Annotated in this window: 39 protein-coding genes; 21 read left to right on the top strand and 18 right to left on the bottom strand. The window is 68.5% G+C overall.

Features of this window, described 5'->3' with window-relative positions:
- Window positions 1-24 precede the first annotated feature (24 nt).
- A complete protein-coding gene (locus VFY73_RS16630; RefSeq protein ID WP_329720729.1) occupies window positions 25-4,551 on the top strand; it encodes a PA14 domain-containing protein in 4,527 nt (1,508 codons plus the stop codon).
- Window positions 4,552-4,720: 169 nt separating this feature from the next.
- Complete coding sequence (locus VFY73_RS16625; RefSeq protein ID WP_329720727.1) at window positions 4,721-9,607, top strand: PA14 domain-containing protein; 4,887 nt, start codon at window positions 4,721-4,723, stop codon at window positions 9,605-9,607.
- 112 nt (window positions 9,608-9,719) lie between these two features.
- Here VFY73_RS16625 and VFY73_RS16620 read toward each other — a convergent pair whose 3' ends face one another.
- The 6 genes from VFY73_RS16620 to VFY73_RS16595 form a co-directional block, all read right to left on the bottom strand.
- Entirely contained in the window at window positions 9,720-12,680 is a 2,961-nt protein-coding gene (locus tag VFY73_RS16620) for a PAS domain-containing protein (RefSeq protein WP_329720725.1), read from the bottom strand.
- A 100-nt stretch (window positions 12,681-12,780) separates the two neighbouring features.
- On the bottom strand, window positions 12,781-14,076 hold the full coding sequence (locus VFY73_RS16615; protein WP_329720723.1) for a TRAP transporter large permease: 1,296 nt from the start codon (window positions 14,074-14,076) through the stop codon (window positions 12,781-12,783).
- A 40-nt stretch (window positions 14,077-14,116) separates the two neighbouring features.
- Window positions 14,117-14,650, bottom strand: a complete 534-nt coding sequence (locus VFY73_RS16610; RefSeq protein WP_329720721.1) for a TRAP transporter small permease — start codon at window positions 14,648-14,650, stop codon at window positions 14,117-14,119.
- Window positions 14,647-15,624, bottom strand: a complete 978-nt coding sequence (locus VFY73_RS16605) for a TRAP transporter substrate-binding protein (protein WP_329720719.1) — start codon at window positions 15,622-15,624, stop codon at window positions 14,647-14,649. Before VFY73_RS16605 ends, VFY73_RS16610 begins: the two co-directional genes overlap by 4 nt.
- 40 nt (window positions 15,625-15,664) lie before the next feature.
- The gene (locus tag VFY73_RS16600; RefSeq protein WP_329720717.1) at window positions 15,665-16,528 is read right to left on the bottom strand and encodes an SMP-30/gluconolactonase/LRE family protein; all 864 of its coding nucleotides are present in this window, start codon (window positions 16,526-16,528) and stop codon (window positions 15,665-15,667) included.
- An 11-nt stretch (window positions 16,529-16,539) separates the two neighbouring features.
- Complete coding sequence (locus tag VFY73_RS16595; RefSeq protein WP_329720715.1) at window positions 16,540-17,370, bottom strand: NAD(P)-dependent oxidoreductase; 831 nt, start codon at window positions 17,368-17,370, stop codon at window positions 16,540-16,542.
- A 121-nt stretch (window positions 17,371-17,491) separates the two neighbouring features.
- On the opposite strand from VFY73_RS16595, the gene VFY73_RS16590 reads away from it, so the two are divergent.
- From VFY73_RS16590 to VFY73_RS16580, 3 genes are all read left to right on the top strand, one after another.
- Window positions 17,492-18,235, top strand: coding sequence for a FadR/GntR family transcriptional regulator (locus VFY73_RS16590; RefSeq protein ID WP_329720713.1), 744 nt, complete (start codon window positions 17,492-17,494; stop codon window positions 18,233-18,235).
- A gap of 176 nt (window positions 18,236-18,411) precedes the next feature.
- Window positions 18,412-19,323 (top strand): 5-dehydro-4-deoxyglucarate dehydratase, encoded by a 912-nt coding sequence (gene kdgD / locus VFY73_RS16585; RefSeq protein WP_329720711.1) that lies wholly within the window; start codon window positions 18,412-18,414, stop codon window positions 19,321-19,323.
- 106 nt (window positions 19,324-19,429) lie between these two features.
- Window positions 19,430-20,869: an aldehyde dehydrogenase family protein gene (locus VFY73_RS16580; RefSeq protein WP_329720709.1), complete on the top strand. Its 1,440-nt coding sequence runs from the start codon at window positions 19,430-19,432 to the stop codon at window positions 20,867-20,869.
- A gap of 13 nt (window positions 20,870-20,882) precedes the next feature.
- Here the strand turns inward: VFY73_RS16580 and VFY73_RS16575 are convergent, their stop codons facing one another.
- From VFY73_RS16575 to xdhA, 5 genes are all read right to left on the bottom strand, one after another.
- Window positions 20,883-21,425, bottom strand: coding sequence for a hemerythrin domain-containing protein (locus tag VFY73_RS16575; protein WP_329720707.1), 543 nt, complete (start codon window positions 21,423-21,425; stop codon window positions 20,883-20,885).
- 82 nt (window positions 21,426-21,507) lie between these two features.
- Window positions 21,508-22,281, bottom strand: coding sequence for a sulfite exporter TauE/SafE family protein (locus tag VFY73_RS16570; RefSeq protein ID WP_329720705.1), 774 nt, complete (start codon window positions 22,279-22,281; stop codon window positions 21,508-21,510).
- 289 nt (window positions 22,282-22,570) lie between these two features.
- On the bottom strand, window positions 22,571-23,368 hold the full coding sequence (xdhC, locus tag VFY73_RS16565) for a xanthine dehydrogenase accessory protein XdhC (protein WP_329720703.1): 798 nt from the start codon (window positions 23,366-23,368) through the stop codon (window positions 22,571-22,573).
- A gap of 269 nt (window positions 23,369-23,637) precedes the next feature.
- Entirely contained in the window at window positions 23,638-25,980 is a 2,343-nt protein-coding gene (gene xdhB, locus VFY73_RS16560) for a xanthine dehydrogenase molybdopterin binding subunit (protein ID WP_329720701.1), read from the bottom strand.
- Between the two features lie 5 nt (window positions 25,981-25,985).
- Entirely contained in the window at window positions 25,986-27,470 is a 1,485-nt protein-coding gene (xdhA, locus tag VFY73_RS16555; RefSeq protein WP_329720699.1) for a xanthine dehydrogenase small subunit, read from the bottom strand.
- Window positions 27,471-27,541: 71 nt separating this feature from the next.
- Between xdhA and VFY73_RS16550 the strand changes: the two genes are divergently transcribed.
- From VFY73_RS16550 to VFY73_RS16520, 7 genes are all read left to right on the top strand, one after another.
- On the top strand, window positions 27,542-28,513 hold the full coding sequence (locus VFY73_RS16550) for a LysR family transcriptional regulator (RefSeq protein ID WP_329720697.1): 972 nt from the start codon (window positions 27,542-27,544) through the stop codon (window positions 28,511-28,513).
- A gap of 31 nt (window positions 28,514-28,544) precedes the next feature.
- A complete protein-coding gene (guaD, locus tag VFY73_RS16545) occupies window positions 28,545-29,870 on the top strand; it encodes a guanine deaminase (RefSeq protein WP_329720695.1) in 1,326 nt (441 codons plus the stop codon).
- A complete protein-coding gene (locus tag VFY73_RS16540; protein WP_329720693.1) occupies window positions 29,870-31,402 on the top strand; it encodes an ABC transporter ATP-binding protein in 1,533 nt (510 codons plus the stop codon). Before guaD ends, VFY73_RS16540 begins: the two co-directional genes overlap by 1 nt.
- Complete coding sequence (locus tag VFY73_RS16535; protein WP_329720691.1) at window positions 31,389-32,465, top strand: ABC transporter permease; 1,077 nt, start codon at window positions 31,389-31,391, stop codon at window positions 32,463-32,465. Before VFY73_RS16540 ends, VFY73_RS16535 begins: the two co-directional genes overlap by 14 nt.
- Entirely contained in the window at window positions 32,462-33,382 is a 921-nt protein-coding gene (locus VFY73_RS16530) for an ABC transporter permease (protein WP_329720689.1), read from the top strand. The genes VFY73_RS16535 and VFY73_RS16530 overlap by 4 nt, the downstream gene beginning before the upstream one ends.
- A gap of 56 nt (window positions 33,383-33,438) precedes the next feature.
- Entirely contained in the window at window positions 33,439-34,584 is a 1,146-nt protein-coding gene (locus tag VFY73_RS16525) for a BMP family ABC transporter substrate-binding protein (RefSeq protein WP_329720687.1), read from the top strand.
- 170 nt (window positions 34,585-34,754) lie between these two features.
- The gene (locus tag VFY73_RS16520) at window positions 34,755-35,648 is read left to right on the top strand and encodes a hypothetical protein (RefSeq protein ID WP_329720685.1); all 894 of its coding nucleotides are present in this window, start codon (window positions 34,755-34,757) and stop codon (window positions 35,646-35,648) included.
- Window positions 35,649-35,752: 104 nt separating this feature from the next.
- On the opposite strand, the gene VFY73_RS16515 is transcribed toward VFY73_RS16520, so the two are convergent.
- The 4 genes from VFY73_RS16515 to VFY73_RS16500 form a co-directional block, all read right to left on the bottom strand.
- Window positions 35,753-37,033, bottom strand: coding sequence for a HAMP domain-containing sensor histidine kinase (locus tag VFY73_RS16515; protein WP_329720683.1), 1,281 nt, complete (start codon window positions 37,031-37,033; stop codon window positions 35,753-35,755).
- A gap of 10 nt (window positions 37,034-37,043) precedes the next feature.
- Complete coding sequence (locus VFY73_RS16510) at window positions 37,044-38,261, bottom strand: FIST signal transduction protein (protein WP_329720681.1); 1,218 nt, start codon at window positions 38,259-38,261, stop codon at window positions 37,044-37,046.
- A complete protein-coding gene (locus VFY73_RS16505; RefSeq protein ID WP_329720679.1) occupies window positions 38,258-40,504 on the bottom strand; it encodes a GGDEF/EAL domain-containing response regulator in 2,247 nt (748 codons plus the stop codon). The genes VFY73_RS16510 and VFY73_RS16505 overlap by 4 nt, the downstream gene beginning before the upstream one ends.
- 123 nt (window positions 40,505-40,627) lie before the next feature.
- On the bottom strand, window positions 40,628-42,205 hold the full coding sequence (locus VFY73_RS16500) for a methyl-accepting chemotaxis protein (RefSeq protein ID WP_329720677.1): 1,578 nt from the start codon (window positions 42,203-42,205) through the stop codon (window positions 40,628-40,630).
- A 364-nt stretch (window positions 42,206-42,569) separates the two neighbouring features.
- Between VFY73_RS16500 and VFY73_RS16495 the strand changes: the two genes are divergently transcribed.
- The 6 genes from VFY73_RS16495 to VFY73_RS16470 all read left to right on the top strand — a co-directional run bounded on the left by VFY73_RS16495 (window position 42,570) and on the right by VFY73_RS16470 (window position 48,357).
- Entirely contained in the window at window positions 42,570-43,346 is a 777-nt protein-coding gene (locus VFY73_RS16495; RefSeq protein WP_414654474.1) for an ABC transporter substrate-binding protein, read from the top strand.
- Between the two features lie 49 nt (window positions 43,347-43,395).
- Entirely contained in the window at window positions 43,396-44,211 is an 816-nt protein-coding gene (locus VFY73_RS16490; protein ID WP_329720675.1) for an amino acid ABC transporter permease, read from the top strand.
- Window positions 44,208-44,966 (top strand): amino acid ABC transporter ATP-binding protein, encoded by a 759-nt coding sequence (locus VFY73_RS16485; RefSeq protein ID WP_329720673.1) that lies wholly within the window; start codon window positions 44,208-44,210, stop codon window positions 44,964-44,966. Before VFY73_RS16490 ends, VFY73_RS16485 begins: the two co-directional genes overlap by 4 nt.
- Before the next feature lie 224 nt (window positions 44,967-45,190).
- The gene (locus VFY73_RS16480) at window positions 45,191-46,237 is read left to right on the top strand and encodes an adenosine deaminase (protein WP_329720671.1); all 1,047 of its coding nucleotides are present in this window, start codon (window positions 45,191-45,193) and stop codon (window positions 46,235-46,237) included.
- 140 nt (window positions 46,238-46,377) lie between these two features.
- Window positions 46,378-46,875, top strand: coding sequence for a universal stress protein (locus VFY73_RS16475; protein ID WP_329720669.1), 498 nt, complete (start codon window positions 46,378-46,380; stop codon window positions 46,873-46,875).
- Window positions 46,876-46,899: 24 nt separating this feature from the next.
- Window positions 46,900-48,357 (top strand): NAD(P)/FAD-dependent oxidoreductase, encoded by a 1,458-nt coding sequence (locus VFY73_RS16470; protein ID WP_329720667.1) that lies wholly within the window; start codon window positions 46,900-46,902, stop codon window positions 48,355-48,357.
- Here VFY73_RS16470 and VFY73_RS16465 read toward each other — a convergent pair.
- Both VFY73_RS16465 and VFY73_RS16460 read right to left on the bottom strand, forming a co-directional pair.
- Window positions 48,342-53,645, bottom strand: coding sequence for a PAS domain-containing protein (locus VFY73_RS16465; protein ID WP_329720665.1), 5,304 nt, complete (start codon window positions 53,643-53,645; stop codon window positions 48,342-48,344). The two genes, VFY73_RS16470 and VFY73_RS16465, sit on opposite strands and share 16 nt — an antisense overlap.
- A gap of 328 nt (window positions 53,646-53,973) precedes the next feature.
- Window positions 53,974-54,102, bottom strand: coding sequence for a hypothetical protein (locus VFY73_RS16460; protein ID WP_329720663.1), 129 nt, complete (start codon window positions 54,100-54,102; stop codon window positions 53,974-53,976).
- A gap of 119 nt (window positions 54,103-54,221) precedes the next feature.
- On the opposite strand from VFY73_RS16460, the gene VFY73_RS16455 reads away from it, so the two are divergent.
- On the top strand, window positions 54,222-55,256 hold the full coding sequence (locus VFY73_RS16455) for a M14 family zinc carboxypeptidase (RefSeq protein WP_329720661.1): 1,035 nt from the start codon (window positions 54,222-54,224) through the stop codon (window positions 55,254-55,256).
- Window positions 55,253-56,038 (top strand): alpha/beta hydrolase, encoded by a 786-nt coding sequence (locus VFY73_RS16450; protein WP_329720659.1) that lies wholly within the window; start codon window positions 55,253-55,255, stop codon window positions 56,036-56,038. Before VFY73_RS16455 ends, VFY73_RS16450 begins: the two co-directional genes overlap by 4 nt.
- On the opposite strand, the gene VFY73_RS16445 is transcribed toward VFY73_RS16450, so the two are convergent.
- Window positions 56,035-56,430 (bottom strand): hypothetical protein, encoded by a 396-nt coding sequence (locus VFY73_RS16445; protein ID WP_329720657.1) that lies wholly within the window; start codon window positions 56,428-56,430, stop codon window positions 56,035-56,037. The genes VFY73_RS16450 and VFY73_RS16445 overlap by 4 nt on opposite strands.
- 219 nt (window positions 56,431-56,649) lie before the next feature.
- Here VFY73_RS16445 and VFY73_RS16440 point away from each other — a divergent pair, with 219 nt between their 5' ends.
- Entirely contained in the window at window positions 56,650-57,366 is a 717-nt protein-coding gene (locus VFY73_RS16440; RefSeq protein WP_329720655.1) for a helix-turn-helix transcriptional regulator, read from the top strand.
- Window positions 57,367-57,671: the final 305 nt, after the last annotated feature.

The following is a 57,671-nucleotide window of genomic DNA, read 5'->3' as shown; positions in this document are numbered from 1 at the left end:
TCAAGGGCCGCGGAGGGTATTCGAATGAGCCGCAAGGCAAAGCTGGCAGGGCACGCCGCCCCGCGCCGGCCGGCGCTCGCCGGTGGGGCCGCGGCATGGCTTGGGTCGGTGGGGGTCGCCGCACTGCTCAGCTCATGCGGCGGCGGAGGCGTCGACGATGACGCCGAGGCCCGCTATGCCCGCGTCCGGCAGGCCGAGCAGTCGCAGCAAACCCCACCGGCCCCACCGGCCCAACAAGCGACGCCTGGCGCCGGACGCCTTCGCACGGCGGGCTTGCCTGCCGGCACCGACATCCCCGCCGACGCCGCACAGAAGGGCGTGTTCTCGCCGCTGTACAACTGGCCGCTGATCGCCATCCACGCGGTGCTGTTGCCCGACGGCCGAGTGATGAGCTACGGCACCAAGCCCGACGGCCAGCAGACCGGCTACTTCAACTATGACGTCTGGGACAGCACCCGGTCGCCCGACGCCGGCCACCTGACGCTGCCGAACATGACGGCGACCGACCTGTTCTGCAGCTCGCAGGTGCTGGTGCCGTTGAACGGCAAGGGGTCGGTGCCGCAGGTCGTCATCTCCAACGGCGACAACTGGGTCGGCGACAGCACCACCAACACCGGCAACAGCCGCAGCACGATCTTCGACCCCGTCACCAACACGCTGAGCCGCGGCGCCGACACACAGGCCGCGCGCTGGTACGCGAGCTCGACGGTGCTGACCAATGGCGAGGTCTATGTCCAGGGCGGCTGGGGCGGCACCGACCACCCCGAGATCCGCGGTGCCGACGGCAGCTACCGGCTGCTCGCGACCGACACCAGCACGCTCGATTTCTACTACCCGCGCAACGTCGTCGCGCCCGATGGCCGGGTGTTCGGTTTCGACAGTTTCGGCCGCATGTACTACGTCAACACGGCGACGGGCGTGTTGACGATGGCCGGCCAGATCGGCGATGCGATCATCGGCACCGACGCGACTGCGGCGATGTTCCGGCCCGGCCGCATCCTGCAACTGGGCGGCTTCTCGAACAAGTCGGTGGTGATCGACATCAACGGTGCGTCGCCGGTGTTGTCGGGCATGACCACGATGTCGTCGCAGCGGCGCCTGGCCACCGCCACCGTGCTGGCCGATGGCCGGGTGCTCGCCACCGGCGGCAGCCCGGTCTGGAACGACGCCGCCGACGCCGCTCTGAGCGCCGAGATCTGGAACCCGCAGACAGGGCAATGGACGGTCGGCGCGGCCGGGGCCGTGCCGCGGCTGTACCACTCGACCGCGCTGTTGTTGCCCGATGCGACCGTGCTGGTCGCCGGCGGCGGTGCACCGGGCCCGCTGACCAACCTCAATGCCGAGATCTACCACCCACCGTACCTGTTCACAGCCAACGGCCAGGAGGCGCCGCGCCCGGCGATCACCGGCACGCCGGACTCCCTGCAGGTCGGCAAGACGATCCCGATCGACGTGCAAAGCGGCTCGGCGATCGGCCGCGTCGTGCTGGTCAAGACCGGTTCGGTCACGCACGGCTGGAACATGGACCAGCGCTTCGTCGAGCTGCCGTTCCGCGCCGAAGGCAGCCGCCTCTACGCGCAGGCGCCGACACGCGCTGCCGACGTGCCGCCCGGCTACTACATGCTGTTCGTGCTCGACGCGGCCGGGGTGCCGTCGACCGCGCGCATCCTGAACCTCGGCGTCGCGCCGATCGCGAACCCTGAGGTGACGCCGGTGCTGGCGTCGCCGGGCAACCAGCAAAGCAGCCTGGGCTCGACGGTCGACCTGACGCCGAGCGCCAGCGACCCGAACGGCGACGTGCTGCGCTACAGCGCCGCCGGCCTGCCGACGGGCCTGTCGATCAATGCCGACACCGGCCGCATCACCGGCGCGCCGAACGCGACCGGCAGCTACGACGTGACGCTGGCGGTGACCGACGGCTACAACAACGCGTCGATCAACCTGACCTGGCAGATCAGCGGCAGCGTGCCGCTGCAGCTCGAGCCGCTGCCGCCGCCGGGCATGACGGTGGCCGGCAACCAGCTGGAGGTCGTCGCGGCGGCCAGCGGCTACCAGGTGCAGTTCAAATGGAACTTCGGTGACGGCTCGCCGCCGACCGATTGGTCCAGCGACGGCCATGCCAGCCATGTCTACGACCGCGCAGGGCTGTTCAGCGTCACCGTCACGGTGCGCGACGGCAGCGGCAACCAACAGAGCCAGGGCTTCGTGCAGCGCGTGCAACTGCCGGTCAGTGGCGCCCCGCCCACGTCGGCGACCAGCCTGTTGGTCGAGACCCCGGCTGGCGGCAACCCGCGGTTGTGGGTGGTCAACACCGACAGCGACAGCGTCAGCGTGTTCGATGCGGCCAGCCGCGACAAGCTGGCCGAGATCGTGGTGGGCGCCGCCCCCCGCACGCTCGCGCGAGCCGGTGACGGCCGCCTCTGGGTCGCCAACCAACGCAGTGCCAGTGTCAGCGTGATCGACCCGTCGTCGCTGAGCGTGATGGCCACCTTGATGATGCCGCGGGCCTCGCAGCCGCACGGCATCGTGATGTCCCCGTCGGGCGCGCAGGCTTTCGTCACGCTCGGCGCCACCGGCCAACTGATCCGTCTGGACACCACCAGCTTTGCGCAGACCGGTTTGCTGGCATTGGGGCCGCAGCCCGGCGGCCTGGCGATCAGCGGCGATGGGGCGAGTCTGCATGTGTCGCGTTTCGTCAGCGCCCCGCTGCCCGGCGAAGCGACGGCGACGGTCGCGCCGACATCGTCCACCGGCGGCGAAGTCTGGGTCGTCCATGCCGGCTCAATGAGCCTCGTGCGCACGATCGTGCTGCGGCACAGCGACAAGCCGGATTTCGAGAACCAGGGCCGCGGCTTGCCGAACTACCTGGGCGCACCGGTGCTGAGCCCGGACGGCAGCCAAGCCTTCGTGCCGTCGAAGCAGGACAACGTGCTGCGTGGCCAGCAGCGCGATGGGCTGCCGCTGAACTTCCAGAACACCGTGCGCGCGATCAGCTCGCGCATCGTGCTGGCGAGCCAGCAGGAAGATCTGGCCGCGCGTATCGACCACGACAACGCGGGCCTGGCGAGCGCCGCGTTGTTCGACCCGAGCGGCGTGCTCCTGTTCGTTGCGCTTGAAACCAGCCGCGAAGTGGCATTGCTCGACGCCCATTCGCGGCAACAACTGTTGCGCCTGGACGTGGGCCGCGCGCCGCGTGGCCTGGCGCTGTCGCCGGACGGCCTGACACTGTTCGTCGGCAACTACATGGACCGCTCGGTCGATGCCTTCGATCTGCGGCCGTTGGTGCAGATGGGCCAGCTGAGCGTGCCGCCGTTGGCACCGGCCGTCAACAGCGTCACCAACGAGCCGCTGGCACCGCAGGTGCTGCTCGGCAAACAGCTGTTCCACGATGCGCGCGACCCGCGTCTTGCGCGCGATGGCTACATGAGCTGCGCCACCTGTCACCACGATGGCGGCAACGATGGCCGCACCTGGGACTTGAGCGACGCCGGCGAGGGCCTGCGCAACACGGTCAGCCTGCGCGGCCGAGCGGCGGTGGGCCAGGGGTTGATGCACTGGAGTGGCAACTTCGACGAACTGCAGGATTTCGAAGCCCAGATCCGCCGCCTGGCCGGAGGCACCGGGCTGATGAGCGACGCTGCCTACTTCACCGGCACGCGCAGCCAGCCGCTGGGCGATGCGAAGGCCGGCGTCAGCGCCGATCTCGACGCGCTGGCCACCTATGTCAGGTCGCTGGACACCTTCGATGCCAGCCCGAGTCGCCCGGCCAGCGATGCGCCGAGCCCGGCTGCGGTGGCCGGCAGGGCCGTGTTCAAGGCGCAGAACTGCGCGCTCTGCCACGGCGGCGCAGGCTTCACCAACTCGGCGACGATGGACCTGGTCGACATCGGCACGCTCAAGGCCACCAGCGGCCAACGCCTCGGCGGGCCGCTCACCGGCATCGACATCCCGACGCTGCGCGACGTGTGGGCCAGTGCACCGTATCTGCACGACGGCTCGGCCGCGACGCTCGATGCGGCCGTCAGCGCGCACCCGGGTCTCGTGCTGAACGCCAACGAACTGAGCAACCTCGTGGCCTACCTGCGCGAAATCGGCGGCGAGGAAACGGTGGCACCCGCGCCGGGCAGCGGCCTGCAGGGCCAGTACTTCAACAACAAGAAGCTGACCGGCACGCCGGTGCTGGCGCGTACCGAGGCGGTGGACTTCGACTGGGGCGCTGCCGCGCCCGGCCCTGGCGTGCGCGCAGACCTGTTCTCGGCCCGCTGGACTGGCACGATCGACGTGCCGGTCACCGGCAACTACTTCTTCCAGACGATGTCCGACGACGGTGTGCGGCTGTGGATCAACGGCGTGAAGACGATCGGCAACTGGACCACGCACACCTCGACGATCAACACCTCGAAGAAGGTCGCGTTGAGCGCGGGCCAGCGCGTGGCTGTGACCCTGGAGTACTTCGACAACAGCGGCCCGGCCGAAATCCGGCTGCGCTGGAAACCTCCCGGCACAGCGACCTATGTGTCGATTCCGCTCGACAAGCTGTATGCCAACTGATGCGTTGGCTGAGGTGTCCGCCATGTAATCGGTTACGTGACGCCCTAACTCCACAAACTGTGCACAAGCGCACAAGCAACCCCCTGGAACAAGGGGACTGCAGTTGTAACGGCTTGCCGACAATCGCGCCCCTGAGAGAGAGACGGGTTGACCGCTGGAGGGCGGGGGTATGCAAGCGAAGTTTTGGGAATACGCGCCGGCGCGCGGCTGGCGCGCGGGCGCGTGGGCGCTGATCGGCGCCTGGGTGCTCAGTTCGTGTGGCGGCGACATCGAACCGGCCAGCGGTGAGTCGTCTTCGAAAGCAGCGGGTTTCGACCGGCGTGCTCGCGCGATGAATGTCGTGCCGACCAGCATGACCATCCCCGCCGATGCGACCCAGAAAGGCATGTTCGGGCGCCTGGCCAACTGGCCGGTGATCGCTGTGCACGCGGTGCTGATGCCCGACGGCCGCGTGATGAGCTACGGCACCAAGCCGGACGGCCAGCAGACGGGCTTCTTCAACTACGACCTGTGGGACAGCACCCAGCCGGTCGACAGCGGCCACACCACGCTGGCCAACGGCACCGCGACCGACATCTTCTGCAGCTCGCAGGTGCTGCTGCCCGATGCGGCGTCGACACGGGTCTTCATTGCCGGCGGCGACAACTGGACCGGCAGCGCGACGACCAACACCGGCAACAACAACAGCAACCTGCTGAGCGTCGCCGACAGTTCGTTGACGCGCGGCGTCAACATGAACCGGGCGCGCTGGTACTCCAGCTCGACCGTGCTGCTCAACGGCGAGGTGCTGGTGCAGGGCGGCTCGGGCGGTACCGACCGACCGGAGATCCGCGGTCGTGACGGCACCTTCCGGTTGCTGCACAACGCCGACACCAGCGGCCTGGACTTCATGTACCCGCGCAACTTCGTGGCTCCCGACGGCCGGGTGTTCGGCTACGACAGCAACGGCCGCATGTACTACCTGGACACGGGCAGCGGCGCGCTGACGATGGCCGGGCAGTTCGCTGGCGCGTACCGCGGCTCGGACGCGAGCGCGGCGATGTTCCGCCCCGGGCGCATCCTGCAGTTCGGCGGCGCCTCCAACGGTGCGGCGGTGATCGACATCACCGGCGGCGCACCGGTCGTCACGCCGACCCATTCGATGGCTTCACAACGCCGCCTCGCCACCGCCACGGTGCTGGCCGACGGGCGCGTGCTGGCCACTGGTGGCAGCCCGGTCTGGAACGACATCAACAACGCGGCGCTCAGCGCCGAGATCTGGAACCCGCAGACCGGCCAGTGGACGGTCGGTGCCACCGGCGCGGTCGCGCGGCTGTACCACTCGAACGCGCTGCTGCTGCCCGACGCCACCGTGCTGGTGGCCGGTGGCGGCGCGCCAGGCCCGTTGAACAACCTCAACGCCGAGATCTACTACCCGCCGTACCTGTTCACCGCCGACGGCCACGAAGCGCCCCGGCCGGCCATCGTCGCGACGCCGGACTACCTGCAGGTCGGCAAGACCGTGACCGTCGATGTCGACAGCACCAGCACGATCAGCCGTGTCACGCTGGTCAAGACCGGCTCGACGACACACGGCTGGAACATGGAGCAGCGCTTCGTCGAGCTGCCGTTCCGCGCCGAAGGCAACCGCCTGCGCGTGCAGGCACCGACCCGCGCCGCCGATGCGCCGCCGGGCTATTACCAGCTGTTCGTCTTCGACGCCAACGGCGTGCCGTCGGTCGCCAAGCTGCTGTTCATGGGCGTCGCCAGCAACCCCAACCCGGCGGTCGTGCCGGTGCTGGCGACGCCGTCCCACCAGACCAGCACGATCGGCACTTCGGTCGACCTGGCCTTGCAGGCCAGCGACCCGAACGGTGACACGCTGAGCTACAGCGCCGCCGGCCTGCCGCCCGGTCTGTCGATTGACGTGGCGACCGGCCGCATCACCGGCCAGCCGACGCAGGTAGGCAGCTACGACGTCGTGCTCGGCGTCAGCGACGGCTACAACGCCGCATCGACCACCTTCACCTGGCAGGTCAACGGCGACGTCTTGCTGCAGCTCAGCCCGGTCGTACCGGCGGGGCCGGTGCAGTCCGGCGCCGATGCGAGCTTCAACGCCAGCGCCTCCGGCAACGGTGTGCAGTACCAGTGGAACTTCGGAGACGGCAGTCCGTCCACCGAATGGTCGGATGGCGGCGGCGCGAGCCATACCTACACGCGCGCCGGCACTTACTTCGCCACCGTCACCGTGCGCGACGCCTATGGCACCCGACAGAGCCAGAGCTTTCTGCAGGCGGTCTACCTGCCGCCGACCGCGTTGCCGCCGACCTCGTCGGGCCCGGTGCTGACCGAGGCACAGACCGGCGTCAACACGCGCGTATGGGTCGTCAACCCCGACAACGACAGCGTCAGCGTGTTCGACCTGGCCGGCCGGACCAAGCTGGCCGAGGTCCATGTCGGCGCTGCGCCGCGCACGCTGGCACGTGCCGCCGATGGCCGCATCTGGGTGGCGAACCTGCGTGGCGCGAGCCTGAGCGTCATCGACCCCAACAGCTTCACCGTGACGGCGACGATCGCACTGCCGCGGGGCTCGCAACCCTACGCGGTGGCGATGTCACCCAGTGGCACACAGGCCTTCGTCACGCTCGAGGCGAGCGGCCAGCTGCTGCGCTTCGACACCGCCAACCGCGGCCAGACCGGCGCACTCGCCGTCGGCCCGCATGCGCGCCATGTGGCGGTCAGCGGCGACGGCTCGAAGGTCTACGTCTCGCGCTTCGTGACGCCGCCGCTGCCCGGCGAAGGCACCGCCACCGTCTCGCCGACCGCCGCCACCGGCGGCCAGTTGCTGGTGATCGACGCAGCGGCCATGAGCTTGCAGCGCACCATCGTGCTGCAGCACTCGGACAAGGTCGACGCGGAGACGCAAGGCCGCGGCATTCCGAACTATCTCGGTGCGTTGGCGATCTCACCGGACGGCACACAGGGCTTCGTGCCGAGCAAGCAGGACAACGTCAAGCGCGGTGCGCGCCGCGACGGCCTGCCGCTGAACTTCCAGAACACGATCCGCGCGATCAGCTCGCGCGTCGACCTGGCGGCGCAGGCGGAAGACCTGAATGGCCGCGTCGACCACGACAACGCCGGCCTGGCCAGTGCCGCGGTGTTCGACCCTCGCGGCGTCTACCTCTTCGTCGCGCTCGAAACCAGCCGCGAAGTCGCGCTGCTCGATGCGCACACGCGCTCGCAGCTGCTGCGTGTGGACGTCGGTCGCGCGCCGCAAGGCCTGGCACTGTCGCCGGATGGCTTGAGCCTGCTGGTCAGCAACTTCATGGACCGCACGGTCAGCATCATCGATCTGAAGCCGCTGGTCGAGCGTGGCCAGCTGAACCTGCCGGTCGCCGCAACGCTGTCAACCGTGGCGGTCGACAAGCTCGGCGCGCAGGTGTTGCAGGGCAAGCGCCTGTTCTACGACGCCCGTGATATCCGGCTGTCCCGCGACCGCTATGTCAGCTGCGCCGCGTGCCACCACGATGGCGCCGCCGACGGTCGCGTCTGGGACCTGAGCGACGGCGGCGAGGGCCTGCGCAACACGATCAACCTGCGCGGCCGGACGGCGATGGGCCAGGGCCCGCTGCACTGGAGTGCCAACTTCGACGAACTGCAAGACTTCGAGGGCCAGATCCGCCGCTTGCATGGCGGCACCGGCCTGATGAGCGACGCCGCGTACTTCGCCGGCACCCGCAGCCAGCCGTTGGGTGACGCGAAGGCCGGCCAGAGCGCCGACCTCGACGCGCTGGCGGCCTATGTCGCCTCGTTGTCGACCTTCGACCCGAGCCCGGCGCGTCCGGAGCCCGGCGCGCTCAGCAGCGCGGCCTCGGCCGGCAAGGCCGTTTTCCAGGCCCACAACTGCGCGGCCTGTCATGCGGGCCAGAGCTTCAGCCGCTCGGGGAGCCTGGGCCCCGTCGATGTCGGCACGCTCAAGCCGACCAGCGGCCAGCGCCTGGGTGGCGCGCTGACGGGGCTGGACGTGCCGACGCTGCGCGACGTGTGGGCGACTGCACCGTACCTGCACGACGGCTCGGCCGCAACGCTCGATGCCGCCGTGGCGGCGCACCGTGGCGTCGTGATGAGCGGTAACGACATGAGCAACCTCGTCGCCTACTTGCGAGAAATCGGCGGTGACGAAGTCTCGGCGCCCACCGGCCCCTCGGGCGGTGGCAGCGGCCTGAGCGGCCAGTACTTCAACAACATCAGCCTGAGCGGCGGCTACACCGTGTTGCGCAACGAAGCGGTCGACTTCGACTGGGGCGGCGGTGCTCCGGCCGCCGGCATCCCGGCCGACTACTTCTCGGTCCGTTGGACCGGCAAGCTGATCGCGCCGACCAGCGGCCTGTACACGCTGCGAACCTCGTCCGACGACGGTGTTCGGCTGTGGGTCAACGGTGCGCTGGTGATCGACAACTGGACCGACCATGCGCCGACCACCAATACCAGTGCAGCGATCGCGTTGACCGCTGGCGCACCGGCCGACATCCGCCTCGAGTATTACGAGCGGGGCGGCGGTGCGGTGATGCGCCTGCACTGGCTGCCGCCGGGCGCGACCACGTTCGCGGCGATCCCCGCTGCGCAGCTGACGCCCAGCATCGTCGGTGGCACCGGCCTGCTCGGCAGCTACTTCAACAACCGCAGCCTCAGCGGCACGCCGGCACTGACGCGCACCGAGGCGGTCGACTTCAACTGGGCCACGGGTTCACCAGGCACCGGTGTCGGCAGCGACAACTTCTCGGTCCGTTGGACCGGCACGATCGAGCCGACCGTCAGCGGCGTCTACACCTTCCAGACGGTGTCGGACGACGGCGTGCGGCTCAGCGTCAACGGCACGACCTTGATCAGCAACTGGACCGACCACGGCTCGACGACCAACACCTCGGGCGGCATCAGCCTGACCGCCGGCCGCCGCTACACGGTGACGCTGGAGTACTACGAGAACGGCGGCTACAGCGAGATGCGCTGGCGCTGGCGCGTGCCGGGCAGCAGCAGCCACGTGGCTGTGCCGGCGAACCGGCTGTACACGAACTGAGCGGCCGGTGCGGACATCTGTCAGGGACCTGACCTGAGCGACGGGCAACCGTTGCCCGGGCCGTCCCCGGCCACCGGCGGGCGTTCGGGCGGCTGGGCCAGGCGCGACAGGCTCAAGCAGGCCGCTGCACGCCGACGACGGTTCGCAGCGTGGCGATCAACCGGTCGATCTCGATCGGCTTGGCCACATGCGCCACCATGCCGCAGGCCAGGCACTGTGCGCGCTCTTCCGGCATCGCGTGGGCGGTTTGGCCGACGACGGGCAAGCCGGGCGCCAACTCGGCAATGCGACGGGTCGCCTCGATGCCGTCCATCACCGGCATTTGCACGTCCATCAGCACGACGTCGAACTCGCCTGGCGTCTGGCGGACCAGCCCTACCGCCTCGGCCCCGTCGCCGGCCATCCGCACCTGCGCGCCGGCCCGGGTCAGCAACTGCTCGATGACCATCTGATTGACGAGATTGTCTTCGGCCACCAGCAGGCGCATGCCCTGCAACGGCCGGCCCGACGCTGCCGTGCGGGCCGGGCCGGGCAGCAGCGCCGGCGGCAAGCGTGCCTCGCGCAGTGGCAACCGCAGTTCGAACTCGCTGCCCCGGCCCGGTGCCGAGCGTGCGGCCAGCCGGCCCCCCATCAGTTCAGCCAGCCGGCGGCTGATCGCCAGCCCGAGACCGGTGCCGCCGTAGCGCCGGGTGGTCGACGAGTCGGCCTGGCGAAAGGCGATGAAGAGCTGGTCGACCTGGTCGTCGCTCATCCCGATGCCGGTGTCGGTGACACGAAAGACCAGCGCGTCCCCGTCGCGCCCGACCCAGACCCGGATGCCGCCCTGGTTGGTGAACTTGACCGCGTTGGACAGCAGGTTGGCCAGAATCTGTTGCAGCCTCAGTGGATCGGTCAGGCAGGCTGCGGGCAGGTCCTGGCTGCGCGTGACGTCGAGCGTCAATCCCTTGGCCAGCGCGCTGTCGCGCACCAGCGCCACCGCGCCTTCGGTCGTCTCGACCGGGTCGACCGGGATCGACTCGATGTCCAGCCGCTCGGCCTCGATCTTCGAATAGTCGAGCACGTCGTTGACCACGCCCAGCAGCAGGCGGCCCGATTCGAGGATCCGGGCGTAGCCGGCCTGCGCCGGCTGGCCGAAGGTCTGGTCGAAGCCGATCTGCGCGAAACCGAGGATGCCGTTCAGTGGCGTGCGGATCTCGTGGCTCATCGTCGCCAGGAATTCGCTGCGCTGGCGTGCGATGCGCTCGGCTTCCAGCCGGGCCGCCTCGCGGGCCTGCTCCAACGCACGGCGTTCAGAGATGTTGCGCACCACGGCCACCACCTCGCCGTCGCCCGCCGGAAGGAAGCGGGCTTCGAAGTGGCGCTCGCCGCCCTCGAAGGGCAGGGCATATTCGATCGAGTGCATCGAGGCGCCGACGGCCACCTGACGCAGCGCGTCCGAAACCAGCGCGCTGGCCTCGGGCGGCAGCAGCTCGGGCATGCGGTGGCCGCGCAATTGCTCGGGTGGCACCGACAAGTCTTCGGGCCGGCTGGTGCGGTGGTCGAGGATGGTGCCGTCGGCAGCCATGCGGAAGTACAGGTCGGGCAGGGCCTGGAAGATGCTGTTCAGCTCCAGGCTGCGGCGCGAGACCTCCTGCTCCAGATCCTGTGCCTGCTGCGCCAGCAGTCGGGTGGCCTCGCGCTGCAGCGTGATGTCGACGAAGCTGCACAGCATGCAGTCGTCGGCGCCGATCTTGACCCGCACCGCGGCAAACGCAACGTCGCACACCGTGCCGTCCTTGCGCCGAAAGCGCGACTCGATGACGTCGAGATGGCCTTGTTCCTTCAGCCGGGCCAGGGCGGTCGAGCGCAGGTCGAGGTCGCACCACAGTCCCAGGCCGACGCCGTTGTGACCCAGAACCTCATCGCGGTCATAGCCGAACATCTGCAGCCAGGCGCGGTTGACATCGGCGAAGCGCTGGTCGCTCATCAGGCCCAGCGCCAGGCCGACCGGGCTGGTCTGGAACAGCACCGAAAAGCGGGCCTCGCTCTGGCGCAGCGCATGCATCGCCTGTTCGCGGTTGGCCTCGGCCTCGGCCGCACCCCAGGCCAGGCCGAGCTGGGAGCCCAGCCGGGCCAGCAACTCGACCTGCTCATCGTCGAAGAAGTCGGGCTGGCGCGAATAGACCAGCAGCACCGCGCGCGTGTCATCGCCGACCTTGATCGGAAAGCCGCCGGCCGCTGCCAGCCCGAAGCGCTGCGCCAGCTCGCGCCACGGCGCCATGCTGTCGTCGCGGCCAAAGTCGTGCGCGACGCGCGGCTGGCCTTCGCGGAACGCGCGGCCGCCGGGCCCACGGCCATGGGCATCGTCGTCCATGGACAGCCTGGTCTGGTCGGCGTACGCCGCGGCGTCACCGGCGCGTGCGACCGGGCGCAGCAGGCGACGCACCGGGTCCGGCTCGCCGATCCAGGCCAGCGGCAGCCCGCCGTCGTCGACCACCACCTGGCAGACCTGCTCGAACAAGCGGCGGCGGCTCGGCCGGGCGGCGATCAGGCTGTTGACCTCGGTCAGCACCTTGTAGAGCCGGTTGATGCGGATCAGCCGCCGCTCGGCCGCGCGCTGCACGCTCATGTCTCGTGCCACCCCAAGCACGCCGATCACCCGGCCGGTGGAGTCGCGCAGCGGTGTTTTGATGACCTCGTACGAGCCCATCTCGTTATCCGGGCCGGGCATCTGTTGCTCGATGCGGATCGGGCCGTCCGCCGCCAACGCGGCGAGGTCGTTGCGGCGAAAGTCCTCGGCACGTGCATGGGTGGTCAAGTCGGCATCGACGCGACCGAGCACGTCTTCTTCACGACGACCCAGCAGGTGGGCCAGCGCGGGGTTGCAAAAGCGGTAGACGCCTTGCAGGTCTTTCAGCCACACCAGGTCGGGCAGCGTGCTGACGAGGGTGTGCAGGCGCTGGCGTTCATCGACCAGCTCACGGGTGCGCCGCGCAACGATGCGGCGCATCGTCAAGCCCCAGAGCAGGGCCAGCAGCCCCAGGACGACCGCCATGGCCAACCAGAAGGCAACGGCACCGTGCTCTGCAGCCATCGGAGAATTACAGCACGGCGCCGTTTCGCGCGACAAGCAGGGCTCGCACGAAGGCCCGTGCCGCCCTTCACGGGCGCTGCCGGGGAAGGTGGTCAGCGGCTCAGGGCGAGCCGCCGTTCAGCAGCAGGTTGGGCAACCCCATCGAAACCGCCGGCACATAGGTGACCAGCATCAGCGCGACGATCAGCCCGCCGTAGAACGGCCAGATCGTCTTCATCACCGTGCCGACCGAGACGCCGCCGATCGCGCAGCCGACGAACTGGGTAGTGCCCACCGGCGGCGTGTTCAGGCCCAGCGCACAGTTGATCAGCATCACGACGCCGAATTGCTCGGTGCTCATGCCGAACTGCTGGCAGATCGGCAGGAAGATCGGCGTGCAGATCAGGATCGTCGCCGCCATGTCGAGGAAGGTGCCGAGCACGAACAGGATCACGTTGACGAGCAGGAAGATCACCCACGGCTCGGAGCTCATCGACGCGAGCAGCTTGCCGGTGAGTTCCGCCACGCCGTACAGCCCGATCAGGTAACCGAACATCGACGAGATGCCGATCAGCAGCAGCACGGTGCCGGTGGTCTTGACCGCCTTCGCGGCGGCCTTCATGAACTGCTCGCGCGTCAGCTTCTTGTAGACGATGGCAGCGAGGAACAGCGCCCACAGCACCGCGACCGAGGCCGACTCGGTGGCGGTGAACGCGCCGGACAGGATGCCGGCGACGATGATCGCGACCACCGCGAGCCCCGGCAGCGCCTGCGCGAACGAACGGCCGACGATGGCCCAGCCGGGGAAGGTGCCGGCCGGGTAGCCACGCCTGACCGCCACCGCATAGGCGGCGACCAGGTTGCAGGCCGTCAGCAGCAGCGCGGGCACGATGCCGGCCAGGATCAGCGCGGCGATGCTGACCTTGCCGCTGGCCGCGAGCGCGAAGATGATCAGGTTGTGTGAGGTCGGCATCAGCGCGCCGACCAGCGAGGCATGGGTCGTCACGTTGACCGCGTAGTCGGCGTGGTAACCATCTTTCTTCATCTGCGGGATCAGCACCGCGCCCATCGCCGACACGTCGGCCACCGGCGAGCCGGAGACACCGCCGAACAGCGTGCACGCCAGCACGTTGCTCATCCCCAGGCCGCCGCGCACATGGCCGGCCAGGCTCTTGGCAAACGCGACGATGCAGTCGGCGATGCCGCCGTACATCATGATCTCGCCGGCGAAGATGAAGAACGGGATCGCCAGGAACGAGAACGGGTTCATGCCCGAGATCATTTGCTGGAAGCCCACGGCCAGCGGCAGCCCTTCGTACAGCAGCGTGGCCAGCGCCGACAGCCCGATCGAGAACGCGACCGGCACGCCCATCAACAGCAGCAGCGTGAAGCTGATGCACAGGATGCTCAGTGCCATCAGGCGTCGTCCGTTGTCGTGAGGTGAGCAAAGCCTGGCATCACCATGCCGACTCGACCTCGGTGCCCCGGACCAAGGCCAGGATGTGTTCGAGCGAGAACATCGCGACCAGCACGCCGGCCAACGCCGGCGGCGCGTACTTGAAGGCCTCGGAGATGCCCAGCGTCGGGATCTTGTAGCCCGCGACCGACTCGGCCAGCAACGCGCAGTTCCACGCCATCACCAGGCCGAAGGTGCCGACCAGCGCGTGGATCATGTATTCCATCGTGTGGCGAACCTGGGCCGGTGCCAGCACCAGGAACGATTCGAGCCCGATGTGGCTGGCCTCGCGCACGCCGACCGCCATGCCCAGCATCGTCACGTACAGCACCAGCAGCACGGCGCCGCTCTCGGCCCAGGTGGGCGTGTCGTTGAAGACATAGCGGCCGACCACCTGGTACAGCACCGCGATCACCAGCAGCACCAGCCCGGCAATGCCGATGCGCATGCATACGCGGGCGATCGCTGCGCACAGCCGGCTGTAGGCGGGCGCCCGCGGCGGGGTGATCAGGTCGATCAAGGCAGCGTCGGTCATTGAGTGGCCTGGATGCGCTTGACCAGATCCTGCAGCTTCGGGTCTTTCAGGAACTTGTCGTAGACCGGCTTCATCGCCGCCTGGAAGCTGGCCTTGTCGACGTCGACGACCTGCGCGCCGCCGGCCTTCACGGTGGCGAGCGACTTCGCTTCGCGCTCGTCCCACAACTTGCGCATGTAGCCGACCGACTCCTTCGCCGCGGCGCGGATGGCCTGCTGCTCATTGGCCGGCAGCGTGTCCCACACGCGCTTGGAGAACAGCAGGATCTCCGGCGCCATCGAGTGCTCGGTCTTGTTGTAGAACTTGGCGACTTCGAACTGGCGCGAGCTCTCGTAGCTCGGGTAGTTGTTCTCGGCCGCATCGACCAGGCCGGTCTTCAGCGCGGTGTAGACCTCGCCGAACGGCATTGGCGTGGCATTCGCGCCCATCGCGTCGATCAGCGAGACCCACAGGTCACTCTGCTGCACGCGGATCTTCAGGCCCTTGGCGTCGGCCAGCGTCTTCACCGGCTTCTTGACGGTGTAGATCGAGCGCGAGCCCGAGTCGTAGAACGCGAGGCCGATGAAGCCCTGCGCTTCGCAGTCCTTCAGGATCTCGTCGCCGATCGCGCCGTCCAGCACCTTGCGCATGTGCTCGGTCGAGCGGAACAGGAACGGCATCGTCGGCACCATCGTCGCCGGACAGATGTTGTTCATCGGCGCGACGTTGACGCGCGTCATCGCGATCGCGCCGAGCTTGGTCTGCTCGATCGTGTCCTTCTCGGCACCGAGCGCGGATTTTGCATAGACCTTGATCGTGTGCTTGCCGTTGGTCGCCTTGGCCAGGGTCTCGCCCATGTGGCGCACGGCCTGCACGGTCGGGTAGTCGTCCGGGTGGATGTCGGACGAGCGGAATTCGGTGGCCTGCGCGGGCGCCGCCCACGCGATCAACGAAACCAGCAGCGAGGCGGTGAAGAAACGGGTGGGATGGGGCATGGGTTGTCTCCGCGTCTGATGGTGTGGGGTGCGAACGGGATCAAGGCCGCCACGGCGTTTCAGGCAGGCCTTGGATACCGGGGCGGGTGATGAAGACGGCGCCGGCGTCGGGGCTGGTGTCGCCCGGCGGCCGGATGCTGGTGATCAGCAACTCGTCCAGGTGGGGCCCACCAAAGCTACACATCGAAGGCTTGGGCGTCGGCACGGCGAGCGAGCGGTCCAGCCGGCCATCGGGCGTGAAGCGGTGGATGAGGCCGGCGTCGTTGGCGCAGATCCAGTAGCACCCGTCGATGTCGATCGCCGCGCCGTCGGGCCGGCCGGGGTGCTGGTTCATGTCGACGAACAGCCGCCGGTTCAGCGGCCGGCCATGCGCGTCGAGGTCGAAGGTCCAGATCTGCTGCGAGCGCGGGTGGCTGTCGCTGAGGTACATCGTGTGGTTGTCTGCGCTGAAGGCCAGCCCGTTCGGCACGATCAGCGCGTCGACCAGCGGCGCACTCAGGCCCTGCGCATCCAGCCGGTACAGCGCGCCCACGTGCTGCGCGGCGGCCATGTCGCGCAGCATCGTGCCGGCGAAGAAGCGGCCGGCGCGGTCGCAGCGGCCGTCGTTGAAGCGCATGCCCGGCAGCAAGTGGGTCACGCCGGCCAACGGGGTGGTGGCCGGCGCGCCGTCGTCCTGCGGGCGCAGATGCACGATGCGGGCCTCGAGGCCGGCGACGAGGCCCCCATCGGCATGCAAGGCGAGGCAGGCGATCCGCTCACCGAGCGCCCAGCTCTGCAGGCGTGCGCCGCGCCAGCGCCGCAAGGCGCAGCCTTCGATGTCGACCCAGTACCAGGCCGCTTCGCCGGCGTGCCACAAGGGGCTTTCGCCGACGCTGTCATGGTGGCCGGGCACCAGCCGGTCCATCGTCGGCGCCCTCAGTCGAACGGGCCGGTGCGCACGAAGGCACCGCCCTGGTAGAGCGCGGCGGGGTCGCCGGTGTCCAGCGTCGGCTCGGCCGCCTCGAGCGCGGCGCGAAAGGGCTCCGAGCTGTCTTGGGGGCGGTAGCCGATGTGCCGGGCGCCGGTGTTGTCCCACCAGCCGGTCGTGTTGTCGGACAGGCCGTAGATGACCGAGAAGCCCACCACCGGCGCGGTGAGGCTGGCCACCACCAGCCGCTCCAGGTCGTCATAGCTGAGCCAGGTGGCGAGCATGCGGCGGTTCTTCGGCTCGGCGAACGACGAACCGATGCGCAGGCAGACCGTTTCGATGCCGTGGCGGTCGAAGTACAGCCGGGCCAGGTTCTCGCCAAAAGCCTTGGACAGGCCGTACAGGCCGTCGGGCCGCACCGGGTCATGCGGCGAGATCACCTCGTCTTGCCGGTAGAAGCCGGTCACATGGTTCGAGCTGGCGAAAACGATGCGTTTGACGCCGTGCTTGCGCGCGGCCTCGTAGAGATGAAAGGCGCCCTCGATGTTGGCGCGCAGGATCGGCGCCCAGGGCTGTTCGGTCGACACGCCGCCCAGGTGCACGACCGCATCGACCCCGTCCAGCAGTGCGTGGACCGCGGTGGCGTCTTCGAGCCGTGCGGGCTGCAGCTCCTCATGGGCCGCGGCTTCGCCGAGTGCTTCGATGTCCGACAGCCGCAACCGCCGGCAATAGGCGGCCAGGCGCGGCCGCAGCGTGCAGCCCAACCCACCAGCGGCGCCGGTCAACAGCAAACGGCTGAAACGGATGGAAGTCGGATGGGCGGGCGAGTCGGGCGGCATGGACGGCAAAACCTTCGCTACAGTGACAACCAGGCTTGTGGACTGTCATCGGTTGTCGTACAACTTGAGTCGACTGTACGGCCCTGATGCGACACGCCCCATAGGGATAACACCAAGCACGATGAGCCTGACCCCGCCGACCCGCCGCAAGCCCCGCACGCTGGCCCTGGAGCTGGTCGAGGCCCTGGGCGACCGCGTCCGCGACGGCCGCCTGTCCCCCGGCGACAAGCTGCCGACCGAGGCCGCGATCATGGGCGAATTCAACGTCAGCCGCACGGTGGTCCGCGAGGCGATCTCAAAGCTGCAGGCCTCGGGCCTGGTCGAGACGCGACATGGCATCGGCACCTTCGTGATCGGCCTGGGCGATGCGCCCGGGTTCAAGCTCGGACCGGAGCAGTTCAACACCTTGCGCGACGTGATCGCGGTGCTGGAGTTGCGCATCGGCGTCGAGACCGAGGCGGCCGCGCTCGCCGCGCAGCGACGTACGGCGGCGAACCTGGCCGCGATGCGCCAGGCGCTGGACACGGTGGCGCAGGCGGTGAATGAAGGGCGCGATGCGGTGAGCGCGGACTTCCAGTTCCACCTCGAGATTGCGCGTGCGACGCAGAACAGCCACTTCGCCGACATGATGACCACGCTCGGCAGCTCGATCATTCCGCGGGCCCGGTTGACCCAAGCCGAAGGGGCGGACGAGCCGATGAGCGATGAGCGCCGACAGTACCTGCGTCGCGTCAACGCCGAGCACGAGAGCATCTACGACGCCATCGTCGCCGGCGATGCCGACGCGGCCCGCGCGGCGATGCGCACCCACCTGGCAAACAGCCGGGAGCGTCGGCGCCGGGCGCAGCAGGCTGAGCCTCGCTGAGCGCAGGCCGAGCCGGCCGACAGGCGCCGTGCGCTCGGCTCGGCCGGTGCGCGGCGTGGCGGCATGCCGCGGATGGTGAATCTACGCAGTCCCACGTAGACAGTTGCATCAGGTAAGTTGTACGATGACATACAACATAACGCCAATTGGCACTGTCAACCCCCGGAGGCCTGGTCATGTCACCCCAAGAACTTAAGCGCGTGCTGCAAGCGGGCCTGTTGTCGTTTCCGTTGACCGACTTCGATGCCCAGCTGCGTTTCGCGCCGCGGCCCTATGCCGAGCGGTTGGAGTGGCTGCAGCCCTATGGTGCGTCGGCGCTGTTCGCCGCCGGCGGCACCGGCGAGTTCTTTTCGCTCGAACCGCAGGAGTACGCCGAGGTGATCCAGGTCGCGCTGGACACCTGTCGCGGCCGCACGCCGATCGTTGCCGGCGCAGGCGGAGGCACCACGCTGGCGATCAAGTACGCGCAAGAGGCCGAGCGGCTCGGCGCGCAGGGCATCCTGCTGCTGCCGCACTACCTGACCGAGGCCAGCCAGGAAGGGCTGGTCGCGCATGTCGAGGCGGTCTGCCGGAGCGTCAGGTTCGGTGTCATCGTCTACAACCGTGGCGCTTGCCGCCTGACGCCGACGAGCCTGCTGGCCCTGGCCGAGCGCTGCCCGAACCTGATCGGCTTCAAGGACGGTGTCGGCGACATCGAAAAGTTCGTCGCCATCCGCCAGACACTGGGCGAGCGCTTCGCCTACCTGGGCGGCTTGCCGACCGCCGAGGTCTTCGCCGGCGCCTACAAGGCGATGGGCTGCCCGGTGTACTCGTCGGCGGTCTTCAACTTCATTCCGACGACGGCGATGGACTTCTACAACGCACATGCCAGTGGCGACACCGCGACCTGCGACCGCCTCGTGCGCGACTTCTTCCTGCCCTACATCGCGCTGCGCAACCAGGGCGAGGGCTATGCCGTGTCCATCGTCAAAGCCGGCGCGACCATCGTCGGGCACTCGGCCGGCCCGGTGCGTCCGCCGCTGTCGGACCTGAAGACCGCCGAGGTCGGCGCGCTGGCCAAGCTGATCGCCAGGCTCGGCCCGCAGTAGCGCCCGCGCCCGCATCGTCGTCGCTGCGCCGCACAATCCAGCCCATGCCGCCCGCCGCACTGGTTCAGTGCCTCGCGGGCGCTTCCCATTCCAAAGAGGAGATCCCATGAAGCTGAACCTGATCGGCGGTGCCTGGACCGAAGGCCCGCGCAGCTACCGCAACATCAACCCGTCGGACACGCGCGACGTGGTCGGTGACTACACCGTCGCCGGCCGGGAGCAGGCGCTCGACGCCGTGGCCGCCGCGCATGCCGCGTTCCCGGCCTGGAGCCTGTCGACGCCGCAGCAACGCTTCGACGCACTGGACGCCGCAGGCAGCGAGATCCTCGCGCGCAAGGCCGAGCTGGGTGACCTGCTGGCGCGCGAAGAAGGCAAGACGCTGCCCGAGGCGGTGGGCGAGGTCGTTCGGGCCGGCAACATCTTCAAGTTCTTCGCCGGCGAGGCACTGCGCACCGCCGGCGAGGTCGTGCCCTCGGTGCGCCCGGGCGTCGGCGTCGAGGTGACCCGCGAGCCGCTGGGCGTGATCGGCATCATCACGCCGTGGAATTTCCCGATCGCGATCCCGGCGTGGAAGATCGCGCCGGCGCTCGCCTACGGCAACTGCGTGGTGTTCAAGCCGGCCGAGCTGGTGCCGGGCTCGGCCTGGGCGTTGGCCGACATCCTGTCGCGCGCCGGCATTCCGCCGGGCGTGTTCAACCTGGTGATGGGCCGCGGCTCCGATGTGGGCGCGGTGCTGCTCGAAGACGATCGCGTCGCCGGCATCAGCTTCACTGGCTCTGTCGCGACCGGCAAGCGGGTGGCGGCAGCAGCCGTCGCACGAGGCGCCAAGGTGCAGCTCGAGATGGGCGGCAAGAACCCGTTCGTCGTGCTCGACGATGCCGACCTGGGCGTGGCCGTCGGCGCGGCGATCAACTCCGGCTTTTTCTCGACCGGTCAGCGCTGCACCGCGTCGTCGCGCATCATCGTCACCGAAGGCATCCACGACCGTTTCGTCGCCGCGATGGTCGACCGCATGGCCACGCTGAAGATCGGCGATGCACGTGCGCAAGGCACCGACATCGGCCCGGTGGTCGACGGCAGCCAGCTGGCGCAGGACCTGGAGTACATCGCGATCGGCCAGGCCGAAGGCGCGAAGCTCGCTGCCGGCGGCCAGGCCATGCCCACCAACGCCGACGGCGCACCCGGCCACTACCTGACGCCGGCGCTGTTCACCGAAACCACCGCCTCGATGCGCATCAACCGCGAAGAGATCTTCGGCCCGGTCGCCAGCGTGCTGCGGGCGAAGAACTACGAGGAGGCGCTGGCCTTCGCCAACGACACGGCCTTCGGCCTGTCGGCCGGCATCGCGACCACGTCGCTGAAGCACGCCACGCACTTCAAGCGCCACGCGCAGGCCGGCATGGTGATGGTCAACCTGCCGACCGCGGGGGTCGACTACCACGTGCCGTTCGGCGGCCGCAAAGGCTCAAGCTACGGGCCGCGCGAGCAGGGGCGGTATGCGGCCGAGTTCTACACGACGGTGAAGACGGCCTATACCTTGGCTTGACTGCTGGCCCGATTCAGCGCGGCGTGACGCCGCGCCGGGCGGCCATGTCGGCCGTCATCGCGCGGCGCTCGGCCTCGCTGGCGAGCTGCGCGGCGGCCGGGAACGCCACCTTGTCTTCGAGCGCCAGATGGCTGGCGTGCAAGGCGACGAAGCTCTCGGCCAGGCGCCGCAGCACAGGCAGCTGGGGCAGCCCCTGTTCAGCCAGCACCTGCAGGCCGGGGGCCAAATCGGCCCACAGCGCCCGGAAGGTCCGGTGGTCGGCCGCCATCTGCTCGGCCGCCTCGACCCACACGGCCTGTTCGCTGGCCAGCAACAGCGGCAACACGTGGCGCTCTTCGTCTTCGTGGTGCAGCGGCGCGGCGATGCCGAAGTAGCGCAGCACGTCGAGCGCAGCGTCGGCCGCCTGGGCGTCCGGCCCCTGCTGTTCGGCGTGGGCGATCAGGCGCTGCAGCAGCTCCAACGAGCGCCGGACCCTGTCATGGCAGGCGGCCAACAACTCGAACGGTTGGTCGAAGCCGGCGGCGGGGGCTGCATGCAGCGTGAGCGGGGAGGCCATCGCCGAATTGTGGGCGCGGCCGCAAGCCCTTGCCTGCCTGTGGCTGCTCGCGGCCGGCTCCCGCCGCCGCGAGCGGGAGGGCTCAGACCGTCAACATCTTCACCGCGACCAGGCCCAGCACGATGGCGATCGCGTAGCGGATGAAGGTCAGCGGGGCGCGGGTGCTGATGTACGAACCGATCAGCACGCCGGGGATCGAGCCCAGCAGCAGGTTGATCAGCAGGCTGTAGTTCACGTTGCCGAGCGACAGGTGGCCCAGGCCGGCGATCAGCGCGAGCGGGATCGCATGCGCGAGGTCGGTGCCCACGAGCTTGCTGGCGTTCAGCCGCATCGGGTAGAGGTACACCAGCATCACGGTGCCCAGTGCGCCGGCGCCGATCGAGGTCAGCGTCACCAGCACGCCCAGGACCACGCCAGCCACCACCGTGGCCACCGGCTGGACGTGCTTGAAATAGCTCGCGTCGGTGACTCGCAGGCTGCGGCCGACACGGTGCAGGTAGTCCTTGGCCAGCATGCCGACCGCGGTGATCAGCAGGGCGATCGCGACGGCGCTGATGATGAAACCGCTCTTGACCTGGTTCGCATCGCTGTAGTGCATCCAGGCCAGCGTGGCGGCGGCGGCTGGCAGGCTGCCCATCGCCAGGCGGCCGACGATGCCCCAGTCCACGGTGCCGTGGTTCTGGTGCACGGCGACGCCAAACATCTTGGTGATCGACGCGTACAACAGGTCGGTGCCGACGGCGGTTTGCGGCGCAACGCCGAACATCAGCACCAGCAACGGCGTCATCAGCGCGCCGCCGCCCACACCGGTGATCCCGACGATGGTGCCGACCAACAGGCCGGCTACGGCCCTCATGCCATCAATTTCCACGACTGCTCCCGTCCTCGTTGAATGCGCAAGCCGGGTTTCGTCGCTGATGCGCACGCCCTATGCGTCGCGGCATTGTGAGCGTCGGGTTATGCGGAAACCGGCTATCGATACGCGCCCCCGGCATAACCTCGCGCATGGAGCCAGTCCAGTAAGAAGCTCGGAAGCCTTTTGCATGAAGGCCGAACTTGCTCGCTCTCCTGCTAAAACCGGCGTTCCAAGCTCGAAAACCGCATGACGCGGCCGGCGGGGTGGGTCGGCGTCACCCCCTGTTTGACTAAGGGTAAATCCCTAGTATCTGGGCGGCCACGGACACTGCGATGACCCCGGGCTGCTTGCCGCCGATGTCGGGCAGGCCAATGGGGCAGACCATGCGTGACAGCATGTCGTCTGCAATGCCGCGGTCGCGCAGCCGGTGTTCAAAGCGGGCCCGTTTGGTGGCCGAGCCGATGAGACCGAACCAACCGAAGTCGCCCCGCCTCAAGATCGCTTCGGTGATCGCCAGGTCCAGCACATGGCTGTGCGTGAGCACCAGGTAGAAGTCGCCCGGCCGGCCGTTCGCGACCTCGGCCTCGACAGGCTCGACGCAGACGCGCTGCACGTGATCCGGTGAAGGGCTGGCGGGGAACTCGCTCTCGCGTTCGTCGACCCAGACGATCTCGCACGGCACGCCCGCCAACACCTGCACCATGGCGCGGCCGACGTGACCGGCACCGAACAGATGCAGGCGGAACAGTGGCCGTGGTGCCGGCCAATCCGCGATGGCGGCTTGGGTCAAGGGCGACAGTCGCAGCGTCAGCGCGCCGCCGCAGCATTGACCGAGCGAGGGGCCGAGCGCGACCGCCCAGTCCAGTGGGGCGGTGTCGTTGGCGGCGAGCCGCTCGCGGGCGCGGGCGATCGCCTGCCATTCGAGGTGGCCACCACCGATGGTGCCGGCCACCTCATGGGCGCTGACCAGCATGCGTGTGCCGGCTTCACGCGGCACCGAGCCGCGGGCTTCGATGACCTCGACCAGCATCGCGGGGTGTCTTGTCGCCAGCCACTGTGCTGCGGTGTTGCGGTCGGGGTCCAGCACTCTAAGGTCTCCGGCGTCGCATTCCACCTGCAACGCGCTGCGCGTGGCGGCTGGCCCGGGGGTGCGTTCTCCGGCCCACGCTCGCGGGGCACCGCGTTGCGCGCGCAACCGTCTCTCGGTCAGCATCGTTGATGCGTGCCGATGTCGGCGCGGCCGCGAATGGGGCCTGCGCGCAGCAGGCTGCCGCTGCCGCCCTGTCGCCATCACTGTGGCAGGGTGGTGTGCGGATCAAGCCGATGGCAGATGCTCGTTGCCGCGAACGCGACGTCTCAAGCATTACGAACCGCCTGAACCGCACGCAGCAAGGCTTCAGGCGTGGCCGGCGCCGACAAGGGCGGTTGGCAACCTGGTGCGCCGCAGGCCGCCGCGGCGTCACGCAAGGCGAGAAACACCGAGAACGCCAGCAACAGTGGCGGCTCGCCCACCGCCTTGCTGCGGTGGATGCTGTCCTCGGCATTGTGATTGGCGTACAGGCGCGTCGTGAACGCGTCGGGCAGGTCGTTCGCCGTCGGGATCTTGTAAGTCGACGGGGCGTGGGTCAGCAGCGCGCCGGTCTGCGGGTGCCAGACCAGCTCTTCGGTCGTCAGCCAACCCATCCCTTGCACGAAGGCGCCTTCGATCTGGCCGATGTCGATGGCCGGGTTCAGCGAGGCGCCGACGTCGTGCAGCAGGTCGGCGCGGGTCAGCTTCCATTCGCCGGTCAGCGTGTCCAGCAACACCTCGCTGACCGCAGCACCGTAGGCGAAATAGTAGAACGGGCGGCCGGTCAGCGTGGCACGGTCCCAGTGCAGGCCCGGCGTGGCGTAGAAGCCGTCGGACCACAGCTGCACGCGGGCCTGGTAAGCCTTCAGCACCAGCGCGTCGAAGTGGATCGCGGCGCCGCTGGGCGCGACGACTTGCCCGTTGTCGAAGTGAAGCTCGTCGGCGGGAGCGTCGAGCGTGTCGGCCGCCAGCGCAGCAAGCCGATCGCGGATCTTGCGGGCCGCGTCCTGCGCGGCCTTGCCGTTCAGGTCCGAGCCGGTCGACGCGGCGGTGGCCGAGGTGTTGGCCACCTTGCTGGTGTCGGCCGCCGTGCAGCGCACACGTGTCAATGGCAGGCCCAACTCGTGCGCGACGACCTGTGCGACCTTGGTGTTCAGGCCCTGGCCCATCTCGGTGCCGCCGTGGTTCACCAGCACCGAGCCGTCGGTGTAGACATGCACCAGCGCCCCGGCCTGGTTGAAGTGGTTGACGTTGAACGAGATGCCGAACTTCACCGGCGTCAGCGCGAGGCCCTTTTTCAGCACCGGGCTCGTTGCATTGAACATGGCGATCGCATCACGCCGTGCGGCGTAGTCGGCACTGGCTGCCAGTTCGCCGGTCAACGGCGCGATGATGTTGTCGCTGACCGTCTGGCGATACGGCGTGACGTTGCGCTCGGCGTCACCGTACCAGTTCACGCGCCGCACATCGAGCGGGTCGCGGCCCAGGTGGCGGGCAATCGTGTCGAGCACGACCTCGGTCACCAGCGCGCCCTGCGGCCCGCCGAAGCCGCGAAACGCGGTGTTGCTCTGGGTGTTGGTGCGCGGCAGGTAACCGTGGATCGCGACTTCGGGCAGCCAGTAGGCGTTGTCGACGTGGCAGATCGCGCGGGTCATCACCGGTGGCGACAGGTCGGCCGAATGGCCGGCGTGGCCAAGCAGCGTCAGTTCCAGGCCGAGCACATGACCTTCGTCGTCGAAACCCACCTCCCAATCGAACTCGAAGCCATGGCGTCGGCCGGTGACCATGAAGTCGTCGTCGCGGTCCGGCCGCAGCTTGACCGGGCGGTTCAGCGCTTTCGCCGCCAACGCCGCGACACAGGCGAACAGCGCCGACTGCGACTCCTTGCCGCCAAAGCCACCGCCCATGCGCCGGCACTCGACCAGCACCTGGTTTGCGCTCAGTTCGAGCGCATGCGCGACGACGGCCTGCATTTCGCTCGGGTGCTGCGTCGAGCAGTGCACCTTCAGCCCGCCATCGTCCTGCGGCAACGCGTAGGCGATCTGGCCTTCGAGGTAGAACTGCTCCTGGCCGCCAAGCGAGAACTGGCCGGTCAGTCGGTGGGGTGCATTCGCGATCGCGCGCCTCACGCCCGCCCCGCCGCCACCGGACTGGCTGCGCGCCAGGTGCATCGGCGGCACCACGTAGTCCTGCCTCGCATGGGCTTCGCGCACCGTCAGCATCGCGGGCAGCGGTTCGATCTGCAGCACCTGCTTGGCTTTCGCGGCGGCCCGGCGTGCGGCTTCGCGCGTGTCGGCGATGACCGCGAACACCGGCTGGCCGAGGTAGCGCACCGTGCCGTCGGCGAGGATCGGGTCGTCGTGCACGATCGGACCGCAGTCGTTGTGGCCGGGGATGTCCGTTGCGGTGAAGACCGCGACCACCCCCGGCTCGCGCTTCAGCGCATCGGCATCGATCGCGAGCAAGCGCCCATGCGCCACCGGCGACAGGCCCAGCGCGCAGTGCAGTGTGCCGGCCAACTCGGGCAGGTCGTCGACGTAGGCTGCGCGGCCGGTCACGTGCAGCGTGGCCGACTCGTGCGGCAGTGCCGAGCCGACGACCGGCGCGCCAGCGGTTCGGGGTGGGGTCATTTCCATCAGGCGAACACCCGCAGTTCGTGCAGCGCCAGCGGTTGCGAGGGCCGGGTGCTCAGCCACAGTCGCTCCAGCAACGCGGCAGCGGCCTGGCGGCGGTAGTCGGCACTGGCGCGCAGGTCGGTCAGCGGTTGGAAGTCGCTCGCCAGTGCAGCTTGCGCGGCGCGCAATGTCGCTTCGGTCCAGGGCTGGCCGACGATCGCGGCCTCGGTGGCCGCGGCCCGCTTGACGACGGCTGCCATGCCGCCAAAAGCCAGCCGCACTTCGGCGACGTGCTCACCGTCGAGCCGAAGCGCGAAGCCGGCGCTGACCGCGGAGATGTCGCAGTCGAAACGCTTGGAAAGCTTGTGCGCCTGCACCTGCCAGCCGGGCGAGGGCGGCGGCACGCAGACCGCCTCGATGAACTCGCCGCGGCCCAGCTGGTTCTTCATATAGCCAACATAGAAATCCTGCAGCGGCAACTCGCGTGTGGCTTGGCCTTTGCGCAGCGTCAGCGTCGCGCCGAGCGCGATCAAGACCGGCGCGGTGTCGCCGATCGGCGAGCCGTTGGCCAGATTGCCGACCAGCGTGCCGGCATGGCGAACCGGCGGGCCGGCGAAGCGGCGGTGCATTTCGCTCAGGGCCGGCCAGCGTTGCACCAGCGCGGCCCAGCCGTCTTCCAGTGTCACCGCGGCGCCGATCCGCAGCGTCGCCCCATCGTCGTCGATCGTGCGCAACTCGGCCACGTCACCCAGGTAGATCAACTGCGGCAGCGCGCGGAATTGCTTGTTGACCCACAGCCCGATGTCGGTCGCCCCGGCCAGCAGCGTGGCGTCGGGCTGCAGTTCGCGTTGCGTGGCCAGCTCCGCCAATGACCGCGGCGCCTTGAAGCCGTCGATCGACGGTGAAGGCTCGTCACGCAGCGCCCGCAACTGGTCGGCCAGACCCTCCAGCGGCAGGCGCGGGCCGGGCAGGGTGTTCATCGCCTCGCCGGCATCGAGGATCGGGCGGTAACCGGTGCAGCGGCACAGGTTGCCACTCAACTCGTCGGCCAGCTCGGGCCGTGTCGGCGCGGTGCCGGCCTCGGCGTGACGCTCATGGCACAGCGCCAACGACATCGCGAAGCCGGGGGTGCAGAAACCGCATTGCGAGCCGTGGTGCTCGACCAGCGCATTCTGCGCGGGATGCAGCCCGCCGCTACCGGCCAGGTCTTCGACAGTCAGCAGCGCCTTGCCGTGCAGCGTCGGCAGGAATCGGATGCAGGCGTTCACCGGTCGCAGAGCCAGCCCCGCCACCCGCACCGCGCGACTCGGCTCGGGCATCTCGTCGGCCAGCTCGGCGACGATCACCGTGCAGGCGCCGCAGTCGCCTTCGGCACAGCCCTCCTTGCTGCCGCAGGCGCGTGCGTCTTCGCGCAGCCACTGCAGCACGCTGCGGGTCGGCTCGGGCACAGCGACGCTGACCGGCTGGCCACGGAACACGAATTGGATCGGGCGCATGTCACTCATCTTTGCGAAGGTACTCCGGTCGGCGGAGTCGTGCATGTCGTCAAACACCTGAGTATCATTCGTTTCGACGTATGACGCAGCCGCCGGATTTCGCGAACATCGACCTCCACTTGGTGAAGGTGCTGTACACCGTGGTTTCCGAGCAAAGCGTTTCGCGTGCCGCCTTGCGGCTGGGCAGCGGGCAACCGTTGGTCAGTGCGCAGCTTCGGCGTCTGCGAGCGCTGACCGGCGACCCGCTGCTGGTGCGCGCCGGCGCCGGCCTGGCGCCCACCGACACCGCGTTGGCCTTGCTGGCCCCGGCCGAGCGCCTGCTGCGCGAGGCGGAAACGCTGTTCGGCCCGGCACGCCCCGGCCGTGCCTTCGAGCCGGCCCGGGCAACGCTGACGATGCGCATCGCCGCCAGCGACTACCTCGACCCGCTGTTCCTGCCCGGCGTCGTCGCACGACTGCAGCAGTTGGCGCCGCAAGCCAGGCTCGAGTTGCACCCGTTGTCGGCCGAGTTCGACTACCGGCGCAAGCTGGCCGCAGGTGAGGTCGACCTGGTGGTCGGCAACTGGCTGGAGCCGCCGGACGAACTGCACCTGGGCCGCTTGTCGTCCGACGAGGTGGTCTGCCTCGTGGCCGCCGACCACCCGGCGGTGAAGAACCCTCGGGGCTGGACGACCGCGCGCTACCTCGACAGCGACCACATCGCGCCGACGCCGCTGCACCCCGGCGCCCGCGGCGTGATCGACGAGCACCTGGCGTTGCAAGGGCTGGAGCGGCGCATCACCGTGCGCTGCGCTCACTTCAGCCTGGCGCCGCAGATGGTGTCGCAGAGCCGGTTGGTGCTGACGACCGGGCGCCAGTTCTGCCAGCGCTTCGTCGGCGGCCAGGCGTCGCTGCGCATCGTCAAGTGCCCGGTGGCCTTCCCACCGATGGCCTATTACCAGCTCTGGCACGAGCGCACCCACGTCTCGGCCGCGCAGCGCTGGCTGCGTGAGCAGGTGCGCGATGTGGCGCGCGAACTGGCCGCACCGGCCGCCAGCAGAACGAAAGCCTGAGCGAGAACATGGGCGACGAGAACGTGATCGCATGACCCGACGCCTGGCCCTGCAGGGCGACCTGCTCGACTTCACCGACACGCCGGCGCTGGACGACGCCACCAGCCCGGCCGTGCGCTATCGCCCGGGCCACTGGCTGCTCATTGGCGACGACGGTCGCATCGCCGGTGTGCAGACCGAGGCGCCAGACGCCAGTTGGCCCCGCGAGCAGCATCCGGGCCGGCTGATCTTGCCCGGCTTCATCGACACCCATGTGCACAGCGCGCAGGTCGATGTGCTGGGCGCCTACGGCACCGCCCTGCTCGACTGGCTGGAGCGGCACACCTTCCCGGCCGAATCGCGCATGGCCGATGCGGCCCATGCAGCGCACATCTCGGCACTGTTCCTCGATGGGCTGCTGGCCGCTGGCACGACCGCGGCGATGGTCTTTCCGACGGTGCACAAGGCCTCGGTCGATGCACTCTTCAACGCGGCCGAAGCGCGCGGCATGCGGCTCATCGGCGGCAAGGTGCTGATGGACCGCCACGCACCCGATTTCCTGCGCGACGACGTGGCCCAGGCCGAACGCGACTGTGTCGACCTGATCGCGCGCTGGCATGGCCGCGACCGCATCGCCTATGCGGTGACGCCGCGTTTCGCGCCGACTTCGACCGAGGCGCAGCTGGCGATGGCCGGTGCGTTGATGGCGGCGACGCCGGGTCTCTACATGCAAACCCACGTGGCCGAGAACACCGACGAGGTGCGTTGGGTCTCACAGCTGTTTCCGCAGGCGCGCAGCTACCTCGACGTCTATCGCCACTACGGCCTGCTGGGGCCCCGCGCGATGCTGGCCCACGGCATCTGGCTCGACGCGGACGACCGCGCGCTGCTGGCCGCCCACGGCGCCACGATCGCCCACTGCCCCTCGTCCAACCTGTTCCTCGGCAGTGGCCTTTTCGACTGGGCTGCGACACGGGCGGCCGGCGCGGCGGTGACGATGGGCACCGATGTCGGCGGTGGCACCAGCCTGTCGATGCCGCGCACGCTGGCCGATGCCTACAAGGTGCAGGCGATGGCCAACCGGCGCGTGACCGCATGGGCGTTGCTGCATGCTGCCACGCGCGGCGCGGCCGAGGCGCTGCACCTGGGCCACGAGATCGGCTCGCTGGAGCCGGGCGCTCACGCCGACATCGTCGTCTGGGACCGCGCGGCCAGCCCCGTGGAAGCCCGCAGACAATCGGTGGCCCGGGACTTGCATGATGCGGTCTTCGCCTGGTTGACGCTGGGTGACGAGCGCCATGTGGTGAGCACCCGCGTCGCCGGCGTCGAGCGTCATCGACGCGGCGCTTTTTCCGCCGAACCCAACGACCTCTGCTGATGCCGCCCGCTGCCCCGTTGCGCCTCGAACTAAGAGGGATCACCAAACAGTACCCTGCCGTGCGAGCCAACGATGGAGTTTCGCTGCGCGTCGCGCCCGGCCAGATTCACGCCGTGCTGGGCGAGAACGGTGCCGGCAAGTCGACGCTGATGAAGATCATCTACGGCGCCACCCCGCCCGATGCGGGCGAGGTGCTGTGGAAGGGCCAGTCGGTCAAGGTGGCCAGCCCGGCGGCGGCGCGCGCGCTGGGCATCAGCATGGTCTACCAGCACTTCTCGCTGTTCGACACGCTGACCGCGGCCGAGAACGTCTGGCTCGGTCTCGGCAAGCATGAGACGCTGGCCGAGGTGACCGAGCGCATCCGCCAGGTCGCGGCAGGCTATGGGCTGGAGGTCGATCCGCTGCGACCGGTGCACACCCTCAGCGTCGGCGAGCGCCAGCGGGTCGAGATCGTGCGTGCGCTGCTGACCAAACCGAGCCTGCTGATCCTCGACGAGCCGACCTCGGTGCTGACGCCGCAGGCGGTGGAAAGGCTCTTCGTCACGCTGCGCCAGTTGAGCAGCGAGGGCTGCAGCATCCTCTACATCAGCCACAAGCTCGACGAGATCCGCCACCTGTGCCACCACTGCACCGTGCTGCGGGGTGGCAAGGTCACCGGCGAGGTCGACCCGACACAGGAGACCAACGCGAGCCTCAGCCGCCTGATGATCGGCGCCGAGCCGCCCGCACTCGCGCACCGCGAAGCGAAGACCGGCGCGGTGGCGCTGGACGTGAAGCGCCTGAGCCTGCCGCAGCTGGACCCTTTCGGCGTCAGCCTGGCCGACGTGTCGCTGCAGGTGAGGGCGGGTGAGATCGTCGGCATCGCCGGTGTGTCGGGCAACGGTCAGCAGGAGCTGATGGCCGCACTGTCGGGCGAAGACCGGCGTGCGCCGGCCGGCAGCGTCGCTCTGTTCGGGCACGACATTGCCGCCGCATCGCCACGCCAGCGGCGCACGCTGGGCCTGCACTTCGTGCCCGAAGAGCGATTGGGCCGCGGCGCGGTGCCGAGCTTGAGCCTGGCGCAGAACACGCTGCTGACCCGCACCCAGACGGTGGGCCGCGGCGGCTGGCTCAGGCTGGCCGAGACGCGGGCATTGGCCACCGACCTGATCGCCCGCTTCAACGTCAAGGCCGGCGGGCCGGATGCGGTGGCGCGCTCGCTGTCCGGCGGCAACCTGCAGAAGTTTCTCGTCGGCCGCGAGATCGACGCCAAGCCGAAAGCGCTGATCGTTGCCCAGCCGACCTGGGGCGTCGACGTCGGCGCGGCCGCGCAGATCCGCGGCGAGCTGCTGCGCCTGCGCGACGAGGGTTGCGCACTGCTGGTCGTCAGCGAAGAGCTGGACGAGCTGTTCGAGATCAGCGACCGGCTGCTGGTGATCGCGCGCGGCCGGGTGTCGCCGCCGATTGCGACGTCACAGGCGACGGTAGAGCAAATTGGTGAATGGATGTCGGGCCTGTGGCCGACCCAGGAGACGGCCCGTGCTGCGGCTTGAAGCACGGCCGCAGCCCTCGAAAGCGATGTCGATCGGCTCGCCGCTGTTGGCGCTCGTGATCACGGTGCTGATGGGCATTGCGCTGTTCGCCGCGTTGGGCAAGGACCCGGTGCGGGGCCTGCAGGTGTTCTTTTTCGAGCCGGTCAAGAGTGCCTACGCTTTGTCCGAGCTGTCGATCAAGGCGGTGCCGCTGGTGCTGATCGCACTCGGGCTGGCGGTCTGTTTTCGCTCCAACGTCTGGAACATCGGCGCCGAGGGCCAGTTCGTCGTCGGTGCATTGGCGGCCGGCTGGGTGGCGATGCAGGCGGGGCCAGGCACCGCGTGGCTGGGCAAGGGCATCGTCTTGCCGATCCTGCTGGCGGGCGCGCTGGGTGGCATGGCCTGGGCTGCGCTGGTGGCGTTGCTGCGCGACCGCTTCAACGCCAACGAGATCCTGGTCAGCCTGATGCTGGTCTACGTGGCCGACATGCTGCTGGCCTACCTCGTCTACGGGCCGTGGAAGGATCCGGCGGGCTACAACTTCCCGCAGACCATCACCTTCGATGCGACGACGAAGATTCCGCGACTGGTGCAGGGCCTGCGGATGAACATCGGCCTGGTCGTTGCGCTGCTGGCGGTCAGCGCGCTGTGGGTTTTTCTGTTCCGCACCTACCGCGGCTTTGCGCTGCAGGTCGGCGGGCTGGCGCCGGCGGCGGCGCGTTACGCCGGCTTCTCTTCGCGCCGTGCGCTGTGGACGGCGCTGCTGGTTTCGGGCGGGCTGGCCGGCTTGGCCGGTGGGTTGGAAGCCGCCGGGCCGCTCGGCCAGCTGACGCCGTACGTGCCGGCCGGCTACGGCTTCGCCGCGATCATCGTCGCCTTCGTCGGACGATTGCACCCAGTGGGCATCGTCTTCTCCGCCGTGCTGATGAGCATGTTCTACATCGGCGGTGAACTGGCGCAATCGCGGCTCGGGCTGCCCAAGGCGTTGACCGGCGTGTTCCAGGGCCTGCTGCTGTTCTCGCTGCTGGCCTGTGACACCTTGATTCACTACCGGGTGCGTTTCGGTGCGAGGGTCAAGGCATGAATGAAATTGCCCTGCTGCTGGCTGCGACGCTGAACGCAGGCACGGTGCTGGCGATCGCCGGCCTGGGCTTGCTGATCAACGAACGCGCGGGCATCGTCAACCTCGGTGCCGAAGGGATGATGCTGGTCGCTGCGATTGCCGGGTTCGCGACCGCGGTGCACTCGGGCTCCGACACGCTGGCCTTTGTCGCTGGCATGGGGGCCGGCGCGCTGATGGCCGCGGCCTTCGGCGTGCTGGTGATCTGGCTCAACACGAACCAGTACGCCACAGGGCTGGCTTTGAGCCTGTTCGGCGCCGGCTTCTCGGCCTTCGTCGGCATCTCGTTCACCCAGCAGCGCATCGGTGCGCGGCCTCAGTTCGCCATTCCAGGCCTGTCGGACATCCCGCTGGTCGGGCCGGCCCTGTTCCGCCAGCACCCGCTGGTTTACGGCGCGATCGCGCTGGCGTTGGGACTGGCCTGGCTCCTCTACCGCTCGCGTGCCGGCCTGGTGTTGCGCGCCGTCGGTGAATCGCCCGAGTCGGCCCATGCGCTGGGCTATCCGGTGCGGCGCATCCGGCTGGCCGCGGTGGTGGCCGGCGGCGCGCTGTGCGGGCTGGCCGGCGCCTACATCTCGGTCATCTACACGCCGCTGTGGGTCGAGGGCATGGTCGCCGGCAAGGGCTGGATCGCGCTCGCGCTGACGACCTTCGCCACCTGGCGGCCGACGCGCGTGCTGCTCGGCGCCTACCTGTTCGGTGGCGTCACGATGCTGCAGTTCCACCTCCAAGGCGAAGGCGTGCAGATCGCCAGCCAGTGGCTGACGATGCTGCCCTACCTGTCGACCATCGTCGTGCTGGTGCTCATCTCGCGCAATCCGAACTGGATCAAAGTGAATATGCCAGCGTCGCTCGGCAAGCCTTTCTTTCCAGGCAATTGACGGCCGTGCGCGCCTATCATTCCGCCCGTCTTTTCCAACATCCCACGGAGCCCTTCATGACCCTCTCGAAGCGAACCCTGCTCGCCACTGCGGCGGTCGCCGCCCTTGCCGCGCTGGTGGGCTGCGGCAAGAAGGAAGAAGCGCCGGCGCCCGAGGCCGCGAGCGCGGCAGCGTCCGCACCGGCCAAGCCCGAGCCGTTGAAGATTGCCTTCGCCTACGTCGGCCCGGTCGGTGACGGCGGCTGGACGTTCGCACACGACAACGGGCGCAAGATGCTCGAGAAGGAATTCGGCGACAAGGTCGCCACCAGCTTTGTCGAGAAAGTGCCCGAGGCGGCCGATGCCGAGCGCGTGTTCAACGATCTGATCGGTCAGGGCAACCAGCTGATCTTCGGCACCACCTTCGGCTACATGGAGCCGATGCTGAAGGTCGCCGCCGAGCACAAGGACGTCAAGTTCGAACACGCCACCGGCTACAAGACGGCCGACAACCTGCGCACCTATGACTCGCGCACCTACGAGGGCGCCTACATGGCTGGCGTGATCGCCGGCTCGATGACCAAGACCAACACGCTGGGCGTGGTCGGCTCTATCCCGATCCCCGAGGTGATCCGCAACATCAACTCGTTCACGCTCGGCGCGCAAAGCGTGAACCCGAAGATCAAGACCAAGGTGGTCTGGGTCAACGAGTGGTTCAACCCGCCGAAGGAAACCGAGGCCGCGACCTCGCTGATCAACGGCGGTGCCGACGTGCTGATGCAGAACACCGATTCCGCCGCCGTGCTGAAGACCGCCGAAGACAAGGGCAAGCGCGCCGTCGGCTGGGATTCCGACATGTCAGCTTACGGACCCAAGGCTCATTTGGGCTCGGCGGTCATCAACTGGGGCCCGTACTACGTCAAGGCCACCCGTGACGCGCTGGAAGGCAAGTGGGCCACCGGCAAGGCCTGGTGGGGCGTCAAGGAAGGGGCGATCGACTTCGTTTCGGTCGCGGCTGACGTGCCGGCCGAGGCCAAGGCCAAGCTCGACGCCGTGAAGGCCGGCTTGAAGGACGGCAGCTTCGTGATCTGGAAGGGGCCGATCGTCGACAACACCGGCAAGGAACAGCTGGCCAAGGACGTGGTCGCCGACGACAACTTCCTCGGCGGCGTCAAGTTCTATGTCAAGGGCGTCGAAGGCAAGGTGCCGGGCGACGGCAAGTAACCTGCCGCGTCAGCGCATCGCGAGTGCGCTGCGCCAACAAGCCGCCGTGGTCCGCTCGGCGGCTTTTTTGTTGCGCTTTTGCCGTGGCCTGTCATCGACATGCGTCCGACATGACGCTACAAGGTGGGGCCGCGACGCGGTACTAACCTTCAATTGACAGGGAGCACTTGATGACCCAACGACGACCCGACCCCAGGATCGACATACACCGCCGGCGGCTGCTAGGCAGCGGCGCCGCCAGCTGCGCGCTGGGCGCCCTGGCGAGCCTCGCCCCGTTGCCCGCGTTCGCGCAGACCCGTTTCGATTCGCGTGGCCGCTACAAGCTGAAGGCCGATTTCATGTGTCCGCCCGAAGGCGACTACCTGGTGCCGTGGGACGACGTGCAATTCCAGACCGGCAACGACTTCAGCCTGCAGCCCGGCGGCAAGGTGCTGTTCCACACCCACGGCCTGTATGAACTGGTGGCTTCGGCCGACTGGCAGATGAAAACCGGGCTGGACATCGACATGCGCCAGATCGGCCTGCGGTTGCAGCGTGCCGACCAGCCCGATGAGCCGCTGCCCCCGCACGAGCGCATCGGCTTTTTCAACACCCCGGGCTCCGACCCGCCGCGCATGGCCCGCTACCAAGGACAATGGGCGCCACCGGCGATCGCACCGGGCGGTACCGTCAGCACCGAAATCAGGGTCGAGCCGGCCGGCACCGTGCGGCTGGGTGACATGGCGATGGCCTCGCACATCAAGGTGGCGCCCGATTCGCTGCCGGCCGAGGTGGCGAAGTCGCTGGTTGTGCACGCCAAGGTGATCGCCGACGACACGGTCAGTGTCTCGATCCTCAATCCGCTGACAACCGTGGTCCAGGTGAACCCCGGTCTGCTGAAAGTCGTGGCGATGAGCGCGACGGCGGTGCGCGGCAATTCGGGTGACGCCTGGCAGATCTCGCACAGTGCGTCGACCGAAATCTTCCCCGGCGACCGCGTCTACACGATGATCCGGCACAAGGTGCCCGGCACGGTGCTGCAGACGACCCGCAGCACCTTCATGCAGATCGACCGGGTAGCGTAGTGGTGGGCCCCCACGCCCGCTCCGGCGGCTGCAAGACCGCGCTGCGGCCCGGCGAAGCCGGATCCGCGCACGCCACTTGAAGAGGCCCGGCGCTTCGCGCGGACCTACCGTGCAGAGAGCACTTTCCGGGGCAAGGTGATCTCGAAACGTGTACCGCGGCCCGGTTCGCTCCAGACGTGGACCGTGCCGCCAAGCACGCGGTACACCAGCTTGTAGACCAGGTACAGCCCGATGCCCGAGCCGCCCTGGCCCAGCTTGGTGGTGTAGAAGGGGTCGAAGATCTTGTCCAGCTGACCGCTCGGGATGCCGCAGCCGTTGTCGGCGAACTGCAGCGCCAAATGGTCGTCGGCGCGCGACTGGGCCGAGATCGTGATGCGCCCTTGCGGCTGCTCGTCGAAACCGTGCCGCAGTGCATTGCTGATCAGGTTCGACAGCACCTGTCCCAGTGCGCCGGGGTAGCTTTCCAGCGTCAGGTTGGCCGGAATGTCCAGCACCACCTCGTGCTGGCCGGCGCGCAGGCTGGGGTCGAAGCTGGTCACCGCGTCCTGCACCACGTCGGCAAGCGAGAAGCGCTGCAGCGGCTCGCTGCCGACATCGCCTTCGGCATGCTTGAAGTGGTGGATCAGGTCGGCTGCCCGTCTCAGATTGCGCTGGATCACGTCCATCGTCTCGCAGCACATCTGAAGGAACGACTCGAGTTCGGCCCGCTTCAGGCGCTGCTCGGCCAGGTCGACCTCCAGCCGATGGGCCTCGTCGCCCAAGGTGGTGCCGGACAACAAGGCATTGCCCAGCGGTGTGTTCATCTCGTGCGCAAAGCCGGCCATCAGCGAGCCCAGGCTCGCCAACTTGCGCGAGCGAGCCAGTTCGGCGGTGCGCTCGTTCACCTTGACCTCGAGCTGCTCGTTCCATGATTCGAGCAGCGACTTGGCCTCCGTCAGCGCATTGACCTGCTTCTGCAGCTTGCTGGTGACGCGGTTGTAGTCTTCGCGCACGCGGCCAAGCTCGAAGCGCAGCCGGTCGTTGTCCAACAGCGCGACACGCTGTGCTTCTTCGTGCGTACAGGCGCGGTCGATGGCCGACAGCAGCCCGGCCAAGCACTCGTGCATCTCGCCGAGGTGCTCGGTGCGCGGGGTCAGCAGCCACAGCAGCGGGCCGAGGGCCCGGTCGCCGGGCGATGGGCCGGCCGCTGCACCGCCTTGCCTGGGCAACAGCACCACGCCGCGCATGCGCTGCTCGAAGTCGGGCAGCACTGCGCGCAGCTCGTCCAACGCACGGACCAGCACCACCACCGTGCCACCCAGCAGGTGGCGCTTGCTCAAGCGCACCAGCTGGAAGCCCGGCGGGGTCGGCTCGATGGTGCTGTAGAACAGGCTGGCGTGGTCCATCCGCGGGGCGTCAACCGGCACGGGTTTGGCCGATCAACAGCAGCACATACGTCATGTTGTGGAACAGGTTGCGGGTGTAGCCGCCATCCGAGTCCTTGAGCGGACCGATTTCGCCGAACGACGCGAAGCCGATCAAGGGCAGGGCCTGGCCGAAGGTCTCGGACAAGGCCTGAGTCTCATGACGGATCTGCTCGCCCAGCAGCCATTTGCGGCCGTTGCAGCTGACGAAGAAGGCCGCGGCCGGCTCGAAGTGCCGCGAACGCGCTTCCGCCGCGATGCGGTAGACCTCGCCGATCAACTGCTCGGGCTCGGCCAGGCACACGCGTACATGCTTGCCCGCATGGATGCCGCCGTACAAGCCGAGCGAGCCCGACTCGACGCTGAAGTCGGGCACGATCGCGCGCAGGATCTTCTCGTCTCGGCGATCGTTGTCGGTCACCGTCAGCGCCAGCACGCCGCGGTCGGTCTGCAGCACCTGTTTGCCGGTTTCGCGCTCGATGAAGGCCATGGCCTCCAGGCCGTCGATCTGCATCACGTTGGTGCCGCTGGCGCGGTCAACCCGGCCGGCGCTGCCGACGGGATTCAGCGAGTTGCCGATGGAGATATCGAAATGCAGCGGCCCTTCGACGGCGACCATCACCACGCAGTCGGTCAGGATCTCGCCGTTGCAGAACACGTAGCACTGCTGCATCTGGTTGTCGTCGGCCGCCAGGCCGCCGATCACCGGCACCGCGACCTCGTCACGCACGACGGTTTCGATGCGGCTGGCGTCGGTGCGGAAGTCGCTGAACATGAAGTACAGCGAAGGGGCTTCACGCTGCTGGGCCTTCAGTTGCGCCAGGCAGCGCCGTACCGTATCTTCGGGCTCGGCCTGCACGCCGGTGGCCGAGGCGATCCGAAACCGCACCGCGCCGCCGGTCGACAGCCCCAGTGCCGCCACCCCCAGGTTGGCCGCCTGGCCCGGCACGAAGTAGCCGTCCCCCGAGTTGCCGGCGACCACGACATCGCGGTCTCCCAGCGCGTCGTACAGCCCCTCGAGCAACTCCGGGTTGCGGGCATGGGCCACTGCGGCAAACACCAGCACCAACTCGGGCCGGATCTCGGCCAGCGCCGTGCCCAGCTCGATGCCGGCACGGTAGGGGTCGGATGCCAGCGATTGGGCCGATCTGGCGCTGACGTGGCCCGGCGCGTCTGGACGCGCCGGGCCGGGTTCGTTGGCATGGCTCATGGCGGCACCTCCGTCGGGTTCGGTCCATTCCTGGCCTGGTCGGCAGCCAGCACGCGGCGCAGTTCGTCCGCGGTCATCGGCTTGCCCCACAAGTAACCCTGGGCCTCGTCGCAGCCGAACTGGCGCAGCAACGCCGCCTGAGCCTCGGTCTCGACGCCTTCGGCCACCACCTGCAGGCCGAGCTTGTGCGACAGCGCGATCACCATCTCGACCAATCGGGTGTCGGGCTGCGGCGACGCCAGCGGGCGGATGAAGGCCTTGTCGATCTTCAGCCGATCGACAGGCAGACGGTCCAGGTACGACAGCGACGAATAACCGGTGCCGAAGTCGTCGATCGCGACCGCGATCTGGCGCGACTTCAGCTCGTGCAGCGAGCGCTCGATCGCGCTCGAGCCCATCATCGCGACCGACTCGGTGATCTCCAGCTCCAGCGCCTGGGCGGGCGCCTCGTGTTCGCGCAAGGCCCGGTCGACCGCGGCCAGGAAGCCGGGGTGGCGAAACTGCACCAGCGACACGTTGACGGCCACGCGCAGCAGCGGCCAGCCTTCGTTGCGCAGCGACTCCAGCAGGCGCAGCGCCTGGTGCAGCGCCCATTCACCGAGATCGACGATCAGGCCAGACTGCTCGGCCACCGGGATGAAGATCTCGGGCGAGATCATCGTGTCGGCGGTGGGCCAGCGCATCAGCGCCTCGACGCCGACGATGCGGTGGGTCGCCAGGTCGATCTGCGGCTGGAAGGCCATGTACAGCTCGCGCGCCTGGAAGGCGTGCCGCAGGTCGGCCAGCAGCCGTGTTCGTTGGCGGCTCTCCTGCGCGATCGCCTCGGTGAAGTACATCGCCTGGCCCTGGCCGCCGGCCTTGCCGCGCTTGATGGCGATCGAAGCATCCTTCAACAGGTCGGCCCCGGTGCCGCCGTAGCCGGTCAGGCGCACCAGCCCCATCGAGGCCGACACCCGGTGCTCGGTGCCGGCCGGCGCGAACGGTGCCTCGAACAAGGGCATCAGCACCTGCGGCCGCACCAGCGTCTCGTCGCCGAGCACGCCGAACACGTCGCCCGCGACGCGCGCGACCACGCAGCGGTCGCCGAGCGCATCCACCAGCCGGGCGGCAATCGCCTGCAGCAGCCGGTCGCCATAGGCGTGACCGAACATGTCGTTGGCTTCGGCAAACTCGTCGATGTCGATCAGCGCGACCGCCTTGCCGGCCAGCGCCTGGCGGTGGTGCATCGCCTCGATCCGTTCGATGAAGGTGACGCGGTTGGGCAGCCGCAGCAGCCGGTCGGTGAAAGCATGCTCGCGCAGCTCGGCCAGCAGCTCGACGTTTTCGCAGCAGATCGCGATGTTGGAGCAGAACACGTCCAGCAATTGGTCGTCGACCGGACGCAGGGCCGTCTCGGATTCGAGGTAGACCGCAAATGCCTGGCCCTGGCGGCCGCGGAAGCTCAGGCTCATGTGGCGCGGCCCCAGCTGACGCGCGCCGGTGTCGAAGGCCCGCCGCAGACTGCCGGCGACGACCAAGTCGTCAATGTCGTCGAACAGCAGATCCTGGTAGATCACGCAGCGCCCGGCAGCGGCCACCACCTCGGCGCCCAGGCGGACGTCGTCACCGTCGTGCCGCGCGCAGACCAGCCCTGACGGCTGGATACCGACCAGTGCCGCCAGCTGCACCAGCACGCCCTCACAGAACGCGTGCAGGCCTTGAACGGAGATGAGGTCGTTGCAGGCGCTGACGATCTTCTTCAGGCCGCGCCGGCTGGCCTCGAGCCGGCACAGCTGGTCGAACGAGCGGACCGCGGCGATCACCGCGGTCAGCAGCTTGACGCGCGTCAGCTCGTTCTTGGTCTTGTAGTCGTTGATGTCGTAGTTGCAGATCGTCTCGATCTCGGGCGCGTAGCCCGGCTGGCCGGTGCGCAGGATGATGCGCACCTCGGCCATGCCCAGTTCCTGCCGCACCGTGCGCACGAGGCCCAGGCCGGCGTCGTCGGTTTCCATCACGACATCGAGCAGGATCACCGCCACGTGCGGGTGGTCGGCCAGCAGGCCGAGGGCTTCGGCCGCGGTGTAGGCGTGCAGAAAGTCGAGCGGGCGCTCGAGGATGCGGGTGCCGCGCAGCGCCAGCTCGGAGCTGCGGTGCACGTCGGGATCGTCGTCGACGACCAGGATCAGCCAGGCCGGCGCGTAGTCCGGCGCGTTGGCGGCCGGGTCGTCGCCGAGGAACTCCACCAGTTCGCCGCGTGTCCGCATGCGCGTCCGACCTCCAGCTACTGCAGGTCCATGCTAACCCTGCGGGCCGGGAACCAGATTCGGGCTTTCCAGCAGCGTCCGCCGAGCGGCAGGCCATGCAGGATGGCCTCCGCGCGGCGGGTGTCAGGCAGATTCGCCGATCTTGAAAGCGCTGACCAAGCCATTCAGGCGTACCGCCTGCTCACGCAGGCTCTCGGCGGCCGCGGCCGATTGTTCGACCAGCGCGGCGTTCTGCTGCGTGACCTGGTCGAGCTGGGTGACCGAGGCGTTGATCGTCGCGATGCCGCTGCTTTGCTCTGCCGATGCGGCGGTGATCTCGCCGATGATGTCGGTCACGCGCTGCACGCTGGCGACAATCTCGCTCATGGTCTGGCCGGCGTCGCCGACCAGCCGTGCGCCTTGCTCGACGCGCTCAGTGCTGGAGCCGATCAGGCCCTTGATCTCGGTGGCGGCCTGGGCGCTGCGCTGGGCCAGCGAGCGCACCTCGCCCGCGACCACCGCGAAGCCACGGCCCTGCTCGCCGGCGCGGGCCGCTTCGACCGCCGCGTTCAACGCCAGGATGTTGGTCTGGAAGGCGATGCCGTCGATCACGCCGATGATGTCGCCGATTCGCTTGCTGCTCGCGTCGATCGCCTGCATCGTGCTGACGACCTGCGAGACCACCTCGCCGCCGCGCGCGGCCACCTGGGCCGAGCTGCTGGCCAGCTGGTTGGCGGTGCTCGCGCTGTCGGCGCTCTGGCGCACGGTGTGGGTCAGCTGCTCCATCGAGCTGGAGGTTTGCTGCAGGTTCGACGCGGCCTGCTCGGTGCGTTGGCTCAGGTCCATGTTGCCGGTGGCGACTTCGGCGCTGGCAACCTGGATGCTCTCGGCGGTCGAGCGAATCTCGCCGACCAGCCGGCGCAACGTGGCCTGCATGTCCGACAGCGCTTGCAGCAGGCGCCCGATCTCGTCACGCGACTCGACCCGCACCGTCGAGCCCAGGTCGCCCTGGGCAATGCGCTCGGCCACATGGATCGCGCGGTCGATCGGCAGCTTGACGCCGCGGGTGATGCGCCAGCCGATGACCAGGCCGCTGGCCAGCGCCAGTGCCACCGCGGTGGCCACCACGGCCAGCGCGCGCTGCTGCGCGGCCTGCGCCTCGGCGTAGGCGTCGCGGCCGATCTGTTCTTCCAGCGCCAGCAGCTCGCCGACCTTGACGCGCCAGGTCGCTTCCAGCGGGCGCACCTTCTGCATCAACGTTTCGGTGGCGTTGACCACGTCGCCCGAGCCGCCTTGCGTGGCGGCCTTCTTCATCATCGGGCGGGTCTGTTCGGCCGCGGCGGCGATCGCCTGCGCCAGTTCATGCTCCTCGGTGCGGGATTCGGCGTCGGCGGTGATGGTGTCGAGCAGCCGCTTGGCGGCCGCGTCGTAACGCTTGTCGGCAGCGGCCAGGCCCGCGGTTTCGGTGGCGATTTCCTTCTCGTCGGTCAACAGCGTGATGTTGCGGACGTGGATCGCCTGTTCCTTGATCTCGCCCATCAGTTCGGCAGCGGCCGACGACTTGGCGTTGGTCAACTCCACCAGATGCTGCATGCGCGCCGACATCGCGCGCATCTGCAGCAGGCTGAAGGTGGCCACCAGCACCAGCAGGGTCAGGATCAAGCCGAAGCCCAGGCCCAGACGACGGCCGATGGACAGGTGGCGCAAGCTGAAAGCGGGCATGGGTGAACCTTTGAACAGCCTATGGGGGCTCTCACCGGATTTTCAGCAGTCGGCCCCAGTTTAGCGGCCGGAAAACGGAGGAAAACACCGGCCAATTGAGCTTCCAATCTCTTCACGGCCCGATCACCCAGCGGCCGTTTCCTCGCGGGAAAAGCCTGACAACCCAGGCCCGGTCCTTGCGTTGGGAGCTGAGTGCCATGCCTGCCGAATACCCTTCGTCGGACGGCAAGACACTAGGGCCAATCCCGATTCGGGAGGCCCTTTGCCCCCCCTGGTGCGTGCATGCCCCGGTAGTACGATGCAGCGCACCAACCAAGCCCGTGCCCACTGCTGTTGGGCCATTCCATTTCGAGGAGCTTCCGCTATGTCGCGTGTTTTGACCTGGGTTGCCGGCGCCGCTGCCGTCGTGATGATGTTCGGCGCAACCGCCGCTTCGGCCCGCAACGTCGACGCCATCAAGAAGGCCGGCACGATCATCGTCGCCACCGAAGGCCAGTACGCCCCGTTCAACTTCTTCGAAGGGTCGAAGCTGTCCGGCTTCGAGGTCGACGTGATGGAAGGCGTGGCCAAGAAGATGGGCCTGAAGATCGAGTGGAAGACGCTCGGCTTCGACGCCTTGTTGACCGGCCTGGGCCAGGACCGCTGGGACCTGGTGATCGCCTCGCACGGCATCACCGAAGAGCGCGCCAAGGCCGTGACCTTCACCGACCCGCACTACTGCTCGGGCGGCGCGATCGTGACCAAGAACGCCGCGCTGCGCACCGCCAAGGACCTGGCCGGCAAGACCATCGCCGTGCAGACCGGCAGCTCGTACCTCGAAGCCGCGCAGAAGATTCCCGGCGTCAAGGAAGTGAAGAACTTCCCGAAGGACCCGGACGCGCAGGCCGCGGTGATGTCTGATCGCGCCGACGTGTGGGTGACCGACAAGTTCGTCGTGATGGACGTGCTGAAGAACAACAAGAACACGGGCCTGCGTGCGACCGGCATGCTGTTCGTCGAGAAGATCGCCGCCGCGGTGGCCAAGGGCAATGATGGCCTGGCCGCTGCCTACAACAAGGGCCTGGGCGAGTTCATGGCCAAGGGCGGCGGCTACGAAGCCCTGTCGATGAAGTATTTCGGCGAAGACGTGCGCTGCAAGTAAACAGCGCTTGAACTGAGGACCACCCACGCACGAATTACAACGAGGGATCATGACGTTTTCTGCCATTGGGTGGCCTGCGGACTGGACGCGCCAGCGTCGCAGCCAGGCCACCATCGTGACGGCTTCGGTGGGCCTCGTGGCCGCGCTGTGGGTGGCCGCTTCCCTGATCGCATTGGCGCCGGCCCCGATCGGGCCGAACGCCAAGTTCTTCGCCGAGGGCATGGTGGTCACCATCGAGTTGACCATCGTGTCCGGCTTGATCGGCGTCGTGCTGGGCCTGCTCGCGGCGCTCGGCAAGACCTCGCGCATCCTGCCCCTGCGCTGGGTGAGCGGCTTCTACATCTGGGTCATCCGCGGCACGCCGCTGCTGGTCCAGATCTTCTTCGTCTACTTTGCGCTGCCCGAGATCGCCAAATCGACCGGTTCCGAATGGCTGGGCCAGATCTCTCGCATGAGCGAGTTCACCGCCGCCGTGCTGGCGCTGTCGCTCAACGTCGGCGCCTACAACGCCGAGGCCTTCCGCGCCGGCCTGGAAGCTGTCCACAAGGGCCAGTTCGAGGCGGCGCGCTCGCTGGGCCTGAGCAAGTGGCACACGCTGCTGGACGTGACCTTCCCGCAGGCCTTCAAGGTGGCCTTGCCGCCGCTGGTCAACAACGTCGTGGCGCTGCTCAAAGATTCTTCGCTGGCTTATTCGATCGGTGTGGTCGAGCTGACCAATGTCGGCGCCCGCGTGCAGTCGTCGACCTTCCAGCCCGTGCCCATCCTGATCACCACCGCGATCCTGTACCTCGTGATGACGACGCTGCTGACCCAGATCACCAACGGCATCGAGCACCGTTTCGACATCGAGGGGCGCCGGGCATGAGCGACGCCACCACCAAGGCGAACGGCACGCCGCTGATCACCGTCGACAAGGTCAACAAGCACTTCGGCCCGGCCCATGTGCTGCGCGATGTCTGCACCCATTTCAACGCTGCCGAGGTGGCCGTCATCATCGGCTCGTCGGGCTCCGGCAAGAGCACCTTGCTGCGCACGCTGAACCGGCTCGAGAAGCACGACAGCGGCTCGATCGTCATCGACGGCATCCCGGTCGACGACAACCCCAAGCACCTGAAGGCGCTGCATGCCGAAGTCGGCATGGTGTTCCAGCAGTTCAACCTGTTCCCGCACCTGACCGTGCTGGAGAATGTCTCGCTCGCGCCGCGCCGCGTGCGGGGCCTGAGCACGGCCGATGCCGACCAGCGTTCGATGGCGTTGCTCGAGCGTGTCGGCATGCAGGCCCATTCGCACAAGCATCCGTTCCAGCTTTCGGGCGGGCAGCAGCAGCGCGTGGCGATCGCGCGCGCACTGGCGATGCAGCCGCGCGTAATGCTGTTCGACGAGCCGACCTCGGCGCTCGACCCCGAAACGGTCAAGGAAGTGCTCGACGTGATGAAGGGCCTGGCCGCCAGCGGCATGACGATGATCGTCGTGACGCACGAAATGGGCTTCGCGAAGGAAGTGGCCGACCGGGTGCTGTACTTCGACAAGGGCTGCATCCTGCAAGACCGCCCGCCAATCGAGTTCTTCGACAACCAGGACAATCCGCGCATCCGCGCTTTCCTGGGGCAACTCAGTTAGCCCCCACGGCCCCTCCGGGGCCTGCCTTGCACGCCGCGCCGAGCCAGAGGCTCTGCCGTTTGCTAGGCACAATCAGTCCTCAGGACTGCTCGTGTCCGAGCAAAGCCCCCGAGGGGGCTCGCGCAGCGGACCGGCAAAGCCGGATCCGCGCACGCCACTTGATGGCGGCGGCGCTTCGCGCGCCTGGGAAAATGCGCGCATAGGTGCCATGCTGGAGACATTGCATGATTGATTTCAACCGCATTGGTCGCGACCGACTGCCTGCGCTGCTGCGCGCGATGCCCAAGGCCGAGCTGCACATCCACATCGAAGGTTCGCTCGAGCCCGAGCTGATCTTCAAGCTGGCCGAGCGCAACGGCGTGAAGCTCAGCTACCCGAGCGTCGAGGCGCTGCGCGCGGCCTACGCCTTCACCGACCTGCAGAGCTTTCTCGACATCTACTACGCCGGTGCCAGCGTGCTGTTGAAGGAGGAAGACTTCTTCGACATGGCCTGGGCCTACTTCGAGAGGGCGGCGGCCGACAACGTCGTGCACGCCGAGCTGTTCTTCGACCCGCAGACCCACACCGAGCGCGGCGTGCCGATCGGCACCGTGATCCGCGGCCTGCACCACGCCTGCCAGCGCGCGCACGCCGAGCTGGGTATCAGCGCGTCGCTGATCCTGTGCTTCCTGCGCCACCTGAGCGAAGACGCGGCTTTTGCCGTGCTGGAAGAAGCGCTGCCCTATCGCGCCCACGTCATCGGTGTCGGCCTCGACAGCTCCGAGCGTGGCCACCCGCCGGAAAAATTCGCCCGCGTCTTCGCGCGTTGCCGAGAGCTCGGCCTTCACATCGTCGCCCACGCTGGCGAAGAAGGCCCGCCCGCGTACATCTACAGCGCACTCGACGTGCTGAAGGTCGAGCGCATCGACCATGGTGTGCGCTGTGTCGACGACCCAGCGCTGGTCAAGCGCCTGGCGGCCGAGCGCATGCCGCTGACGGTCTGTCCGCTGTCCAACGTCAAGCTGTGCGTGTTCAAGACGCTGGCCGAGCACAATCTGCCGCAACTGCTGCAGGCCGGCCTGGCAGCAACCATCAACTCCGATGACCCGGCCTATTTCGGTGGCTACCTGAACGAGAACTTCGTTCAGACCTTTGCCGCCTTGCCGCAACTGGGCGCCCGCGAGGCCTACCAGCTGGCGCGCAACAGCTTCGAGGCGAGCTTTGTCGCACCGGCCGTGAAGGTGGCCTGGGTGGCGGGGCTGGACGACGTGTTCACGGCGGCTGCCGCTTGAGCCTGCCGGCGCCGCGCGGGTTCGGCCGCCGTCGACTGCGCCTGGTAACGCGGCGGGCGGCGTGTGGTCTTGCCTAGACCCGGCCCCCGCGTGCAGACTGCAGGGGCGGCGTGTCCCATCTGCCGCCGAAAGGCCCCGCGATGAAGATTCTTCTGCCCGTTGACGGCTCCGAGTTGTCATTGGTGGCCTTGCGCCATGCGATCCACCTGGTGCACCAGGGCCTGCGCGCCGAGCTGGTGCTGGCCAACGTGCAACCGCCGGCCAGCCTGTACGAATGGATGCGGGCGCCGGATCCGCGCGCGTTGACCGAGATCGCCGAAGCCGCCGGCCAGCATGCGCTGCAGACGGCCGAGTCGCTGCTGCGCGAGGCGGGCCTGGACGCGACCGAGGTGCTGGTCACCGGCGATCCAGCGCATGCCCTGTTGGAGCTGATCGAGAGCGAGGGCTGCGACATGGTGGTGATGGGCTCGCATGGCGGCAGCGCTTTGCGTTCGGCGCTGCAGGGTTCGGTGTCGCAGGCGATGGTGCACAACTCGCCGGTGCCGGTGACGCTGGTCAAGCCGGCCGAGGCCACCGAGACCTCGCCAGCGGGTTTGGCCGAAGCCGATGACGTGGCCGATGAATCTGCCGATGCCTGACCACAGCACGCCGGGCCATGCGGCGTGACAACCGTCGTCCGCCACGAGGTCGTCATCCTCGGCGCCGGTATGTCCGGCCTGTGCATGGCGGTCAAGCTCAAGCGCACCGGCATCGATGATTTCGTCATCCTCGAGAAACAGCCCGGTCTCGGCGGCACCTGGTGGGACAACCGATATCCCGGCGCCCACGTCGACGTGCCGGCGCCGGTCTATTCGTTCTCGTTCGCACCGAACCCGGACTGGCAACGCCGGTTCGCTTCGGCGCCGGAGATCCAGGCCTACATGCAGCGTGTGGCCGAGCGCTTTGACGTATTGCGCCATGTGCGTTTCAGCACCCGCATCACCGACGCGCGGTTCGACGACGACCACGGCCGCTGGACCATTCGCACCGATGCCAACGATGCCCTCGACGCGCGCTTTTTCGTCTGCAGCACCGGGCCGCTGAACCAACCGCGGTGGCCCGACATCGCCGGCATCGACCAGTTCGCCGGCCGGCGCCTGCACTCGGCGCGCTGGGACCCGCAGGCCGACCTGAGCGGCCAGCGCGTCGCGGTCATCGGCACCGGCTCGACGGCCTCACAGCTGGTGGCGCCGATCGCCCGCCGCGCCCAACGCCTGCATGTGTTCCAGCGCACCGCCAACTGGGTGCTGCCGCGGATGGACCGCCGCTATCACCGGCTCGACCGCTGGCTGGCCCATCTGCCGCCGTATGCCAAGGCTGTACGCGCCGCCTGGGTGCTGGTGCTGGAGGCGGGCCGTCGAGGTTTCGACGAAGGCACGCTGGCTCGCCGCGCGATGCTGGCCGCGGCCGCCCGGCACCTGCAGCGCCAGGTGCCGGACGAGGCCTTGCGCAAGCGGCTGACGCCTGACTATCCACTGGGATGCAAGCGCATCATCTACTCGAACGATTTCTACCCCGCCTTGACCTGGCCGCAGGTCGAACTGGTGACCGATGCGATCACCCGGATCACGCCCGGCGCGATCGTCACGGCCGACGGGCGTGAGCGCGAGATCGACACCCTGGTCTGTGCCACCGGTTTCGACACCGTGCACCTGCTGTCTTCGCTGCAGGTGACGGGGCGGGGTGGCCGCACGCTGCGCGAGGCCTGGGCCGATGGGCCCGAGGCTTACCGCGGCGTCACCGTGGCGGGCTTTCCGAACCTGTTCCTGATGCTGGGGCCGAACACCGCGACTGGCCACACCTCGACGCTGTTGTTCATCGAGCCCAGCGCCGACCACGCGATCGCCTGCATGCGGGCGGTGCGCGATGGTGGCCACCGCTGCGTGACCGTGCGCGACCCGGTGTTTCGCGCCTACAACCAGGCGCTGCAGCGCCGGCTGGCGGGCTCGGTCTGGGCCCAGTGCCGCAGCTGGTATCGCATGGACGGCGATGGCCGCATCGTGGCGCTGTTCCCGGGATTCACCCGCGAGTACGTGCGCGGCCTGGAGCGCATCGCGCCGGCGGACTACGAGTTCACCTGAGGCACGCTGGCCTCGCGTGCACGGATGGCCGCGGTGTCCAGCCAGTGCAGCAAGGTGGCGTACAGCCGGTCCGGGTTGACCGGCTTGGCCACGTGGTCGTTCATGCCCGCCTGCAGGCACAGCTCGCGGTCTTCGCCGAGCGCGTTGGCCGTCATCGCGACGACTGGCAGGCGCACCCAGCGCGGGTGGTGGCGGATCGCGCGCGTCGCCTGCAGGCCGTCCATCACCGGCATCTGCATGTCCATCAGCACCAGCGCGTAGTCGCGTTCTTGCAGCATGCGCAGTGCCTGGTCGCCGTCCTCTGCCACGTCGACCTCCAGGCCTGCCAGCTCGAGGATCTGACGGGCCACGTCCTGGTTGACCGGGTTGTCCTCGGCCACCAGGATGCGCGCGCCGCGGTGCCGCGCCATCAGGTGTTCACGCGGGCCGGTCGAGGCCGCTGGGGCCTGGGCCCGGGCCGCCGAAGCCAGGCCCAGCGCCTGCGACACCGCGGCGCGCAGGCGGCCGGTGGTGGTGGGCTTGGCCAGCACGCCCGCAAAGCCCGCAGAGGCCGCCTCGAACTCGGATGCCGCCGCGCCGTCGGTGCTCATCAGCAGCGCAGGTGTCACGCCGCAGGCCTCGCCGCCTGACCGGCGCAGCGCTGCCAGCAGGGCTGCACCCGCCAGGCTGGGCATGCGGGCGTCGATCAGCCAGAGGTCGAAGGCGCGGCCGGCCGCGCGCGCTTCGCGCTCGGCCCGCAGCGCCGCTTCACCGTCGGCACAGGCCACCACTGCCATGCCTTCGCGGTGCAGCATCGCGGTCACTGCCTCCCGCGCCAGCGCGAGGTCGTCCACCAGCAACACCCGCCGACCCTGCAGCGCCCGCAGCGGTGTCGTCGCGTGGGTCGTCGGCCCCGCATGCAATTGCGCGGTGAACCAGAACCGGCTGCCTTGGCCTGGTGCGCTGTCGACGCCGATCTCGCCGCCCATCATCTCGATCAGCCGGCGCGTGATGGCCAGGCCCAGGCCGGTGCCGCCATAGCGGCGGGTGGTAGAACTGTCGCCCTGCTCGAAGACCTGGAACAGCCGGTCCTGGGCCTGCAGCGTGATGCCGACGCCAGTGTCGGCCACCTCGAACTGCAGCACGGTCGCTTCGGGCGAGGCGCTGAGCAAGCGCGCGTTCAGGCTGACCGAGCCTTTCTCGGTGAACTTGATCGCGTTGCTCAGCAGGTTCAGCAGGGCTTGCGAGAGGCGGGTCGCGTCGCCGCGCACCTCGGCCGGCAGGTTGTCGAGCGAGATCACCAGCTCCAGCCCCTTGTCGCGCGCCCGCTCGGCCACCAGGTCGCAACAGCGGCCCAACAGCTCGTGCAGCGCGATCGGCTGCTCTTCGAGCACCAGCTTGCCTGACTCGATCTTCGACAGGTCGAGGATGTCGTTGATCACGTCCAGCAGGTGTTGGGCGGCGCCGGCCAGCTTGCCCAGGCGCTCCTGCGCTTGCGGCGTCGGCAGGTCTTGCTGCAGCAGGTGTGTCAGGCCGATGATGGCGTTCATCGGCGTGCGGATCTCGTGGCTCATGTTGGCCAGGAAGGCGCTCTTGGCCCGGTTCGCGGCATCGGCGCGGTCGCGGGCCTCGATCAAGGCGTCGTTCAGCGACTGCAGTTGCGCCTCGGTCTGCTTGATCTCGCTGATGTCGGTGATCAGCACGAAGAAGCCTTGCACCTCGCCGCCACGCCGGTCGGGCACGAAGTGCGCCCAGGTGATGGCTGAGCGGCCATTCGCGCCCCGCGCCAGGCGCTCGAAGCGTTGCGGTTCACCGGCCAGCACGGCCTCGACGTGTGGTTGCACCTCGGCGAAGTTGACCGCACCCATCAGGTCGGGCATGTGTGTGCCCAGCAACTGATCCGCCGGACGATCCATGAAGTCGGCCAGCGCCTGGTTGGCAAAGCGGCAGCGCAGGTCCTTGTCCCAGTAGGCGACGAAGCCCGGGATGTTGTCTGCGATCAGGTGCGTGAACGATTCGGCCTGCGCCAAGGCGCGCGTTCGGGCTTCGACCAGCTCTTCCAGGTGCAGACGGTAGCGCTCCAGTTCCGCGCTCTGGCGCTGGTGCTCGGTAACGTCTTCGCCGACGAGCAGGAAGTGCGTCACCCGGCCGTCGGCCTGGCGGATCGGCGCGGCGCGCACCTGTTCGACAAAAGCACCGCCGCCGGCGTTGCGCTGGTCGTGGAATTCGCCGGTCCAGGCTTCGCCGCGGCTCAACGCGGCGTGCAATTCGACCACCCGCTCGGCCGGCCCTCGCCGCGGCTGCAACTCGGCCAGTTGCCGCCCAAAGGCCTGCTCGCGGGCGACGGCGTGCGCGCGGCAGAACGCGTCGTTGACATATTCGACCTGGCCGTCGGTGGCGGTGATGACGATGCTGGCCGTGCTCTGCTCGACCGCCATCGACAGCTTGCGCAGCGACTGCTCGGTGTTGTGGCGGCTCGTGATGTCGGTGAACGAGATCACCACGCTGGCCACGCCAAGCCCATCGGGGCTGGCCACTGGCTCGGCATTGGTCTGCAGCCACAGCCGCTCGCCGCTGCGGTTGCTGGCCCCCAGCACCAGGCCCTTGACGCCGCGGCCGGCGCTCAACACGCGGGCCAACGGCAAGGCATGGTCGGGCAACTCGCGCCCGTCGGCGTCGGTCAGTGCGAGCTCGCGCCAATGCCACTGGCCGTCGCGGGCGTCGGCGGCCGACACGCCGAGGATGCGCTCGGCGGCCGGGTTGCAGGCCAGCAGGCGCGCGCGCGTGTCGAAGGTCATCACCCCTTCGCTCAAAGCGGTGACCATCGAGCGGTACAGGCGCTCGCTGTCATTCATGGCCTGCTCGATGCGCTTGCGTTCGCTGATGTCGCTGTGCATCAGGACGGCGCCGCCGCTGCGGCCACGCAAGGGGGTCACCCGCATCGCGAACCAGCGCGGCGCGCCGTCGACTAGGCAGGCGTACTCGCAGCCGAACTGCTCGCGCTCGCCAGCGATGACGGCGCGCACGCCGGCCGCCGCGGCCAGTGCCTCGGGGCCGGCGGCGTTGTCGCCGCCTTCCAGCGCGCCGAGGTAGCTGTCGCCCAGGCCCAGCCTCGCCGCGCTACCGGCCAGCGGCACGCCACCGGCCGCGATGTGCGCGCGCCAGGCCTCGTTGACGGCGACGATCTCGCCGTCGGCGTTCAGCACGGCCAGGTGGTCTTGCACCGAGTCTTCGACCGCGCGCACCAGATCGGCCGAGTCGATCAACGCCTGTTCGGTGCGGCGCCGCTCGGTGATGTCGCTGATGATGCCCAGCACCGCCGGCTGGCCCTGGAAGCTCATTCGGCTGGCATGCAGGCCCACCCAGATCGACTTGCCATCCTTGCGCCGCCAGCGCAGGTCGTAGTCACGCTGTGGCTCCGGGCCGCCGCCGATGCGGGTCTGGAAACGCGCGGTCCACAACGGCAGGTACTCGGGCTCGATCACCGCCTCGAAGGGCAGGCCGACAAACTCCCGCATCGTGTAGCCCAGCATCGCCGGCAGGGCCGGGTTGGCGAACACGAAGCGCCCGTCCTGTGCGACGAACACGCCGTCGACCAGCGCGTCGAGCAGGGCGCGGTGGTGCTGCTCGCTGTCCCGCAAGGCCTGCTGCGCCAGGCGTTGTTCGGTCACGTCGCGCGAGATGCCGAACATGCCGATCACTGCGCCGGTGGCATCGCGCAAGGGGCCTTTGGTCGACTGGAAGCTGCGCAGCCCCAGCGGTGTGGCCATCGTCTCCTCGAAGGTGATGGTCTCGTGGCGCGCCATGACCTCGGCGTCGTTGGCCATGATGCGGCGTGCATCCGCCGGCTCGAACAGGTGACGGTCATCGTGGCCCAGCGCCTGGCGGGCGGAGTGGCCGATGGAGTGCTCGGCCGCCCGGTTGAGCAGCAGGTAGCGACCCTGCCGATCCTTGGCGAAGATCGCGTCGGACGAGCCTTCGGCCACCGCGGTCAGCAACGGCGTGGTCTGCAGCCGCTCGGCCATCAGGCTGCGCTCTTGTTGCATCGTCTGCAGGGCCTCGCGTTGGCGCTGGAAATAGAAGGCGGCACCGACCATGAAGGCGGCCAGCAGGCAGGCGCCCATGATCCACCGGGCTTCGCGCCACGCGCGAGCGTCGATCACGTCGCGTGACTGGGTGGCCAGCACCAGCCAGTCGGTGCTGGCCACCAGGCGTGCCACGCCCAGCACTGTCGTGCCCCGAGCGTCCACACCTTCGCTGGCATGCAGCGGTGGCGGCGTGCCGTGGCTCAGCAGTGCGGCGGCGAGCAGGCCGGGATCGTCGATCGGCCGCCGCAGCGGCGAGGAGGCTTCGGCGCCGCCCCAGGCGACCGCGTGCCCACCTTCGCGCCGCCAGAGCAGGATCTCGGCACCGTCGCTGGGCTGCGGCCAGTTGCGCAGCATCGGGTAGAGCTGGTCGTGAGGGTCGATGCGCAGCACCGCCAGCAGGTTCGGTGCGCCACCGCCGTTGCCCATCAAGGGCACGACGATGTCCAGGCGTTCGCGGGTCGTCGCGTCGCTGACCAGGTACAGGTCGGTTCGGTCCACCTGGCGTCGCTGCAGCGCGCGTTGCGCTGCCTCGCGCAGCGGCGTGGGCGGGATGCTGGGACCGAGCGGGTTCTCGCGCGCGACGATGCGCAGTTGAGGGTCCAGCAGCAGCACACGGCGAGCATTCAGCGTCTGCGCGAAGCGCGCCAGCCGCTGCATCAGCTCGTCGCGAGCGGTGATGTCGTTGCGCCGTTGCCAGTGCTCGCCCAGCTCGCGCATCTCTTCGTTGTCGTACAGGTAGCTGGCTGCGTTCAAGTGCCAACCCAGCCAGTCGCGCACCTGCGCCGCGCGCAGGTCGGCCACCGCGGTCAGCTGCTGGGAGGCCTGCTCGCGCTCGTCGTGCAGATTGCTGGTGGCGGCGCCGATGCCCAGCGCCAGCAGGCACAGCACCGCGCCGGCCCAGAGCCAGCGTTGTGCGCGGCTGAGCGTCTGGCTCAGGCCGGGCGCGTCGGGCTTCGGCAACCGTGTGCGGGTCAGCGCATGACGCAGGCCCAGGTACAGCGCCAAGGCACTGCCCGCAACGAACACCCCGCGGTTGATCTGCCCCAGGCGGGTCAGCGAATCGGTGTTGATGGTGAGCTGCCGCAGCAGCCAGTCGGAGCCCAGCAGCCACATCGTGGCCAGCAGGGCATAGGCGACGACGACACCGAGCAAGGCTCGCCGCCCCATCGCAGCCGTCGGGCTCGGGTGCCTGTCGGGCAGGCTTGCACTGCTGCGGGCCATGGGTCAGGGCCTGTTCACACTGCGCAAGCCCGTGCAAACGGGCCGTGCAGGGAGACAGGGCAAGGCCCGTTCCGGCCACGGCCAGACTTCGCGGTGCCTCGACAGGCTGATCCAATGGCGTGATGGCCCGGCCCCAACGATGCCGGACGCGCGCTGTGCATCATGGTCAAACCTCCCTGCGAACCCTTGTAGGGATGCGCAGTGACCGCCGCGCACCGGATCCTTGCCGGCCATCATGGGTGCCGGGCCCCAGCCTGTCCAGCGACGCATCAACGCCGGCCGACAGAAAGCGATTGGATATTACACGGCTGGGGCTTGTGCGGGGGGCTCAGCGCAGGGCGCGCACGCGCGCTGCGCCACGCGATCGCGCCAGCGCCAGCAGCTCGAACAGGCCGCCCAGCAACGTGGCGGCCAGGGCCAGGCCGGGGTGGGTGATCCAGCGGCGCAAAGAGTGCATGACGACAGGCTGCGGTGGGCGGCGACGCAAGCGGGAGGAGGCTCCACCGTAGCCCTGCCAGATGACACATTGATGGCACATCGGCTGGTTATGCTGGTGCGTCCAGATCCGATCGACCGATGTCCTTGCCCTCGCCCGCTCTGCCCGAATTGCTGGAACTGCAAGCCCTGGCCGAACTGGGCGCGCCGCACCTGCGGCAACGCTTGCTGTGCGAGGTCGAGGTCGACGGCCGGATGCTGCCGGTGCATGCCTATCTGCTCGGGCGCGCCGGGCCCGATGCGCCTGCGGTGGGCTACTTCGGCGGCGTGCATGGGCTCGAGCGCATCGGCGCCGAGGTGGTCATCGCCTACCTGCGCAGCCTGGTGATGCGCCTGCGCTGGGACGACACCCTGCACCGCCAGCTGGAGTCGATGGGCATGTTGTTCGTGCCGTTGGTGAACCCGGGCGGTTGCTGGCGTGGCACACGCGCCAACCCGAACGGCGTTGACCTGATGCGCAACGCGCCGCAGGACGCACTGGAGCCGGTACCCTGGCTGGTCGGCGGCCAACGCATCAGTGCGGCGCTGCCCTGGTACCGCGGCCCTCGCGGGGCGGCGATGGAGCGCGAAAGCGCGGCGCTTTGCGAGGTGGCCGAGGCCGAGCTGGGCGGGCGATCGTTCAGCATCGCACTCGATTGCCACTCCGGCTTCGGCATGAACGACCGTCTGTGGTTTCCGCTCGCCTGCAGTGCGCGGCCGATCGACCACTTGCCTGAGCTGCATGCCTTCAGCCAGACGATGGACCAGGCGCTGCTGCACCACCGCTACATCATGGAGCCGCAAAGCCGCCAGTACCTGGCCCACGGTGATCTGTGGGACCACCTGTACCTGCGCTCGAGGTCGTCGAGCGCAGAGCGCGTGTTTCTGCCGCTGACACTGGAGATGGGCTCGTGGCTGTGGATCAAGAAGAACCCGCGTCAGGTGTTCTCGCGCCATGGCATGTTCAACCCATTGATCGGGCACCGCCAGCAGCGGGTGCTGCGCCGCCACCTGAGCCTGTTGGACTTCATCGGCCGTGCCGTGGGCAGCCACGCGCGCTGGCGGCCGACCGAGGACCAGCGTGCTCGACAGCAGGCACAGGGGCTGGAGCGCTGGTACCACCGGCGTGGGCGATGAGTGCCAGCACGACCTGGGTGCTGCTGCGCGGCCTGACACGAGAGCGGGCGCATTGGGGCACTTTTGCCGATCAGCTTCAGGCCCGCTTGCCAGGCGACCGTGTGCTGGCGCTGGATCTGCCCGGCAACGGCCAGTGGCACCGCGAGCGCAGCCCCACCTGCGTGGCGGCAATGGTCGATGCCGCCCGGGCCCAACTGGCCGTGATGCAGGTCAAGCCGCCGTACAACCTGCTGGCCTTGTCCCTTGGGGCGATGGTGGCGCTCGACTGGGCCATGCGCTACCCGCAGGAGCTGGCCGGTGGCGTGTTGCTGAACACCAGCCTGGCCCGCTTCAGCCCGTTTCACCACCGGCTGCGGCCGGCCAACTATGTGGCGCTGCTGGGCCTGCTGGCCAGGCCGGGCGATACGACCCGGCGCGAGGCCACGCTGCTGCGCCTGACCAGCGCGCGGCCCGAGGCCCACCCCGAGGTGGTTGCGTTGTGGATCGCGATCTTTCGCACACGCCCGGTCAGCCCGGCCAACGCGCTGCGTCAACTGCTGGCGGCGCTGCGTTACCGCGCGCCGGCCGAGGCGCCGGCCGTGCCGCTGCTCGTGCTGGCGGGGGCCGGCGACAGGTTGGTCGACCCGCGCTGCTCACGCGCGCTGGCGCAAGCCTGGTCGCTGCCGCACGTCGAGCATCCGTGGGCTGGGCACGATCTGCCGCTGGACGATGGGGCGTGGGTGGTGGAGCAGGTGGGGCGGTGGGCCAGTGACCCGACAGAGACCATGGGCCAGCTTCGTTAGGCGCCGGCCATGCTGAAGGCAAGTGCTGTACTGGTGCGCCCACTCGCGGCGCGTCGGGCGATGGGAGCCTTTTCACGTAAGGCCCGAGGAGAGCTACCGGGGGCTGCTGCGCGGCGCCAGGATTCGAGCTTGCTGGCAACCACCGTTTGCCAGTCCAGTTCGTGGACAGTGAAGTTCAGTTCGAGCAAAGTTTGCGCAGGCGTCAGCAGATCACCTTCATCGGTCAACAGGCGGACGTTGGAAACGATGCCCATCGGGTTGGCCAGCGCCAGCACCCCGCGGGTCACCTCTGCCCATTCGAACAAGATGGTCATCGTGCCCAGCGTCGAGTTCATCGTCCAGGTCGTCTCGCCATGTTCGACGAAATCATTCGGGCCGCGGCGTCGCTGCATGCTGGTGCAATGTCGCAGCCGCCGCGCCGCGCCGACCCAGTGCTGGAGCTTGACGTCAACGGGCAGCCACATTGCAATCGACGACGCTGCTTGCGCGTTCATTAGAGTCCCCCTGAATTGCAGTAGGCTTGAGTCTCCATCGCCCCGTGTTCCCAAACAAGCTATCCACTTGGGTAGGTAGGTGGCAAAAAAGCAATAACTTCTGCACGACAGGTGCGTATGCAGTTACTCCAGAAATACCTCGACATCAGTCAGGCGCCGGACAAGGAGAGCTTCCGGCGGCGGCTGATTGCCTTTGCTCACCACATGGACTTTCCACTGGTGAGCGCGGTGTTGATGGCTAACCACGCCCGGGCGCTGGAGGAGTACTCACCCTATGTGGGCAATCGGCCGGCGGACTTTCTCAACGAGTCCTTCGACTCGAAGAACCATACCGCCGACCCAGTGCTCTCACGCCTGCGGCAGCGTGGCGTGCCGTTCTTCTACGACCAGAAGTTCTATGTCGACAACGGTGCGCCGGAGCTGTGGGAGCACGCGGCCCCCTGGGGCTTTCGCACAGGGATCTGCGTCGCATTGCAGCTGTCGGACGACAAGATATTCCTGCTCGGGTTGGACCGCGAACGCGACCTGCCGACCGACGAGAAAGACCTGACACGCATGCTGGCCGATCTGCAGTTCCTGGCCGCTCATGCGCAGGACGCGGCATGCCGTTTGCTCACCCCCCCGCAGGTCGAGGCCGTGAAGCCCAAGCTGTCACCCAAAGAGCGAGAGATCCTGCTGCGGGTGCTTGAGGGCAAGTCCAACTGGATCATCGGGCAGCTGATGAACGTCAGTGAAAACACGGTGAGGTTTCACCTGAAGAACATCTTCAAGAAGTTGGATGTGTCCTCGCGAGTGGTGGCCGCCACCAAGGCGAGTTCCCTCGGCATTCTCTGAAGACACGGCTGCGACACGCGCCAGCGACAGCGGCGCCGAAGCGGCCAGGATGGCGGGCTCTTCGTCGCTATCGAGCGGGTGGGTGGCACAGCCCCTACCCGGTTGAGTAGGTGGCGGGGCGAACTCTTCTTTGTTGAAATTCCCTCATTGATTGAGGACGTTGTTGAGGAGTACCCCATGTTTGACTTCCTGTTGGCGCTGTTCGGCCTGTGCGATTTCCCCTACGGCGGAAACGGCGGCTGATAACCAAGACCTGTGACTGAGAACACTGAAGCGGTTCTCTGATAGCTGATCAACGACCTCTA

Origin of the sequence: Ideonella sp. (genome assembly GCF_036277275.1) — a bacterium.
Classification (GTDB): domain Bacteria; phylum Pseudomonadota; class Gammaproteobacteria; order Burkholderiales; family Burkholderiaceae_C; genus Ideonella.
Note: the sequence above shows the minus strand (reverse complement) of the source record. Positions and strands in the feature narration are given on the sequence as shown.

Bases quoted from the DNA above. Each gene is read 5' to 3' on its own strand.
- VFY73_RS16460 (WP_329720663.1), bottom strand. From the start codon at position 54,102: ATGCACTCTTTGCGCCGCTGGATCACCCACCCCGGCCTGGCCCTGGCC.
- VFY73_RS16610 (WP_329720721.1), bottom strand. From the start codon at position 14,650: ATGACCGACGCTGCCTTGATCGACCTGATCACCCCGCCGCGGGCGCCC.
- VFY73_RS16630 (WP_329720729.1), top strand. From the start codon at position 25: ATGAGCCGCAAGGCAAAGCTGGCAGGGCACGCCGCCCCGCGCCGGCCG.
- VFY73_RS16440 (WP_329720655.1), top strand. From the start codon at position 56,650: ATGCAGTTACTCCAGAAATACCTCGACATCAGTCAGGCGCCGGACAAG.
- VFY73_RS16550 (WP_329720697.1), top strand. From the start codon at position 27,542: ATGACGCAGCCGCCGGATTTCGCGAACATCGACCTCCACTTGGTGAAG.
- guaD (WP_329720695.1), top strand. From the start codon at position 28,545: ATGACCCGACGCCTGGCCCTGCAGGGCGACCTGCTCGACTTCACCGAC.
- VFY73_RS16465 (WP_329720665.1), bottom strand. From the start codon at position 53,645: ATGGCCCGCAGCAGTGCAAGCCTGCCCGACAGGCACCCGAGCCCGACG.
- VFY73_RS16615 (WP_329720723.1), bottom strand. From the start codon at position 14,076: ATGGCACTGAGCATCCTGTGCATCAGCTTCACGCTGCTGCTGTTGATG.
- kdgD (WP_329720711.1), top strand. From the start codon at position 18,412: ATGTCACCCCAAGAACTTAAGCGCGTGCTGCAAGCGGGCCTGTTGTCG.
- VFY73_RS16530 (WP_329720689.1), top strand. From the start codon at position 32,462: ATGAATGAAATTGCCCTGCTGCTGGCTGCGACGCTGAACGCAGGCACG.
- VFY73_RS16510 (WP_329720681.1), bottom strand. From the start codon at position 38,261: ATGAGCCATGCCAACGAACCCGGCCCGGCGCGTCCAGACGCGCCGGGC.
- VFY73_RS16600 (WP_329720717.1), bottom strand. From the start codon at position 16,528: ATGGACCGGCTGGTGCCCGGCCACCATGACAGCGTCGGCGAAAGCCCC.
- VFY73_RS16500 (WP_329720677.1), bottom strand. From the start codon at position 42,205: ATGCCCGCTTTCAGCTTGCGCCACCTGTCCATCGGCCGTCGTCTGGGC.
- VFY73_RS16515 (WP_329720683.1), bottom strand. From the start codon at position 37,033: ATGGACCACGCCAGCCTGTTCTACAGCACCATCGAGCCGACCCCGCCG.
- VFY73_RS16485 (WP_329720673.1), top strand. From the start codon at position 44,208: ATGAGCGACGCCACCACCAAGGCGAACGGCACGCCGCTGATCACCGTC.
- VFY73_RS16520 (WP_329720685.1), top strand. From the start codon at position 34,755: ATGACCCAACGACGACCCGACCCCAGGATCGACATACACCGCCGGCGG.
- VFY73_RS16480 (WP_329720671.1), top strand. From the start codon at position 45,191: ATGATTGATTTCAACCGCATTGGTCGCGACCGACTGCCTGCGCTGCTG.
- VFY73_RS16490 (WP_329720675.1), top strand. From the start codon at position 43,396: ATGACGTTTTCTGCCATTGGGTGGCCTGCGGACTGGACGCGCCAGCGT.
- VFY73_RS16540 (WP_329720693.1), top strand. From the start codon at position 29,870: ATGCCGCCCGCTGCCCCGTTGCGCCTCGAACTAAGAGGGATCACCAAA.
- xdhA (WP_329720699.1), bottom strand. From the start codon at position 27,470: ATGAGTGACATGCGCCCGATCCAATTCGTGTTCCGTGGCCAGCCGGTC.
- VFY73_RS16495 (WP_414654474.1), top strand. From the start codon at position 42,570: ATGTCGCGTGTTTTGACCTGGGTTGCCGGCGCCGCTGCCGTCGTGATG.
- VFY73_RS16605 (WP_329720719.1), bottom strand. From the start codon at position 15,624: ATGCCCCATCCCACCCGTTTCTTCACCGCCTCGCTGCTGGTTTCGTTG.
- VFY73_RS16620 (WP_329720725.1), bottom strand. From the start codon at position 12,680: ATGGCTGCAGAGCACGGTGCCGTTGCCTTCTGGTTGGCCATGGCGGTC.
- VFY73_RS16590 (WP_329720713.1), top strand. From the start codon at position 17,492: ATGAGCCTGACCCCGCCGACCCGCCGCAAGCCCCGCACGCTGGCCCTG.
- VFY73_RS16455 (WP_329720661.1), top strand. From the start codon at position 54,222: ATGTCCTTGCCCTCGCCCGCTCTGCCCGAATTGCTGGAACTGCAAGCC.
- xdhB (WP_329720701.1), bottom strand. From the start codon at position 25,980: ATGACCCCACCCCGAACCGCTGGCGCGCCGGTCGTCGGCTCGGCACTG.
- VFY73_RS16625 (WP_329720727.1), top strand. From the start codon at position 4,721: ATGCAAGCGAAGTTTTGGGAATACGCGCCGGCGCGCGGCTGGCGCGCG.
- VFY73_RS16525 (WP_329720687.1), top strand. From the start codon at position 33,439: ATGACCCTCTCGAAGCGAACCCTGCTCGCCACTGCGGCGGTCGCCGCC.
- VFY73_RS16475 (WP_329720669.1), top strand. From the start codon at position 46,378: ATGAAGATTCTTCTGCCCGTTGACGGCTCCGAGTTGTCATTGGTGGCC.
- VFY73_RS16450 (WP_329720659.1), top strand. From the start codon at position 55,253: ATGAGTGCCAGCACGACCTGGGTGCTGCTGCGCGGCCTGACACGAGAG.
- VFY73_RS16505 (WP_329720679.1), bottom strand. From the start codon at position 40,504: ATGCGGACACGCGGCGAACTGGTGGAGTTCCTCGGCGACGACCCGGCC.
- VFY73_RS16445 (WP_329720657.1), bottom strand. From the start codon at position 56,430: ATGCAGCGACGCCGCGGCCCGAATGATTTCGTCGAACATGGCGAGACG.
- VFY73_RS16575 (WP_329720707.1), bottom strand. From the start codon at position 21,425: ATGGCCTCCCCGCTCACGCTGCATGCAGCCCCCGCCGCCGGCTTCGAC.
- VFY73_RS16595 (WP_329720715.1), bottom strand. From the start codon at position 17,370: ATGCCGCCCGACTCGCCCGCCCATCCGACTTCCATCCGTTTCAGCCGT.
- VFY73_RS16570 (WP_329720705.1), bottom strand. From the start codon at position 22,281: ATGAGGGCCGTAGCCGGCCTGTTGGTCGGCACCATCGTCGGGATCACC.
- VFY73_RS16580 (WP_329720709.1), top strand. From the start codon at position 19,430: ATGAAGCTGAACCTGATCGGCGGTGCCTGGACCGAAGGCCCGCGCAGC.